59 protein-coding genes and 2 pseudogenes are annotated in these 57,671 nt (G+C 37.9%); 5 read left to right on the top strand and 56 right to left on the bottom strand.

All coding sequences use genetic code 11. The features are described 5' to 3' along the window. Positions 1–86: 86 nt before the first annotated feature. The 32 genes from JP36_RS09970 to JP36_RS09830 all read right to left on the bottom strand — a co-directional run bounded on the left by JP36_RS09970 (position 87) and on the right by JP36_RS09830 (position 17,004). Positions 87–548 (bottom strand): phage virion morphogenesis protein, encoded by a 462-nt coding sequence (locus tag JP36_RS09970; RefSeq protein WP_039174311.1) that lies wholly within the window; start codon positions 546–548, stop codon positions 87–89. Between the two features lie 115 nt (positions 549–663). Continuing rightward, positions 664–1,959 carry a phage minor head protein gene (locus tag JP36_RS11420; RefSeq protein WP_039174309.1) on the bottom strand — a complete coding sequence of 432 codons (1,296 nt, stop codon included), beginning with the start codon at positions 1,957–1,959 and terminating at the stop codon, positions 664–666. Continuing rightward, positions 1,946–3,565, bottom strand: coding sequence for a DUF935 domain-containing protein (locus tag JP36_RS09960; protein WP_039174307.1), 1,620 nt, complete (start codon positions 3,563–3,565; stop codon positions 1,946–1,948). The genes JP36_RS11420 and JP36_RS09960 overlap by 14 nt, the downstream gene beginning before the upstream one ends. A 2-nt stretch (positions 3,566–3,567) precedes the next feature. Then, positions 3,568–5,211, bottom strand: a complete 1,644-nt coding sequence (gene terL, locus JP36_RS09955; RefSeq protein ID WP_039174306.1) for a phage terminase large subunit — start codon at positions 5,209–5,211, stop codon at positions 3,568–3,570. A 103-nt stretch (positions 5,212–5,314) separates the two neighbouring features. After that, on the bottom strand, positions 5,315–5,812 hold the full coding sequence (locus JP36_RS09950; protein ID WP_039174304.1) for a DUF1804 family protein: 498 nt from the start codon (positions 5,810–5,812) through the stop codon (positions 5,315–5,317). 2 nt (positions 5,813–5,814) lie between these two features. Beyond that, positions 5,815–6,069 (bottom strand): hypothetical protein, encoded by a 255-nt coding sequence (locus JP36_RS09945; protein WP_039174302.1) that lies wholly within the window; start codon positions 6,067–6,069, stop codon positions 5,815–5,817. Next, positions 6,069–6,323 carry a hypothetical protein gene (locus JP36_RS09940; protein WP_039174300.1) on the bottom strand — a complete coding sequence of 85 codons (255 nt, stop codon included), beginning with the start codon at positions 6,321–6,323 and terminating at the stop codon, positions 6,069–6,071. Before JP36_RS09940 ends, JP36_RS09945 begins: the two co-directional genes overlap by 1 nt. A gap of 110 nt (positions 6,324–6,433) precedes the next feature. Then, entirely contained in the window at positions 6,434–6,685 is a 252-nt protein-coding gene (locus JP36_RS09930) for a DUF2681 domain-containing protein (protein WP_039174296.1), read from the bottom strand. Beyond that, positions 6,685–6,906, bottom strand: a complete 222-nt coding sequence (locus JP36_RS09925) for a DUF2644 domain-containing protein (RefSeq protein ID WP_039174294.1) — start codon at positions 6,904–6,906, stop codon at positions 6,685–6,687. Before JP36_RS09925 ends, JP36_RS09930 begins: the two co-directional genes overlap by 1 nt. Continuing rightward, positions 6,903–7,052, bottom strand: coding sequence for a hypothetical protein (locus tag JP36_RS11570; protein ID WP_156106941.1), 150 nt, complete (start codon positions 7,050–7,052; stop codon positions 6,903–6,905). Before JP36_RS11570 ends, JP36_RS09925 begins: the two co-directional genes overlap by 4 nt. Before the next feature lie 2 nt (positions 7,053–7,054). Beyond that, on the bottom strand, positions 7,055–7,597 hold the full coding sequence (locus tag JP36_RS09920; protein ID WP_039174292.1) for an N-acetylmuramoyl-L-alanine amidase: 543 nt from the start codon (positions 7,595–7,597) through the stop codon (positions 7,055–7,057). A gap of 83 nt (positions 7,598–7,680) precedes the next feature. Beyond that, positions 7,681–8,103 (bottom strand): Mor transcription activator family protein, encoded by a 423-nt coding sequence (locus JP36_RS09915; RefSeq protein ID WP_039088584.1) that lies wholly within the window; start codon positions 8,101–8,103, stop codon positions 7,681–7,683. A gap of 116 nt (positions 8,104–8,219) precedes the next feature. Continuing rightward, entirely contained in the window at positions 8,220–8,567 is a 348-nt protein-coding gene (locus JP36_RS09910) for a hypothetical protein (RefSeq protein WP_039174290.1), read from the bottom strand. A gap of 58 nt (positions 8,568–8,625) precedes the next feature. Then, on the bottom strand, positions 8,626–9,036 hold the full coding sequence (locus JP36_RS09905; RefSeq protein ID WP_039174288.1) for a gp16 family protein: 411 nt from the start codon (positions 9,034–9,036) through the stop codon (positions 8,626–8,628). Then, positions 9,026–9,397, bottom strand: coding sequence for a hypothetical protein (locus tag JP36_RS09900; RefSeq protein ID WP_039174287.1), 372 nt, complete (start codon positions 9,395–9,397; stop codon positions 9,026–9,028). Before JP36_RS09900 ends, JP36_RS09905 begins: the two co-directional genes overlap by 11 nt. Further along, on the bottom strand, positions 9,390–9,872 hold the full coding sequence (locus tag JP36_RS09895; protein ID WP_039174285.1) for a hypothetical protein: 483 nt from the start codon (positions 9,870–9,872) through the stop codon (positions 9,390–9,392). The genes JP36_RS09900 and JP36_RS09895 overlap by 8 nt, the downstream gene beginning before the upstream one ends. A gap of 78 nt (positions 9,873–9,950) precedes the next feature. After that, entirely contained in the window at positions 9,951–10,388 is a 438-nt protein-coding gene (locus tag JP36_RS09890) for a hypothetical protein (RefSeq protein ID WP_039174283.1), read from the bottom strand. Positions 10,389–10,393: 5 nt separating this feature from the next. Next, positions 10,394–10,567: a hypothetical protein gene (locus JP36_RS11565; protein WP_156106940.1), complete on the bottom strand. Its 174-nt coding sequence runs from the start codon at positions 10,565–10,567 to the stop codon at positions 10,394–10,396. Positions 10,568–10,590: 23 nt separating this feature from the next. Further along, positions 10,591–10,983: a hypothetical protein gene (locus tag JP36_RS09885; protein WP_039174280.1), complete on the bottom strand. Its 393-nt coding sequence runs from the start codon at positions 10,981–10,983 to the stop codon at positions 10,591–10,593. Positions 10,984–10,985: 2 nt separating this feature from the next. After that, positions 10,986–11,465 (bottom strand): hypothetical protein, encoded by a 480-nt coding sequence (locus JP36_RS09880; RefSeq protein WP_039174278.1) that lies wholly within the window; start codon positions 11,463–11,465, stop codon positions 10,986–10,988. A gap of 2 nt (positions 11,466–11,467) precedes the next feature. Continuing rightward, positions 11,468–11,635, bottom strand: coding sequence for a hypothetical protein (locus JP36_RS11645; RefSeq protein ID WP_167332841.1), 168 nt, complete (start codon positions 11,633–11,635; stop codon positions 11,468–11,470). Beyond that, positions 11,632–11,796: a hypothetical protein gene (locus tag JP36_RS11640; RefSeq protein WP_167332840.1), complete on the bottom strand. Its 165-nt coding sequence runs from the start codon at positions 11,794–11,796 to the stop codon at positions 11,632–11,634. The genes JP36_RS11645 and JP36_RS11640 overlap by 4 nt, the downstream gene beginning before the upstream one ends. Then, entirely contained in the window at positions 11,796–11,984 is a 189-nt protein-coding gene (locus tag JP36_RS09875) for an ANR family transcriptional regulator (protein ID WP_039174276.1), read from the bottom strand. The genes JP36_RS11640 and JP36_RS09875 overlap by 1 nt, the downstream gene beginning before the upstream one ends. A 161-nt stretch (positions 11,985–12,145) precedes the next feature. Continuing rightward, positions 12,146–12,433 carry a hypothetical protein gene (locus JP36_RS09870; protein ID WP_039174273.1) on the bottom strand — a complete coding sequence of 96 codons (288 nt, stop codon included), beginning with the start codon at positions 12,431–12,433 and terminating at the stop codon, positions 12,146–12,148. Then, complete coding sequence (locus JP36_RS09865; protein ID WP_039174271.1) at positions 12,433–12,945, bottom strand: host-nuclease inhibitor Gam family protein; 513 nt, start codon at positions 12,943–12,945, stop codon at positions 12,433–12,435. Before JP36_RS09865 ends, JP36_RS09870 begins: the two co-directional genes overlap by 1 nt. Further along, positions 12,936–13,166 carry a hypothetical protein gene (locus JP36_RS09860; protein WP_039174269.1) on the bottom strand — a complete coding sequence of 77 codons (231 nt, stop codon included), beginning with the start codon at positions 13,164–13,166 and terminating at the stop codon, positions 12,936–12,938. The genes JP36_RS09865 and JP36_RS09860 overlap by 10 nt, the downstream gene beginning before the upstream one ends. Positions 13,167–13,168: 2 nt before the next feature. Beyond that, positions 13,169–13,357, bottom strand: a complete 189-nt coding sequence (locus JP36_RS09855; protein ID WP_039088602.1) for a hypothetical protein — start codon at positions 13,355–13,357, stop codon at positions 13,169–13,171. A gap of 8 nt (positions 13,358–13,365) precedes the next feature. Next, positions 13,366–13,590, bottom strand: a complete 225-nt coding sequence (locus tag JP36_RS09850; RefSeq protein WP_039174267.1) for a hypothetical protein — start codon at positions 13,588–13,590, stop codon at positions 13,366–13,368. A gap of 10 nt (positions 13,591–13,600) precedes the next feature. Continuing rightward, the gene (locus JP36_RS09845) at positions 13,601–14,476 is read right to left on the bottom strand and encodes an AAA family ATPase (protein WP_039174264.1); all 876 of its coding nucleotides are present in this window, start codon (positions 14,474–14,476) and stop codon (positions 13,601–13,603) included. An 18-nt stretch (positions 14,477–14,494) separates the two neighbouring features. Further along, on the bottom strand, positions 14,495–14,728 hold the full coding sequence (locus JP36_RS09840; RefSeq protein ID WP_039174262.1) for a hypothetical protein: 234 nt from the start codon (positions 14,726–14,728) through the stop codon (positions 14,495–14,497). 2 nt (positions 14,729–14,730) lie between these two features. Continuing rightward, complete coding sequence (locus JP36_RS09835; protein ID WP_039174261.1) at positions 14,731–16,701, bottom strand: Mu transposase C-terminal domain-containing protein; 1,971 nt, start codon at positions 16,699–16,701, stop codon at positions 14,731–14,733. A 36-nt stretch (positions 16,702–16,737) separates the two neighbouring features. Next, positions 16,738–17,004, bottom strand: coding sequence for a helix-turn-helix domain-containing protein (locus JP36_RS09830; RefSeq protein WP_039174260.1), 267 nt, complete (start codon positions 17,002–17,004; stop codon positions 16,738–16,740). 175 nt (positions 17,005–17,179) lie between these two features. Here JP36_RS09830 and JP36_RS09825 point away from each other — a divergent pair, with 175 nt between their 5' ends. Beyond that, the gene (locus JP36_RS09825) at positions 17,180–17,869 is read left to right on the top strand and encodes a LexA family transcriptional regulator (protein WP_039174259.1); all 690 of its coding nucleotides are present in this window, start codon (positions 17,180–17,182) and stop codon (positions 17,867–17,869) included. A 276-nt stretch (positions 17,870–18,145) separates the two neighbouring features. On the opposite strand, the gene JP36_RS09820 is transcribed toward JP36_RS09825, so the two are convergent. The 5 genes and pseudogenes from JP36_RS09820 to priA all read right to left on the bottom strand — a co-directional run bounded on the left by JP36_RS09820 (position 18,146) and on the right by priA (position 25,214). Continuing rightward, positions 18,146–19,279 carry a glycerate kinase gene (locus JP36_RS09820; protein WP_039174258.1) on the bottom strand — a complete coding sequence of 378 codons (1,134 nt, stop codon included), beginning with the start codon at positions 19,277–19,279 and terminating at the stop codon, positions 18,146–18,148. A 13-nt stretch (positions 19,280–19,292) separates the two neighbouring features. Next, positions 19,293–20,673, bottom strand: a pseudogene (locus JP36_RS09815) (GntP family permease). Positions 20,674–20,793: 120 nt separating this feature from the next. Continuing rightward, the gene (locus JP36_RS09810) at positions 20,794–21,900 is read right to left on the bottom strand and encodes a sugar diacid recognition domain-containing protein (protein ID WP_039174257.1); all 1,107 of its coding nucleotides are present in this window, start codon (positions 21,898–21,900) and stop codon (positions 20,794–20,796) included. 207 nt (positions 21,901–22,107) lie between these two features. After that, the gene (gene ftsN / locus JP36_RS09805; protein ID WP_039174255.1) at positions 22,108–22,923 is read right to left on the bottom strand and encodes a cell division protein FtsN; all 816 of its coding nucleotides are present in this window, start codon (positions 22,921–22,923) and stop codon (positions 22,108–22,110) included. Positions 22,924–23,006: 83 nt separating this feature from the next. After that, complete coding sequence (gene priA / locus JP36_RS09800; protein WP_039174253.1) at positions 23,007–25,214, bottom strand: primosomal protein N'; 2,208 nt, start codon at positions 25,212–25,214, stop codon at positions 23,007–23,009. A gap of 217 nt (positions 25,215–25,431) precedes the next feature. Between priA and rpmE the strand changes: the two genes are divergently transcribed. After that, a complete protein-coding gene (gene rpmE / locus JP36_RS09795; RefSeq protein ID WP_039174251.1) occupies positions 25,432–25,647 on the top strand; it encodes a 50S ribosomal protein L31 in 216 nt (71 codons plus the stop codon). Between the two features lie 57 nt (positions 25,648–25,704). On the opposite strand, the gene JP36_RS09790 is transcribed toward rpmE, so the two are convergent. Further along, the gene (locus tag JP36_RS09790; RefSeq protein WP_039136855.1) at positions 25,705–26,124 is read right to left on the bottom strand and encodes an outer membrane protein assembly factor BamE; all 420 of its coding nucleotides are present in this window, start codon (positions 26,122–26,124) and stop codon (positions 25,705–25,707) included. Between the two features lie 67 nt (positions 26,125–26,191). After that, positions 26,192–27,205 (bottom strand): nucleoid-associated protein YejK, encoded by a 1,014-nt coding sequence (yejK, locus tag JP36_RS09785; protein WP_039174250.1) that lies wholly within the window; start codon positions 27,203–27,205, stop codon positions 26,192–26,194. A 125-nt stretch (positions 27,206–27,330) separates the two neighbouring features. On the opposite strand from yejK, the gene JP36_RS09780 reads away from it, so the two are divergent. Then, positions 27,331–27,561, top strand: a complete 231-nt coding sequence (locus tag JP36_RS09780; protein WP_039174248.1) for a DUF1414 domain-containing protein — start codon at positions 27,331–27,333, stop codon at positions 27,559–27,561. 21 nt (positions 27,562–27,582) lie between these two features. Continuing rightward, the gene (locus tag JP36_RS09775; protein ID WP_039174245.1) at positions 27,583–29,361 is read left to right on the top strand and encodes a DUF3413 domain-containing protein; all 1,779 of its coding nucleotides are present in this window, start codon (positions 27,583–27,585) and stop codon (positions 29,359–29,361) included. Here the strand turns inward: JP36_RS09775 and JP36_RS09770 are convergent. The 6 genes from JP36_RS09770 to lptD all read right to left on the bottom strand — a co-directional run bounded on the left by JP36_RS09770 (position 29,348) and on the right by lptD (position 39,033). Continuing rightward, on the bottom strand, positions 29,348–30,568 hold the full coding sequence (locus JP36_RS09770) for an NAD(P)/FAD-dependent oxidoreductase (RefSeq protein WP_039174243.1): 1,221 nt from the start codon (positions 30,566–30,568) through the stop codon (positions 29,348–29,350). The genes JP36_RS09775 and JP36_RS09770 overlap by 14 nt on opposite strands. Before the next feature lies 1 nt (position 30,569). After that, on the bottom strand, positions 30,570–31,670 hold the full coding sequence (locus tag JP36_RS09765; RefSeq protein ID WP_039174241.1) for a metallophosphoesterase: 1,101 nt from the start codon (positions 31,668–31,670) through the stop codon (positions 30,570–30,572). Between the two features lie 86 nt (positions 31,671–31,756). Beyond that, positions 31,757–32,794 (bottom strand): lipopolysaccharide heptosyltransferase II, encoded by a 1,038-nt coding sequence (gene waaF / locus JP36_RS09760; RefSeq protein ID WP_039174239.1) that lies wholly within the window; start codon positions 32,792–32,794, stop codon positions 31,757–31,759. Positions 32,795–32,803: 9 nt separating this feature from the next. After that, on the bottom strand, positions 32,804–33,730 hold the full coding sequence (gene rfaD, locus JP36_RS09755) for an ADP-glyceromanno-heptose 6-epimerase (protein ID WP_039174237.1): 927 nt from the start codon (positions 33,728–33,730) through the stop codon (positions 32,804–32,806). Between the two features lie 146 nt (positions 33,731–33,876). Beyond that, positions 33,877–36,483, bottom strand: a complete 2,607-nt coding sequence (acnB, locus tag JP36_RS09750; protein WP_039174235.1) for a bifunctional aconitate hydratase 2/2-methylisocitrate dehydratase — start codon at positions 36,481–36,483, stop codon at positions 33,877–33,879. 219 nt (positions 36,484–36,702) lie between these two features. Continuing rightward, complete coding sequence (gene lptD, locus JP36_RS09745; protein ID WP_039174233.1) at positions 36,703–39,033, bottom strand: LPS assembly protein LptD; 2,331 nt, start codon at positions 39,031–39,033, stop codon at positions 36,703–36,705. Positions 39,034–39,141: 108 nt separating this feature from the next. On the opposite strand from lptD, the pseudogene JP36_RS11835 reads away from it, so the two are divergent. Then, positions 39,142–39,337, top strand: a pseudogene (locus JP36_RS11835) (transposase); the annotation flags it as partial. Between the two features lie 112 nt (positions 39,338–39,449). Here JP36_RS11835 and JP36_RS09740 read toward each other — a convergent pair. The 11 genes from JP36_RS09740 to JP36_RS09690 form a co-directional block, all read right to left on the bottom strand. After that, positions 39,450–40,877, bottom strand: a complete 1,428-nt coding sequence (locus JP36_RS09740; RefSeq protein WP_039174231.1) for an HlyD family type I secretion periplasmic adaptor subunit — start codon at positions 40,875–40,877, stop codon at positions 39,450–39,452. A gap of 9 nt (positions 40,878–40,886) precedes the next feature. Continuing rightward, positions 40,887–42,998, bottom strand: coding sequence for a type I secretion system permease/ATPase (locus JP36_RS09735; RefSeq protein WP_039174229.1), 2,112 nt, complete (start codon positions 42,996–42,998; stop codon positions 40,887–40,889). Positions 42,999–43,076: 78 nt separating this feature from the next. Then, positions 43,077–49,880, bottom strand: a complete 6,804-nt coding sequence (locus JP36_RS11880) for a S8 family serine peptidase (RefSeq protein WP_267881934.1) — start codon at positions 49,878–49,880, stop codon at positions 43,077–43,079. Between the two features lie 12 nt (positions 49,881–49,892). After that, positions 49,893–50,516: a hypothetical protein gene (locus tag JP36_RS09725; protein WP_021461214.1), complete on the bottom strand. Its 624-nt coding sequence runs from the start codon at positions 50,514–50,516 to the stop codon at positions 49,893–49,895. A gap of 222 nt (positions 50,517–50,738) precedes the next feature. Continuing rightward, a complete protein-coding gene (locus JP36_RS09720) occupies positions 50,739–52,289 on the bottom strand; it encodes a hypothetical protein (protein ID WP_039174227.1) in 1,551 nt (516 codons plus the stop codon). 37 nt (positions 52,290–52,326) lie between these two features. Next, the gene (locus tag JP36_RS09715; RefSeq protein WP_013746706.1) at positions 52,327–52,926 is read right to left on the bottom strand and encodes a hypothetical protein; all 600 of its coding nucleotides are present in this window, start codon (positions 52,924–52,926) and stop codon (positions 52,327–52,329) included. A gap of 466 nt (positions 52,927–53,392) precedes the next feature. After that, a complete protein-coding gene (locus JP36_RS09710) occupies positions 53,393–54,871 on the bottom strand; it encodes a hypothetical protein (RefSeq protein ID WP_039174225.1) in 1,479 nt (492 codons plus the stop codon). 18 nt (positions 54,872–54,889) lie between these two features. Further along, positions 54,890–55,510 (bottom strand): hypothetical protein, encoded by a 621-nt coding sequence (locus tag JP36_RS09705; protein ID WP_039174223.1) that lies wholly within the window; start codon positions 55,508–55,510, stop codon positions 54,890–54,892. Positions 55,511–55,743: 233 nt separating this feature from the next. Beyond that, positions 55,744–56,013, bottom strand: a complete 270-nt coding sequence (locus tag JP36_RS09700) for a hypothetical protein (protein ID WP_039174221.1) — start codon at positions 56,011–56,013, stop codon at positions 55,744–55,746. Positions 56,014–56,740: 727 nt separating this feature from the next. Continuing rightward, positions 56,741–57,139 carry a hypothetical protein gene (locus JP36_RS09695; RefSeq protein ID WP_039174219.1) on the bottom strand — a complete coding sequence of 133 codons (399 nt, stop codon included), beginning with the start codon at positions 57,137–57,139 and terminating at the stop codon, positions 56,741–56,743. 141 nt (positions 57,140–57,280) lie between these two features. Then, positions 57,281–57,671, bottom strand: a 391-nt coding sequence (locus JP36_RS09690; protein WP_039174217.1) for a transaldolase family protein, incomplete at its 5' end; no start/stop codon positions are given.

Below are 57,671 nucleotides of genomic sequence, written 5' to 3'. Positions count from 1 at the left end.
TCGCTTTTAATTTTTTTTAAAAAATTTTGAATGATTAAATTGTACTGGTAAGACTAAAAACGCCGCTATGGGCGTTTTAGACGGCTTTAAAGCAATTTCCGGAAATAGGCTTGAATATCGTCAATAATCTCCTTTTCATCTGCTTCGGTTAATTGCATAAACGGACGAGCAGGAATAGCCACCTGTTTTTTCTGTACCCAATTATCGCCAACCTTAAATTTCAGGTATTTTGCTCGCTTTGCTTTGACTGTGCCGCCAAAGTGATGCAGTGCGGCATAAGGCAGATTAGTGCCAACCATTGCATAATCATTGTCCCAACGAGCATTAATGCTATTGCGTAATTCGCCGCTATCAATTAACGGTTTACCTTGTCTTGCTTTTAGCCCTAACCATTTCGGACGACCACCTGCCGCAAAATTGCGATCAACGGCGGTTTGCATTGTGCCGGCAATTTGCCGCATTAACGGGGCTTTATAAACTACGCCTTGACTCAATGCGGTTAATTGTTTGAGGAGTTGTTCAACATTATTGACTTCTATTTTAATCATAGTAATATCCCTTCTAGCCACCGGAAAAGCGATGATAATCTCGACGATCGCAAACGAACGGTTGAAAGAGTACCGGGGATTGTGTGCAGGTGATTTCGAGCCCTGCCCGGTGGTTCTATTTTATTGTTTTATATTGTTTTCTAAATTTTTTTAATTCTTTCTCATTAGTAATACGAAAACTCTCAGCAAACAACTCATTATAATTTTTCAAATGTTTCACTACTACCATATGCCAATGTTCAGCTATATATTTGAAAAAATATATTTTACTTAAAGCCTCATTAGAATCTGATTTCAATATAACATCAGGCTCATAAATTAAATCCGGTAACATTGCATAAATATCAACATCAAAATCCTGTCCTTCACGACTATTAAACTGTTTAATTAAAGTGGCATCAGAAAGCCATACCGTAGCAGTTTTGCTTCCTAGTCTAGCTTTATCTGTCACATTCAACATCCCTGCTGAAAATTTATACTCAAGTCGCAAATGGTTACTGATTTGTTGTATTTGGGTATTTGTTAATTTCCCACTAAAATTCAAATCTGTTTTTAGCTGTCGATATTCTTTTTCAAGCTGTTGATAACCCAACTTAAAACTCTCCCCACTCATTTCCCGTTTGGCAAATTGATAGGCTAAGGCTTCGGGGTAATTATCCAAATTCGGTTTATACACACTGCGTCCGGCGTGATAATCAAAACCTTTGTCGGCAGTAAACAGCTGATCGCCGAGTTTCACGCCGGTGGTGCGGTAACCTGTTTTTTCATTAACATAGCTTTCTAATTCGGCGGTTTCTACCGTGAGATGTTCGCTGTCAAGTTGTCGTTGGCTTAAAGCAATCACCGAACAACGGCAGTTAAAACCGTTTGGCGGATAGAAAGTGTGCCAAAACGGATCATCATAACGATATATGCGTCCGTTTAAGTTGGCGTGACTTGGACGGGTACGACTGTCGCCGATGGCGGAATATTGCCAATAAGGACGGTCAATCGCATTATCACGCTGCTGTTGATAACGTTGTGCGGAATAAGCGGTTTGCACATTAGTGCGATAAATGGTATTAAGCCGCCACGGTGTACCGAACACCTCTCCGGTTTTAGGGTCGGCAATATAAGTATCTTGCTTACGCCCGACTTTTTCCGTTTGTAGCCACCCTTTTTTCGCGAGATGACCAAGCAAGTCTTTGCGCCACTGCCCAAAGGCTTTCCCCTCCGCCTTGGCGTCGGCTAATGATTGATAGATATCTTGCATCATCTCAAGACAGGTGAGATTCGCAATTTTCGCCGCTCGTCCTCTCGCACTTAATTGCAACTCGTCAACATCAACACCATTTAAAAACAGCCGTTTTTGTTTTAAAAATTCAATCGCTTTTTCAGGGGGAAGACCAAAAGCAAAATTAATGTCCGACACTGTGCGCTCCTAATAATTCCGACAAAAAGATCGCTTTTGTGAGGTAATCTTGATGTTGTTGGCTGTTTAAGTTCGGGTAGAGTTGTGTTAATGCTTCAAAAGCTGCTTCATAACTTTCTGCTTTTTGCAATACACCAACCACTTGTTTGACTATTGGGTCAAGCTGTGCGTTAAAATCAATATCTGCCAGAGCCTTATCCAGCTCACTATCCAGTAGTTGTTGTTCATTATCTGCCGCTGACAATGCAATCCCTTGTTGACAACCACAACGACATCCTGCCGGATGTGCCGATAATGCGTTTTGCGCTGTTTTTAAATCAGGTTTAAACTCGGTTTTAATTGCGGTTAAAATCGTTTCATTTTCTTCTGGCTCCGGAATGCCGAGTTTATCTCTCACCCATTGTTCCGGGATTTTCACCCCAACCTCCACTAATTTTGGCAACGCTTCGGCATATTTTGTTAAATCTTCGACTTCTTTGGTATCAAACTCAAAATACGGTATCCGCATCGGGTCGATATTCGGATTAATGTTAATCTGCAAATACGGCAGGATAATTTGCTGTGTGATAGTTTGTGCAAGTTGTTTGGCATCGGATACCAACAAATCACGACGTACTTGGTTATGCACTTGCCCGAGTGCATTGGTGCTGCTTTTGCCGTCCGCACCGGAGGTTAAAGTTTGCCCCAAAATCAAACGAGCAATGGATTTTTCGCACCAGTCGACCATTTGCAAAAATGGATTGTTTCCTTGACTGACGCCATTGGCAACATTATGCAATTCCACCGCCATTGACTCCGGCATAATACCGGCGGCGTTATGTCCAATTTGTGCTAATGCTCTCAGCAAAGTGCGTTTTTCTGCTTCGGTTGCCCCAGCACCATATTTACCGATGCGGATTGGCATACCGTAGAGTTCTAGAAATTCGGCAAAGTCGTGGACGGAATAATGTTTAAACATATAAAGCCACGCCAACGTGCGATAAAGCCCCACGCGAGCTAATTGAGTCGAGCGTGATTTATGGGTATGCACAATCCATTTATAGGGTTGTAATGGTTCTCCCTCAAAATTAGTTGGCGTTTTGAGCAATAAGGTATCGTCTTTGTCGAGTTTAAACCACGATTGAGGGCGGTGGATAAAGCGTTTCGGTAGCCATTTGCCATTGATAAACTGCCAATCAATTTCCAACGCCACAAAACCGTGTCCAACTGCATCCATTAAATCCATTACCAAATCTTCAAAATTGGTTATCTGGTAAAAGAGTTCGTCAATCTCTTGCTGTAATGCTTCTTCTTGCGGTGTGGCATTGCGAGGTTCGGCGATGTGCCAGTCAAAGGTGAGTACCGCACGTTTGCGAGTGGCAATGTTGGCAGCAATATCGCTGTCCCGTTCTTCAATATCGACGAAAAGCTCGTGTTGTTCTTTCAGATCACCGTTTTCCGCTGCCTCAAAGATAGCCCGCATTTTTGTTGGGGTAATTTTGTTACTTGGGTGGTCAGCAATAATCCGACCGGTTTCGGTTATTCGTGCCGTTTGTAGTGCGGTATCTAAATTTTTCTGTTGTAGTAATTTTTGCTGTTGCCGTTGTTTATGCTTTTTCTTTGCCATTATTAACTCCGCCAAATACTGTATAAATCTTCGTCCTGTTCATCAAAATCGCTGTCAATATCGCTCTCTTGCAAACTGTGCCACTCAATCGGTGTTGAATTGGTCAGTGCATTCCGCCACAACATTTCCAACGCATCCGGGCCGTCATCGTGATCCGCTTTCGGGAAATGGCGTAACTGCGAAATCAACGTTGACTGTGATTGATGCAGTAAAATTAAGCCGTTTGCGATATGCGGTTGCAGACTTTCAATGCGTAACATCTTATCCGTGTTTGGTTTTACGGCGGTCGCGGGGACAGGGCAATGACGCTGGGCTGAACGTTTTACCAGCTCATCCTTAAAAAATTCCTGAAATTGTACCGTTTCGACAAACCAGCGTTTACATTGATACTGTTGTTGTAGCCTGATCACATCCTCAATCATTAAATCAGGTAAGCGTTTTTTGACTTGTGCCTCAACTACATACAATTTGCCGGTTGGACGATGATAACCACCCACTAAAATCGCGGACGGGTCACGGCTTGCTCCCGCTTTACCCATTGACGGATCAAGTGAGCCGTAATAAATTAAATTGTCCGGTAATGTGGTCCAATACTGGATACTATTTGCAAATATTGCGTCATCACTGCTGATTGGGTCATTTTGATATTCGCTATCAAACGTGCTGTGTCCGTCTCTGGCACGGATTTTCATTAGCGTGAGCAGTGGACGAGCAGCCCAAGAGATTTCCGAGCCTGCATCCATTTCAGCTTTATTCGCAAGATAAAACGCATCGGCAACCGCTTCGCCTTCATTGAGATAAAAGGCTTCCCACTTATCCCACAACGCCATATTGTCCGGTAGGCTAATTAACGCTTTAAATTTGGCGGTATGCCACGCTTTACTCGCAAGGGTACGATTCAGCACGCTGTCGTAGTGCAAGATGGTGCCAATGTAAACAATGTCTAGCTTCCCGTCAGCAGAGCCAAGCGGTAATACGGTCTTTTTTAACCAGTTGTGCAATTTGTCCCGCTGGTCAGGACTGCGAACTTGTTCATCATTCTCAATATCATCAAGTACAACCAAGTCTGGACGATACGCCCCATGGCGTAAGCCCCGTAATTTTTTGCCCGACCCAGCCACTTGGATTTTTTGATTGGCGTTGGTGATAATGGTTGCCGCTTGCCACACCCGTCCTTGCCCTGCCACTTCGGGAAAATCAATGCGTAAGCGTTGGTTAAATTCAAGCTCGACCTTAATCGCCTCAAGCATGGGGTAGGCTTGGTCGATACTGTCCATCACGATTAAGCAATAACGTTTTTGTTGCGTAATCAGACAGTAGAGCGTAAATAATTGTGAGACTAACGTCGATTTTGCTTCACCCCGCGGTGCGGCAATCGCATCTAAACAGCTTTTTGACTGCTGTAAGATTTGCGGTAAACGGGCAAATAAATAGCGGTGCAACTGTGATTTTGAGGTAGAACGTACATAATGCGGAAAATAGTGGCTCACAAAATAATCATAGCCCTGTTCTTTATCCAATACCTTAGCCCGCCGTTCTGCGACAGCTTTCGGATTATCATCCCAACCGTCAAACGAGGCTTCGAGTTTCTGGCGTAAACTATCCGCATACGCGGCTAACTCTTTGATAAATTCTTTGCTTTTCATCAATCACTCACCAAGACAGCTAATAATACCCACCAACCCCACGCACCACCATCACGGGCAGAGAGACAGGCTAAAATTACACAAATAAAGGTCAATAAATTCACTATTTAAATTCCTTATTGAGGACTTGACCGAATGCATCCAGTAATTCAACAAACTCACTTAATAGTTGTGGTTTGTTGACTTGGATAAATTCACCTAATAACTCAACCGTTTTAAGTGCAACGGCTAACTCGGAGACTTCGGGTAAAATTCGTTTGCTTGCGGCGGTCATTTTGGTAAAGCTATCGCCTAAGCCGCTTAATAACTCCGCTTTTTCAGACGGTGGCAACTCGGATTTCTCCAACTCGTCCATCACGCTCGAAAAATGCAACACAAAACGGGTGAGCATTCCTTTCGCAACTTCTTCGATTTTGCCGCCGGCGATGGATTGTGCATCACGTACCTTGTCCCAATCATCGCCCATTACTTCAGCTTGTTTTTTCCAACGGCGTGCGGTTGGAAAAGAAACACCGGCTTTTTCCGCCGCCTGTTCCAACGTTAAGTAGTCAAACACATAATAACGGCGGACAAATGCCTTAGTTTGTGCATCGTGCGCCATTATTAGCCTCCAAATTTTGCTTTAATTAACTCAATCCCGACGGTCACAATCGCACCACCTAAACCGCCGGCGACAAAGGCTTTGGTGGTCACTTTGCCGACCTGCATTTCAAGCGAGGATAAGCGGTGGTCGATGTTATCAACGCGCTCACCAATCCGGTCAATTTTGCGGTTGGCTTCCTTGCTCAAATCCAGTAATTCGTCCAATTTGGCATTTGTATTTTGCTGCATTAACCGTTTTTGCATTCTTGCTGACATTATTTATCCACCTTTTTATCCAATTTGTGATTCATTGCTTTAAGCTCATCCCTGATTTCTGCCAAAATGCTATCCGTGTGTGTAGACTGCACTTTCGCCAACTCTTTGGTTTGATATTGATTGCGGATATCTTTGCACTCACTTTTTAGCTCTTTGAGTTCCTCTTTGACCGAGCGTAGCCAAAACCCTACAAAGGTAACCGCAATCGACACCACGCCGTTAAAGACCCATTCGCCGCTAATTTGCAGATCCATTTTGCCCTCCACACACCCGCTCGTAAGTGAGGTTATGATTTAACACTTGGCGTTTGGTATCGTCTGTGTCTTTACGGCTTGGATAGATCAAACCAAACGAGGCGCAGCCGCTAATCCTCACGATACCAGCCTTTTGACTGCAACTGCTCATCAACGCCGTGAGCAGTAAGACGGCGGTTAGCTTGCTCAATCTTTTTACGTTGTTCTGCATTGTCTAATTCCTCCGCAATCGCTTTGGCTTCGGCTTGTACTTGTTCGATCTGTTTTGCTTGTTCTGCGATTTTTTTACCCTGCCAGCGGGCGTGCAGATAACCGACCACAAATGCAGCGACAAAAACAGCTAATGCGTAAAGTTGCCACATTAATTACCCCCTTTATTTTTAATCGCATTGGCAAACCCTTTAGTCGCCACGCCCCCGCCACAAAAAATGGCGAAAGTCATAAAGAGTTCGGGCGTGTAACTGCGGTCGAGATAGACGCAATAAGTCAGGACGCCCGCCATTAATACCGCACCAAAAAACTGGATAAAGGCGGTGGTGCTTAGGCGACCGTTATCGTTAGTGATTAATTCCGTCAGTTTCATTTTTTGCTACCTCGCTTTTTGAGCTGCCGACGTTGATAGCACCACCGGATTTCATCTACAAGATAAGCCCCAATCGCTTTGCCAACCTCAAAACAAATGCCGATTATCAATACAGTCAAAATGATAGATAATGTATTAATCGTCATCGTCACTCCTTAAATAGATGGTCTGGGTTAATCACTTGCTCACTATCAAGCCAGCTCCAAACATCAAAACAAGGGCAGTCTTTAATCCACTCATTTGACGTAATCTTGCCATCTCCATTGAGATCTGGACTTAAGTCACGATGTCCGCAGATTTTTGCACGCGGGAATTTGGCTTCTAACTCACGCAATAAGCGGTGCAATGCTTGCCACTGTTTGGTGGTGTAGCGTCCGTAATTTTTGCCGTCGATGGTGACGCCGCCAACTAAGCAAATGCCGATTGAGCCGGCGTTATGCCCTTTGACGTGTGCGCCGATTTCACCGATTTGACGACCGGTTTCGACGGTACCATCAACATCAATCACAAAGTGATAGCCGATGTGTTGCAAATGTGAGTTAAACATAGGCGGATTGGCACGACGTTTAAAACCACGTTTGGCGTGCCAACCATCAATGACTTGTGCGGCAGTCTGTGTTTTGGTACGCAGTGATTTGCCGTTTTGTGTGGCACTGCAATGCACCACAATTAATGAGATTGGAAAAGACATAAAAAATACCTCAACTGATTAATCGTTAAGGTATTTTCTGACAAAAACAGAGGAGAGGACCGGCGCGGTATTTCAGCACCGTACTAAAACAAATCTTGTTGATAGGCTTGCTGCCAATGCCCTTTTAAAATCTGCCAGCCGGTGCGGTCAGTGATATTATATTTTGGACAGAGTTGCACCATTGCCATTCTGCCGCTCACTCCGCTATCCACCAGACAGTCATATTCCGCTTTAAATTGCATATTACGCAATAACCGCAAGGCAACATCACAGCGGGGGATATAAACGGATTCAGTGCGAAAAAAATCACGCATTTTATTGGCGACATTTTCATTTATGGTTTCTTTGATTAATTTATAGTAGCGTGCTTTATCCATAAAATAGAGCCGTGTGCCACCAAATTTGTCGATCACTTGTTGTGTGTCGGCGAAACCCAGCACATCAATCATCTCCAGCACCACTTCCGGCAAGCAGTGACGCACATCATTAAGTGTTAGTTGATCCATTTAAGCCCTCCTAAGATGTTGTTTGGAGGCTATTAAAACATAGGATTTCCTAAAAACTCACTTTTAGACTTTTTTAATAGACAGAAAAAATCCCAGCTTTATGCTGGGATTAAATGTTAATTTGATTTAGCTTTTAATACTGTAGGCAAAAGTTGTAAGGTGGTTTTCCAAGCTTGTTCAGCATCACTTGGTGATAATGCCTTACAATCTACATACTCATTGCTATAATCACCAGCATCTGTTTCGCCTTGGTTTACTATTAAAATTATTTTACGCAATGCGCACCCTGCAATCGGATTTTTATCGTGTCCGAAAGAACCATTTTTCATCGCAAACGCTACATTTCTTAAGGTTTGATAATCTCCTTGCAATGCTTTTGTTAATTCATTTTTTGCCTCATCTGTCATTGCAAAAACAGACGATGAAAGCATACTACATAGCATTACAAATATTAATTTTTTCATATTATCTCCACTAAAAAGGCTTCAACCGAGCCTTTAATTTATACTTATGCAAAATAAATTACAACTTGTTCTTACGGTCATACACCGACAACATTTGGATCACTTTTTTCAACTGCCAAACAGTCAGCCATTGCACTTGGTCGATGTTAAATGCCCGTTTTGCTATGCCGTCTGCATATTGTGGCGGTAAGTGATGTTTCGCCAATAGTGCGGTAATTTTGGCAAGATAGAGCTTTTTATCCGCCTTTGGGCTGGGGCGATTTTGCCAAAACGGCAGTTGTACTTTTGCTCCCATTTTTGCCATTGTTTGTAATACGTTGTGCAAATCCGTTTGATCCATTTCGTTACAGCTGTTTTTGTTTACGGTGTTTTGCAAAAACAGGCGATAGGTTGCTTCGTCCATTTTGAGTTGTGTTTTGCCGATATGTACCAACGCTATCAGCCGTTTACGGTAAGCATTATTCAACATTGATTGCTCCTTTTAGTTTTGCAAACATTTTCGCCAGTTGTTCTCGCCGTGCCGGGGTGAGCGGTTTTGGCTCTGGTGGCGGTAATTCCGCTATTTTTCGGTTGGGCAGACGGTCTAAGAGCATTTTCGGGGCGGGGAAACGCTCACATTCTGCACATAACCGCATAAACGCCTGTTCAATTCGCCATTTATCCTCTTTTTCTTGCCAGCCGCCATAAAGGCGTTGGCTTAAAATCACCTGCACCCACACTTCTGCCGTAGCCTTGATCATCTCTTCGGGCGGTTGGTTGGCAAGGCGTAACACCACCAATTTTCCCAACCCTTGAGCTACGGTTCGTTTTAGCCATTTTTCGTCAGCCATTGGCAAACTCCGCTAAATTTTGCAAGGCTTTGCCGGTTTTGCTGCTAAATGGTCGCGATGCGGATTGGTTATTTATTTGTCCGTTCATCATATTGTTGCTGTTTTTTGGTTGCCATTTGGTCATTACCTCATAGAGATAGCCGTGTGAGGTCAGCGGACGTTTGATATTATGGCGACTGTTCAGCACAATGGTTAAGCCGTCAATCCAGCATTCAAGCGGGGCGTTATAGCTCTGTCCATTGCGGTAAAATTGTCCGGTTTGCACTTCGCTAACCAACTCACTGAGTAGTTTCGCTAAGCGATCCATTGTGAGTGCGGATTTTTCAGGGCGGAATAGGGCTAAATATTGCACTGCTAAGCGTCCAAACTCACCATTGAGCGATAAGGCATTCATCACCGCAAGGCTCGCTTGCTCGTGTTGCAACAACACATCTAACGACAACACCGCCCCGCACGCAGGGCATTTACATTTCATTTTTAAACTCCTTTTAAAACGGGGTTAAAACACATTATTCCGCCCTCTGAACCAAAGGGCGGTAAATGGGTTCTAAATTTACCCACCAAGTCTTGGGCAAGGACATTCCCAAGTATAATCATCAAATTCAATACACTTACTTAACGTTACCTTGCCTTTTACCACCTCTAGTTCCTGATTAAATGGCATTCCTCCTTCAAAGCCATAAAAACGGAAATCAACGTTAAAACGTGTACTTAACTCAATTAGTTCAGATTCTCCTAATCTCCACGCCGCAATGATAGGGATAACGAACACGTAATTTTCAGATGATCTACGCCCCCCAATCACTCCATCTGAGTTATCACAATAAACTCGCCCTGCACCTTTAATGATTTGTCCTCTAATATTTTCAACCTCTAAATAGTTAGAGTCACCCCCTAGTACGGTACAGCCTTCAATACATTCAGTTAAAAATTGAGCAATATTTTCAACTTTACCTCTGATTTTTAAATCACCTACGCACCAATTTGGCATATTATTTACTCCTTATTTCTCTCTGTTATATCAACCACTTGCATAACTGCTTCAACCACCTCATCAGCAAATAAAACCCGCACTTTATCTTTATCATATTTAGATTGGATATAAACCGTTTTGATAAAAGCTAATACAGCAGTATCAAAATCATTTTTTAGATCAATGTTATGTTTCATTTGCTTTCCCCTGTTTATGAGCGTTAATACAATTCCTTTTCCAATAACTTTATCTTTCGCAAAAGTTCATTTCTCTGTGTTAGCAATCCAAAAAGCAATCCTTGGATATATTCGTTTGCTTCGTTTTTTTCTGACGCGGAAAAAGCCAGTTGCCAGTCCTCATTTTCCCCTTCAAACTTCACGCTTGCAGTAGCCGTAACGGTTTGCATCTCTTGGCTAAACTTCTCAAAAAAATGGGATAAAATAGGCAATGCGTAAATGCAATCTTTCATCAATTTCCTAATCGTAAAATTTAGCTTTTTGGGTGCTTCTGATAACATTTTCCCTTGCTCGATAGACCACTGAATACCTATTTCAGCTGTCTCATCATCACGAAAATCAAAGGTTGCCGTTAAAACTAAGGTAAAGGATTTCATTTTTATTCCCCTTTCATTTGATAAATTGGATATTCGCATCTAAGTAATCGATAACACGCTGTGGTTAAATTAAAGACATTAATGCTTTCAGCGGGGATTGTTCTCATACAAGTTCTTGTTTCATCGGTATAATCAAATGGTAGCCCTGCATTTTGCCAAAATGTAATTGCACTGATTACAACGGCTTTGACATCTGCGTTGATCACAAAAGCTTTACTATCTTTGCCTAATCTAGGTAATATTCTTCCTTGATTAACCAGTTGGTTAAGGCGTACTCTAAATTGGCTTTTACTTAATGTCGCACCAGCATAAAGGTTAGTGCGATGTAACAATGCGATCAGCTCAACATCATCATCTCTTAACTCATTAATGTCATAAGTGCCTAGCTTATGCCCCATATAGTGTATAACTGCATTTCGAGCAACCCTACCTAGTGTTTCATCCCAGATATACGCTAAAATCTCATCATCTGTTATTTTCATCTTTAGCCCCTTACTTGCCATCTTGCCTTTGGCAGTTGATTTTGCACCAGATCCAGATACACACCTGCGGCGATATAGTTGCCTGTGTTAATCGCTTGCATTGCTTGTTGCAGTTGTCCGATCATCACATTGAGCTTTAATGCTAGCTCGTTTTGTTTTTGTGTTGTCATAGTTCTTCAATCTCCACAATCTCGGCAATTTCGGTAATGTGATGAGGCATTGCGTTCAGATCTAGACAGCTTAAATCACATTCCGCTGCTTGCTCAATGCTTTCGGCTTCTACTGCGATTTCAATCACGCCATAGACTCTTACCAGGTATTTATTTATCATTACGCCCCCTTAAACGGTCTTGTTTTCATTCGGTTACAAAATTGGCTGCGGTTTAACGCCCATTTGCAGTTAATCTCTTTCTTAGCTAAACTTGACGCACGCTGCCAGTAAATTGCCGCTTCGCCGTAACTCCCTGCACGCTCTAGCATTGCCGCACTTTCGGCTGCTTCTTGATAAGTTTGTTGCATTTTTGCTCCTGTTTTGTAGTTAAAACACTTTATAAACACGCCTTAAATCGGCTTTAAAGCGTGTTGAAAAGGGCTTTATAATTTCGTTGTTAACCAACAGATCCAACCAATCAAAACTAAAATCCCAATCAAAAAAATTAAGATATTTACATCCATTTATTTCACCTCTTTACCATTAATAAATAATTTTCTGCCTGTGTGTTCTTTAATTTATAAGCAGCTCGAGCAGTAGCTTCAGCACTCTGCACAAGCTGTTCGACATTTTGACGCCCCCAGTCTTTTAAATTTCGGACTTCATACCATACAATCCAAAACAGGAACAAAATTGCATCAAGAAAACAAATAATGCCCACTTTAAAATTCATAATGAAAAAAGGGACTGACAGTACGCTAAACGTGAGAAATAATGCAGACATTACTTTTTCAAACGTAAAATATCGTTTAAACATCACTGCCCCCCTTGCTCAAATGGCGTAATCACAAAATCTTCAACACCTTTTTTAATTGTGATCCCTGTTACAGTGGCTGCAATGTCTGGCTCTGCTAACATTGCCTCTTTATTCGGCTCTTCTTTGGTGCGGATAAAGCGAGTTAAGCCTAACTGGCGTAAACGTTCTAAGACATCTTCCGCCTTGCGAATTAATACACTTGGTGGGCGTTGTCGCCATTGGACTTCCCCAGTATTAAACGAGCCCGTTTTTGTTTTGCCGTTGTTGGTGAGTTCAGCACGATTGGCTTCACACCAAATTTCAATCGCTTTTTGCAATGGCTTGATTTGCGCCTGTAAATCGGCAATTTGTGGTGCGTATTTTTCGGTAATTGCCGCCAGTTCATCATTTTGATGAGTGGCAACACGTTGTAATTCACGCTGTAAATCACCCACTTCTTTAATGGCGGTTTCGACTTCTTCACGCGTTGTGTAGCGCACGGTGTCGCTTTTTAGTCTGGTTTTTAGTGCCATCTTCTTTTCTCCTCGTTTTTTGTTACTGTCATTTGGTTATTTAATACCGCTCTCACTTCTACCCAGCCGGTAAATTTCTTCACTTCAAAATGGTGTATACCTTCTGTAAGCGCCTCAACTAGCGCCTCTGGGGAATTTGCTGCTTTTATTGCAAATAAATAACAATGCCGTTCAAATAATTTTTTGTTACTGCGGTAAATTTTTTTGATGTTTTCCTGCATTTTTAATCCTCAATTTTGATTGCAATTAATCTTGTGTTTTTGTCGCTATATTTTGCTAAGTAGTGTTTGTTGTTGATTTTGTAGATAAAATTACGTTTCACCCCCAGTTTTTGTGCCAATTCATCTGCTGTGCCGTCTGCTAAATTTTGCTCTCCCTTATAGACGGCATAAATTTTTTGACGGCGTGCCATAATTCCTCCTACCAATACACGCTCACACCGCTTTCGTTGGCGACATTCCACGTTTGCTCAATCCCTTTATATTTCGTTTTGACCTCAACACTTTTTGCTCTTAGCCGTTCGCTTGGGCAGAGGACAATCATTGTCGGGTAACGCCCTGTAGTGCTTTTAATGATTTTTACGCCCTCGCGTCTTAAGGCGTAGGCAACATTTAAAATGGCTTGTCTGGCTTGGTTTTTCGTCATTTTGTCCTCCTTAGTGGATTAACATATCGGCATAACTATTGATTAGGGTTTCATCGATTGGGCGTTGGTGCATTTCGGATAATCTAATAACCCCACGCATTAATTTGTTTAAGCGTCTGGCGTTGCCTTTGCTTGCTTTGTAGAGTTGGTCGTTAAATTGGGCTGTGCCGATGCCGCTTTCTGCCAGTTTGGCAATATCTTCTTCGTTGAGGGCATTGCCGAGATCAATCGCTAATGACACACGGCTGTAAAGCTGGGCTAATTCGCCATATTTACCCTTTAGATTTACGATAAGGCGAGGCATTCCGGCTAACACCACACCGCATTGGGTGAGATCATTGATACGGCGTAGATACTCTAGGCTTTTTGTGCTTAATAGCTCTGCCTCGTCTACAATCAACAGCCTACCTTGACATAATTTGCCTTTTATACGCTCAAACAATTCGTGATTTAAGCCGGTGTCATTCACCCCGATTTTTTGGCAGATTGTTTTTAGTAACACTTTTGGCGAGTAACTTGGCTCAACCTCAATCATTACCACATCGGGATTTTGTCTAACATAATCTTTTAATGCTTGTGTTTTACCCAGCCCCGCCGCACCGGTGATAACATTGATATCGCCATCGGTATGGGCAAAACGTGCGACGTCTTGACAGCATTGTGCGGCATAGGTCATCACAAATTTGCTGTTAAATTTGCGTTCAATCACTTTGTCTTTATGGCGTTCGAGCAGGCGTTTAACAGCATCATCTACCTCATCAGTGCGCCCCTGATAAGTGCCTTTTAGGTATTGGTTAATTACGGCAACGCTTTTACCGAGTGCTTTGGCAACTTGGGTTTGCGTTGCGCCTGTTTGCTCCATATAATGCAGTAATTGTTCTTTCATCTTGTAGTCCTTTTTGAGTTATACCAATTCAATAATGAGTTCTATTCCATCCAGCGTTAGCACTAATTGTTCACCTGGTTCTAATGTCATTAATCGTGCAATCATCGCTAATTTTAAAAATTCATCGCGTTTCGGTTCGTCAATCTGTTCTAAGCAATCAAGTAGTTCAGATAACACAGCAAGATATTTATAACGAGGTACACGCAATGCCGGCTCCCTTTTCTTCTCGTTTTTCATGCAATGTATTTTCATCTTTATGCTCCCATTGCTTTTTTGCGTTGATATTCAAGCTCGGACGGCAGTATTGCGACCCGTTCTTCGTTTTTCTGTTTTATGACTTGGTTTAAACTGTGCAATAAATCAGTACTTGGTTGATGTTCAATCGTAATAACTGGATTGGCTTCCGCTCTGATTTCATCGACTTGTTCTTGTTTAAGTTTCATTCGGCGTTGATGACGTTCTTTGCGAGCTTTATCCACAAACGTTTCAGCAAATGCGGCACGTTTATTACCGTTCCAGATAGCTTCACAAAGATAAGTGCCGTCTTGTTTGCGGATAATCACACTGTTTGCATCGTGTATATCAAACGCAACAACCACTTTTTCGCCGTCAACATCCAGCAATTTTTGACTAAAGTAATCGTTGTTAAAGAGTGATACCCAACCACGTTGTGCTACACGCAACACCTGCGGTCTAAACATATCGCGAGCTTCAATCGGCGTAACTCTAATAATGTCGTCATCATTTAATAACTGTTGACGTTTACGAGCGGGCGTCATACCGATTTCACGGTGGATATGCTCGTTGTTGTACCAATCCACCCCAATTTGCACCGCATCAATAAACTGTTGCCAAGTTGGCAATTTGCCTTTTGCCCACTGCTGTTTATCGGTTAATTCGGTTCGTCCATCTCTTAAAGCCTTGTCTAAACTAATGACAGCGGTTGAGGTTTTGCGTACTGTTTCACGGTCTGCTCCTGTGCCGTGATAAGTGGCAAATTGGCGAGCAATGCGTAACGCTAAAGTTTGGTTTACACGTTCAATAATCCCACGTGCTTGTGGATTGCCTGGTATCCCGGTTTGGTGATTAATCCCTAATCTCGGCAAAATCCCTGTAATGTCTGCATCTAACATCCAGTTTTTCTCACCACCACCGTTATCTGAGTAGTAAATTGCCGGGATACCGTGTTTTTCGACACCGTAGCGGATTGCGTCGGCTACCGCCAAACAGTTTTCAGCAAGCGATACCGACCAACCAACGATATAGCGACTTGCGGTATCCATTACTAAGGTTAATTCAGGGATAAATGGGCGACCGTGATCAGGATGAGCCACTTTCATTTTCATACTATGTCCATCACCCACCCATACGTCATTTGCTCTTAATACTGACCAGTCGCGTTTTACATAGATATTTAATGCACGTAATTCCGCGCCTGTTTTACGTCCGATTGCCCGCATATATGGGTTAAGTTTTTTCAATCCACGTCTTACAGCAGAGAGCGATGGCAAAATTTCAAGCATATAAGGTTGATCTGCATAATGTTCCGCCGCTTGCGAGATATATTGCGCATAGGCTTCGGCAATGTTGACACCGTTAGTATTACGGTACACAGCCAGGAAATCAGGCAACCAATACAGCTCGGCAAGCGTTTTTGCTTGTCGTTGTGCCGGTGCAAGTTTTTCTAGGCGTTCTACCGCATTATTACTGTTATCGTAATCAAGCACCCATTGGTTAAGTGTTCTTGCCGATAATGTGCGTTGACTGTTGCCATTTTTATTTCTTGCATTGGCAGTTGTAATTAAGTTTTGGATGTGAGCTGGTAAATTTCCGGCTTTTGCTTGTTCGCAAAAATAGGCAATCGCTTTATACCGAGGCATTGCTTTTTCCAATTCCTGTACATAAATGACGATTGCCATTCTGGCATCAGCAATTTCCCTTTGTTTGTCAGTTAAGGTATCTACATTAACTTTTACTTTGACAGCTGTTGGCTTTTTGTTGACAACAACTCTTGCAAATTTATCTTTTATTTCGTTCTGCGTATCTTGGGGTAGCGATGATAATTTATACTCATATCCACCACCTCGACCGCTTCTTTTTCTTTTCGCCCACTGTTCACGCTGAGCTTTGCTGATAATATTTTTTGCTGCACTCGGTAAACTTTTAAGATTAAAGCAGGTAAGCTCTTTGACCGAGTAAAACTCTTTTAAGGTTAATACACTCATAAAAATAACTCTTTTCTAAACTTAAAAGCTGGTTTATTATCTATTGATTTTTAGTGTTGGTCTGAATCGGCGTCTCGCGTATCGTTCCGTCCAGATTATTTCCGGATCAACACCTATGGCGCTTGCAATAACGACCTCCATTTTTGGATAAGACTTGTCTAAGGCAGAACGTAATGTGCTGTAACTGACACCAGTTTCTTTTGCTAATGATCTTAGTGTCCAGCCTTTTTTTCGCAGCGCATAAACAATGTCCGCTTTATCCCAGTCGTGAGCGGTTTTTTTTAAACTTTCTAATACGATCATTTAATACACCTTTTTTGTACATCCGATATGTGTATTAAACCGTAAAAGATTAATTTAGTCAACCGTAAAAGTTTAGATATTAAGAATAATTTATCTTTTAAGATTAAATTTCTTATAAATCAAATCGTTAGGTGTATGTTTTACGGTTACTCATAAATCAATAAGAGCGTAAAAGATGAGTAAGGCAAAGATTTACGATGATTCCTTTTCAAAAAGGATGAAATTTATCGCAGAAAAAAACTTTAATGATAATTTAAGTGAGTTCGCTAGAGCAGTTGGTGTTGCTCAAGCAACCTTGGCTAGATGGGTTAAGGGAGAGGCTGATCCGTCCAGGACAAATTTAATTAGCATCGCTCAAGCTGCAAATGTCAGTTTGGAGTGGCTAGCTATAGGGACTGAATTAACAGACAAGCAACAAGATGCCGAAAAAACAGAAATCAATCTGTTGTCAGATGATTATTATATTGCTGATTATCGTAATATTTTTGTATCTGCAGGTTTTGGGCGCATCAATGATGAGGAGCGCAATCCTGATTACACAAGGATTGAGGCGGACTGGGTTAAAGAGCGTGGGTTTAGAGCCGACGAGTTAGCAATGTTCCGTGTCAGGGGAGATAGTATGTATCCGACGCTTAAAGACAACGAGGATATTGTTGTTAATATGACACACAAACGCTTACAAGAAGGCAAAATTTTTGTTATTAATCATCAAGGGGCGATGTGGGTCAAAAAAATTCAATTTGACTTTAACGGTGTAAAATTGATTAGTGACAACACAATGTATCAGCCGATTGCCTTGACGTGGGATGAAGCTAATTCATTGATTGTTATTGGGCAGGTTGTTAGAGGGTATAGGGACTTCTAATTTTTAATGTGATCATCATTTTTTAAAAATGGTTTAAAATCGTTTTAAATGGTGATCACTTTATGCAAAATATATTGCCATTTTTGCCCATTTCTGCTCATTTTCATTTCCTTTTTATTTTGCACAAAATTTTCAACAAAACTCATTCAACTTTTTGTTTTCATTAAACTTTTTTCGAAAAATTCATTCTCTTCTTTTGTTTTACCTTTATGCAAAATCAATCACTACCCCATAATATCCCTAATTGAACAAATTAGGGATATTTCGATATTAATCTTAAATCTTCAATTTCAATATTTTTGCCACATTTTGAGCGGTGGAAATCAGATTTTCTCGTCCTTGTGCCAAAGTATCTGACAATGAAGCTACATTACGAATAATTGGGAAAACCGCATCAATTCCGGCATCATAAACCACTTCATAATCTGCTCGTAAACATCCCACTATGGCAATCACTGCTTTATTGAAACGTTTTGCCGTTTTTGCTACACCAACCGGTGTTTTACCATACACTGTTTGGCTATCCATCCTGCCTTCACCGGTAATCACTAAATCAGCATCTATCATTACTTCCGCTAAATTTGTTGCTTCGATAATTATGTCAACACCTGACTTAAGATGACAATTAGGTAATAATTGTAACCCTGCTCCCATACCACCAGCAGCACCGGCACCTGCAATATTGGCAATATCCTTATTTAATTGCTGTTCTACTTTTTGCGAGAAGAAAAAGAGGGCTGCATCCAATTCTTTAATCATAGCCACTGTAGCCCCCTTTTGGAGACCGAATACTGCCGAAGCACCACGTTCACCACATAACGGGTTATCCACATCACAAGCCACTTCAATCTGTGTTATTGCCAATCTTGGATCCAAAGTAGACAGATCAATTTTAGACAATCGTTTTAACGCTGCACCACCTGCTACTAACGGTTTCCCCTTATTATCTAAAAATGCGGCTCCTAATGCCTGCAACATTCCAACACCTGCATCATTTGTAGCACTGCCTCCAATACCTAAAATAATTTTCTCTACACCTAAATTTAATGCAGCTTTAATCAATTCACCTGTGCCATAACTACTAGTAATAAGAGGATTTCGTTTATTTTCATCTACAAGATGTAGCCCAGAAGCCTCTGCCATTTCAATAATGGCAGTCTCCCTATCAGCAGATAACCCCCACTTAGCCAATACTTTATTACCCAAAGGAGCGGTAACTTCCGTTACCATTGATTGCCCTTTCCAAGCATCAATCAGAGATTGCACTGTACCTTCACCACCATCTGCCATCGGCACTTTGACATATTCCGCATCGGGAAAGATTTTTTTAAACCCAATTTCTATTGCTTGCGCAACCTGCAATGCAGTCAAACTTTCTTTGAATGAATCGGGGGCTATCACTATTTTCATATTAGTTCCTTAGTTACAACAAGATGAGGGATAATACATAAACTGTTAATATACCAACAAATCCCATAATGAAAGTCAACGCTGTTTGTGTGCGATAACCCTGTTGCGGAGTCATTTTACTAAAGTTGGTCACTACCCAGAAATAACTGTCATTTGCGTGAGAAACACACATTGCCCCCGCAGCAATTGCCATTACAGTCAAGGCTGCAGCAATTTCAGAAGCTAAACCCAAAGTGTTCATCAAGGAATCATTCGCATTAAACATTCCCATAATCGCAGCAGTTGTAATCATTGCAACTGTAGAGCTGCCTTGTGCAGTTTTCAAAATTGCAGAGATCAAAAATGGGAAGAAAATACCGGCAGTACTGATAGCAATGGCATTCTGCTTAATATACTCAACAAACCCAGCTTCAACGATAACTTTACCCAACACTCCACCAGCTGCGGTGATAAACAAAATCGGACCAACAATTTTTAATGTATCATTAGTTAATTGTTCAAATTCGTTCGCTTTTCCTGAATGGAAAATCAAAAATTACAGCAAACACCACGCCAACTGCAAGTGCAAGGATTGGATGACCTAAAAAGAGAATTAAATTGCTGACATCACCACTTAAACCTAAAATTTTAGTAATTGATCCTAATGCCATCAAAATAATTGGAATAAAAATCGGAGCTAAACTTAAACCACCACTCGGTAATTTACCGTAACGTTTAAGCAACTCATCATAGCTTTGAGCAATTAACTCATCATCTTTTTCATCTGAGCTAACAGAAACACGTTTACCAATATATTTTGCAAACAGATAACTCGCTGCTAAAACCGGTATGGAAACGACAATCCCCATTACAATAACTAATAATAAATTATGTTCCAGACCAATTCCTCCAGCTACTGCAATTGGTCCAGGTGTTGGTGGAATAAAAACGTGCGCTGCATAAAGACCGCCACTCAATGCCACTACTGTTCCAACAGGATTAGCGGCAATTTTTTTCTGTATTGCTTCTCTGATCGGGTTTAACACTACAAAACCACTATCACAGAAAACGGGAATACCAACAACCCATCCCATAATCAACATTGCTAATTCAGGTCTTTTTTGTCCAACAACTTTAACCACCATATCAGCCAACTTTAATGCCGCACCTGTTTTCTCGAGAACAGTACCAATAATCGCACCAAATATAATAACAATACCGATACTTTTGAATGTTCCGCTAAATCCATCTCCTATCATAGTTGGAATTTTATTTAGCGGTATTCCAGCCAATAATGCTAACGCTAAAGAAACACTCATCAAAGCTAAAAACGGATGAACTTTCAATTTAGCAATCATCCAGATCATTACCATAATCGCAATGATAAAACTGATAATAAGAGAAACACCTGTCATAGAAGCCTCCTTTGTTATATTGCATCCAACAGGCATTATTTAACCGTATTAAAAAAAATACATTATCTAAAATAACAATAAAATATGTTTTTATAGTCAATAATTTGTATAAAAATACAATTATCGTTGTAATAATGTACTGAGATATAAGATAAAAAGCTCTTCTATCTTATTGAAAGACAAGCCTGTTATTTGCTCAATCCTATTCAGCCTATAACGTAATGTATTGATATGAATAAAGAGTTCTGCAGCAGTGCGTGTCGGATCACAATTTGAGAAAAAATATTGTTGTAATGTTTTTCGTAATTGATGGGAATTATCCTTTTGATATAACTTTTGTATAGGTTTAATCAATTCAGACACTTGCCACGATTGTAATAATTCATCCAGTAATACCGGCAATTTATATTCTTCAAAGAAATAAACATTTCGTTTCGGAAAAAAACGCTGCCCATACGCTAATGTACTAACCGCTGTTTTGTAAGAAAAAGATAGATCAATATCATTCGTTCTCATTGCTCCTACTGCAAATTTATAGCAATGAGTATCACTATTCGGTGGCAATAATTTATATAAATATTGGCGATTTTTAACCTGAGGATTGGCACTCAACACAACAACAGATTCAAAAGAAAGCAGAACAAAATGAAGCTCCTGCTCATTTTGAATTTGTACCAAATAATTAATCAATTCCTGTAAATCTACTTTTGTTGAATCTATTAATTTAATAATTATAACAGTATAAGGTTTAGTTAAATCAATAGCAAAAAAAGCAGCTTGCTGTGCGGAATAATCTGTATTCTGGACTCCATTTAATAATTGCAATATAAATTCTTCTTTATAGCGATGATGCCAACGCTCCTGTTCAAGCACAAATGCCTGCTCAGCAATCAATTCCGCACTCATTTTCACTAATTCCGCAAATGGCTTCACCTCATCAGGTTTACCGGAAATGCCGACAACACCAAGTATTTTGCCTTGATAATTGATTGGTAGATTGATCCCTTCTTGCGCCTCAAAATTCCATAATTTTGCCAATTCTGCCGTAATTTCCACTACCCGATTTTCTCTAATCGCCAGAACAGCACCAGTGTGACGTTGGTTCAAACGAGAGGCATTGCCTGAAGCGATAATCACCCCATTCTCATCCATTACATTAACCGAATAGGGAATAATCTTCATTGTGCGCCACACAATTTTTTGAGCTATCTCTTTATTTATTTTCATAATGCCTTTTAATCATCTAAATACATTTATTTCCACCTTTACAATATATTTATATGGGCTTTTTCAAAATACAAGTAAATTCATAGCTCAATAAATTTTTGTGTATTTTTTCTTCTCCTTTTCCTATCAAAATCGAATATAACAAATAACAAAAAAGTGTTGGTTTTGACGCCAACACTCTTCCCAATTGTAAATCATTTTTTCCTATTACATTCCGACAACCACGCAATCTACACCTTTCCCAGCAAGAGCAGATTTATTACTTGCTGCGGTATTGTAGCTGTCAACCGGTCCAACAAAAACACGTGTCCAGTCTGCTGAACTTTTAGTAAAAGCATTAAAGCCACTCATTACTAAACGTGCCTGTAAATTTTCCGCTTGAGGTTTGTTTTTAAATGCACCGCACTGCAAGCCATATTTTCTACCACTTTTATCTGCATTTTTATTACTTTGACTGTTATCTGCTGTTTTTGCTTCGGACACCACAGTTTTTGCTGGTGCTATAGACTGACTCTGCTGTCTATTCGCATTTCTCTCTTTTTCAGCTTGACGCTGTTGTATAGCCTGCTGTTTTGCCTGCTCTTGTTGGGCTTTTGCTAACTCCTGCTGTAATTTTGCCTGTTCCTGAGCTTTTTGTGCTTGTGCTTTCTGTTCCGCTAATTTTTCCTGTTCCAACTGTAATAAAATTTTCTTTTGCTCATCAGTTAACTGAACATTTTTTGAAATTGACGATACATTATCATCAACCGGCACTTCTCTTGTTTCAAGTTGTTTAATATAACTCCAAACCTCTTCCGGACGACTCGGCAACGCACTTTTCTTGGTAGTAGTCGAAGTATTCACTGCTGGATCAGCTGTTATTTCCTGTTGATTAACTGGTGATCTTTCTTTTAGAAAGAACAATGCTACTGCGAATACAATTACAATAACTAAAATAAGGGTAACTAACAGTTTTTTCTTACCACTATTTTGTTGCCTTTTACGCGGCGATGAACTTCTAGAAACATAATCTCGTTGTGCCACAACAATTTCCTAACTGAATAAATAATATAAAACGTTTAAGCAACTGATAATTCTACTGAAATTTTGCAATATTGACTAGGGGATTAGCTAAAATCATAAGGATCAATATCCAACGATAGTCTTACTCCTGATACAAACTTATTCGTATTCAGCAACGTTTCAATATAAAACAGCACTTGATGCAATTTACTGCGTTGTTGATGTTGAAACAGAACGTACCAACGATATTTGCCGGCTCTTTTTTCCATTAATGCTGGCAATGGACCGACAATTTGTAACTGCTCCAAGCACGCCTGCGGCAAATTTTTAACCTGTTCAACAAAAAAAGTTAGGCTCTGTGACAGCTGAGTTTCATTATTTCCGCTGGCTTTTAACAATGCCTGATAACTATACGGCGGTAATTGAAACTGTTGCCGTTGCAACAACGCCTGTTGGCTGAATGCCGAATAACCTTTTGAAACCAAGGTATTAAACAATGGATGTTCCGGATAGTGTGTTTGTAATAAAACCACCCCTGCTTTATTACCGCGCCCCGTTCTGCCGGCGACCTGCACATAAAGCTGCGCCAAACGTTCTTCCGCTCGAAAATCAGAAGAAAAAAGTGCAGAGTCAATATTTATCAATCCCACCAATCCAACATTAGGGAAATGATGCCCTTTTGCCAACATCTGTGTACCGATTAAAATTTTACGTTTTCCTTGGTCTATCTCATCCAAATAACGATCCAATTCACCTTTTTTCGTAACATTATCCCGATCCAAACGAGCGATTTGATATTGTGGAAACTTCTGCTGTAAAACTTGTTCCAACTGCTCCGTTCCTATTCCTGTCGTCAAAAGATGGGTCGAACCACAATTCTTACATTGAAACGGAATTGTTTTTTGTGCATCACAATGATGACATTGCAAAATATTCCTCGATTGATGATATGTATAGGGTCGATTACAACGTGGACAAGTTTCAACCGTTCCACATTCGTGACACAAATAAACAGGAGCAAAGCCTCGGCGATTTAAAAAAAGCAACACTTGCTCACCCCGTTCTAACACTTGTTTCATCTGTTGCAATAAAGCATAGGACAAGCCATTTTCCATTGGTTGCGTTTTTAAATCTACTACTATTTGATGATTTGTCACTTGATTTGTTGCCCGATAACGCAAAGGAATAAAATGATATTTTCGATTTTCTACATTGTGTAAGCTCTCTAAACTCGGTGTCGCACTGCCTAAAATAATCGGTATATGGTGCTGTTTTGCTCGATAAACTGCTAAATCTCTAGCGTGATAACGCCAGCCTTCCTGTTGCTTAAAGGATTGATCGTGTTCCTCATCTAGCACGATTAATCCCAAGTCATAAAACTGAGTAAAAATCGCCGATCTAGTACCGATTACTATTGCCAATTCACCTTTCTTAGCCTGCTGCCACACCTGAAGACGTGAATTATCCGTCATATTGGAATGTAAAACGCCAATCGGCACATTAAACCGCAAATTAAAACGGCGAATGATTTGCGGTGTTAAGCCAATCTCCGGCACTAAAACCAGCACCTGCCGTTTCTGTTTTAATACTTCTTCAATCACTTGCAAATAAACTTCTGTTTTTCCCGAACCGGTTACACCTTGTAATAACCAGCTGTGAAATCCTTGTCGTAAAGAGATTTGACTCACAGCTAACGCCTGTTCTTTATTTAACATCAATTTATTCTTTTCATTCACTAATGGGATAGCGCTAATTATCGCACGCTCAAACCATAGCTTAGGCTGTTCATCTGTAATTAATTCAACATAATTTTTCTGCAATAATTGGCGCTTTATCGTTGCGGAAAAAATATCGCTCTCTTTTTCCAAGCGTTGATGTTGCAACAAAAATCGCAACATTTCTTGCTGTTTTAATGCGCGTTTTAGGCTATTTTCTGCCAGCGCTGCTTTGCCCGATTCAGTTAATTGATAAAATTGTAGCTGCGTTAATGAGGGATGTTCTTCTTTGCGGAATTTTATCGGTAAAGCCGTAAATAAAGCTTCACCAATAGGATAGTGATAATAATCTTTTGCCCACAACAATAATTGCCACATTTTTTCATCAAACAGTGGCTGTTGATCCAATACTTTCAGCACTGCTTTTAAATTTTCCACTTCACTTGCGGGCAAAAATTCACTCACAATGCCAATGCGCTTTTGTGTACCAAATGGAACCAGCACTCTTGTGCCAATTGTAACTTCCAATGAATCAGGCAATAAATAATCAAACTGATTTCTTAATGCGATATCTAACGCAACACGGACAATTTTCATCGCTACCTCAATAAAATAAACAGCTTATTATAGGCAAATTTCCATAAATCCCCTAATATTCAGAATAATTAATCTGATTGTATTGAATTTCACCACCATTTCTTATATGATGCGCATTCCTTTTTACTGTCGCCGTTGTGCGATGTTTTTTTGTAAAAATATGTACGGTGTTGGTGCTTAAGCGACCAATAGCGGTACATCATCAAATGAGGTTATTATGAAACAAGGTATTCATCCTGAATATAAAGAAATCACAGTGACTTGCTCTTGCGGTAATGTGATTAAAACTCGTTCTACTATTGGACACGATATTAACTTAGACGTGTGTAATAAATGCCATCCATTCTTTACCGGTAAACAACGTGTTGTTGACACTGGCGGTCGTGTTGAACGCTTTAACAAACGTTTCAGCATTCCTAGTACAAAAAAATAATAAAAAGATAAAAACCTGCTTCTGTAATAAGCAGGTTTTTTTATTTTTATACAAAATTTATTTCCAAAATTGCCACCAAGATTTTTCTGATGTTTCTGCTCCTGTTTGTGATTGCCCCACTTCTACCTTTTCCACCTCAACTGGTTGCAAATCCGGTGAATAATTAAAACTTTCTACCGTCCGCTGAGGATTAAAGTGAACTATCAATTTCTTTTCAACAGGCGTTTCATACCCTTTTTGAATACGTTGCACATAAATCCAATTTGCACGATTAAATGGATCAACCAATAATGGGGTTCCCAACAAATACTGTACTTGTTCTTCAGTCATCCCTTTCTGCAATTTCTGCACCAACGCAGCATCAATATAATTACCTTGAGGTACATCAATACGATACACCAATTTTTCTAACGGTGTAGAACAGGCTGTAATCCCCAATGCAAAAAGTGATGATAGTAAAACAATCTTTAATTTCATAGTAGTTAGCCTTCTTAATAATCGTTAACTCATTCTGATGATACCGAAACTTAGCCTAAATGCCAATTTAATATTTATTTCGCTGTAACTGATCTTTCAAATTAGCTGGCACACCTTTGATTATCAACGTATCATTCTCTTCATCCCAAATCACACGTTGTCCTAATAATTCGGCATTAAAGGTTAAAGTTACGCCACGCCCTGCACCAGAAAATTTCTCCAATTTTTTTAATGTTGCCGTTAATGGCGGAATATTCTCCTCAAGGGCATACTCCTCATTATGGGCAAACTCGGCAAATGATTGACCATTTAACATTCCCATTTCGGCGGAAAGCTCAGTCACATCAATATCTTCCCCTTGCTGTGCTTGGGTTTTACAATAAGTCAATGCCTGCTGTTTGACCTCTTGTGCAAGTTTTGGTTCAATCTGCTCTTGGTGACAATAATCCTGTACAGCCTGCACTAATAGCTGATTTTGCACTTTCGGATTTAAGCCCTCTTCCGCCCCCAAAAAGTCCATAAAAAAATCACTGACTTTTCGCCCAACACGTCCTTTTAAAAAGGTCAAATAACGATTAGACTGAGCATCCATTTTTAGTTCAGTTAAGTTGATACGAGCAATGATATCGCACTTACTGAGATCCAAATATTGAGTATCGTGAACATTTAATTCATCATCTACTAATAAACTGCTGCGACTGTCTACCAACCCTAAAAAGAGATACTCCGTTGCTAAAAAGTTGTATTGACTAATAATAAAATTCCCACCATTGGCAAAAGTATATTTACTGATTTCCTGCGCCAATTGCTGTGCTGCCTGTTGACTAAAAGTTAAAAAATCAATGTCATTTTCTAAATAGCGGTTTAATAATTGTGCAAAACTGGATGCATCGGTAAAAACGGCATAAGTCTTATTTTTTGATTGATAATGTTGATGAAGCTCCAACATTAACTGCCGCACTAATTCGTTATCCGGCAATAACTGCTGACGCAATCTGGTATCTATCTCTATTGCTTCACTTTCTTCTGCTGGTTTACGAAATAATTGATGCAAAATAATTTGTTCAACATTTATACTCATAATGTTATTCTTCGCCTATACAATATAAATAATTGCCATTATAGGTGATTTTACTCATCATTTTTAGCCGATTTTCTGAAAAAATCTGTTATCATAACGCTACGTTTTTTGTCTATTTCAATACTATGGCTACACATTCAAAATATTCTAATAAACAAATCGAACTGTTGATGAATGAGATGATCAGCATTTTAGAAAAACAACAAGCATCGGTTGATCTCTCTTTAATCGTTCTGGGGGATATGGTAAGCAATCTTTTATTAAGCAGTGTGCAGGAAAATAAGCGTATTGAACTAGCTGAAGCCTTTTCTCAAGCACTATTAAATTCATTGAAAACACCCAATAAAAAACATTAATTAATTAATTCATCCGGCATAATGTTAAAACTAAATCACACACGGCAAGATCGCGAAGAATTATCACGAAAAATTTCGTGGGGTCATTGGTTTGCCTTTTTTAACATTATTATTTCTTTCATTATTGGTGCTCGTTATGCCTTTAATTCCGATTGGCCGGATACATTACTCGGTAAAATTTACTTTTTTATCAGTATTATCGGGCATTTCAGTTTTATTGTTTTTGCTATCTATTTATTAATCATTTTTCCACTCAGTTTCATTATAAAAAATCATCGTACATTTCGTGGAATAACCGTTATTTTGGCAACGCTTTGCACTACTTTACTATTGTTGGATAGTGAGATTTATAAACGCTTTTATATTCACCTCACTTCTATGGTATGGGATTTAATGATTAATCCTGAAAATGGTGAATTAGCCCGCGACTGGCAACTCTTCTTTGCACCGATGCCAATTATTCTACTGTTACAAATGCTATTTTCTCGCTGGTCGTGGCAAAAATTACGCAGTCTTGAACGACAAAAATGGATTAAACCCGTTTCCTATACATTTCTGTTAGCTTTTATAGCTACTCATTTAATTTATGTATGGGCAGATGCTACTTTCTATCGACCGATTACTGCTCAACGTTCTAATCTACCGCTCTCTTATCCAATGACAGCACGTAAATTCTTAGAAAAAAACGGTATTTTAGACGCAGAGAGTTACCAACAACAGCTAACAAACAGCGGTCGCGCTGATGCTCGTTATCTAGACTATCCAAAACACAAATTGAATTATTCTTTATCTCAGCAACAACCAAATATTCTGCTTATCAATATTTCCGGGCTTAAACGTAGCGCCATTTCAGCGACAACTACACCGGCAATTTATCAATTTTCCAAACAATCGATAGATTTTCAAAACAATTACAGCAGTAGTAATTTATCTCAAGAAGGATTGGTCGGCTTATTTTATGGGCTACCGGGTAATTATCTTGACAGTATTTTATTCAGTAAAACTGAACCGGTGTTGTTACATCACCTACGAAACTTAGAATACCAAATTCACGCTAATACCACAAAAGAGAATAATCAACCACTCTTTGCCGTGTTGTTTAATAAAAAAGAGCAATCTGTAGCGGAAAACAATAAAACAGCTTTCCAACAATGGCAACAATGGTATCAAAAACAGAATCAACAGGCTTGGTTCAGTTTTATTGATGTCAGCTTGATCGAAACAAACAATCCTATAACCACTAAAGCTATGGTTTCCGATACGGTATCCCCTTATCAATATGCTGAAAGATTAATTGAGATTGATCAGCAATTTTCTGATTTGATTAATCTGTTAAAACAACAGCAACAATTTGACGATACTATCATTATAGTAACTGCCGATAGTGGCTTTAGTGAAGAGCATCAGAATGATTTGTCGAATTTTTCAGCAGATAATATTCAAGTACCGCTTTTAATTCATATGCCGACATCCAACATTTTACAACGTTTTGATTTAACTAGCACTTTAGATATTGTGCCTACATTACTGAAGCACACTTTCCAAGTTACTAATCCAATCTCCGATTTTGCACTTGGTAATAATCTATTTGCCCTCAATCACTCACCAGATAATTGGACACTTAGTGCCAATAATCGTTGGGTAGTCATTATTGATAGTGATGGCGTGCAATATCAAATTGATAAATATGGAAATTACAAAAAATTTAATGCGAAATATCAGCAACAAAATTCAACTCGTCCGCCATTAGGTCTTTTCCTTGCAGCCTTTGGTGAACTTCGTAGTTTTAGTGAGCGTTAATTTTATTGAAATATTGCTTGCCAATAATTGCACTTGCACAAGCATAAGCGGAACTCCATGCCCATTGGAAATTATAACCACCAAGCCAACCGGTAACATCCAACACTTCCCCAATAAAATAAAGCCCTTTTATATGCTTCACCTCCATTGTTTTCGAGGAAATTTGGTTAGTGTCAACACCACCTAAAGTTACTTCAGCTGTTCGATAACCTTCTGTCCCATTCGGCATAAATTTCCATTGATGAAAGAGTCGGCTAATTTCAGCAATTTTTAGATTGCTTAAATCAGCCAAAATGCTTGTTGGTAATTGATAATACGAAATAAAAAATTCAACCAATTTATTCGGCAATAACCGTTGTAACGCTGTTTTTAATTGCATTTTTGATGAAGACTGACGCATTGCTTGCAAATATTCATCTAGCCTGATCTTCGGTAAAAAATCGATAAATAAAGATTGATTCGGTAACCAATAGTTAGAAATTTGTAACATTGCCGGACCGGAAATTCCTCGATGTGTAAATAACAAAGAATTACTAAAACTCATCCCATTTTCCGCTGTAACCTTAATCGGCACAGAGATTCCGGCTAAATCAGCAAAAACTTTATCTTGCTCACGCCAGGTAAAAGGAACAAGCGAAGCTCGAGGCGGAATAATAGGCAATCCAAATTGTTCTGCTATCTGATAACCGAAAGCTGTTGCTCCCAATTTCGGCATCGATAAACCACCAGTGGCTATCACTAACTCTTCACATTGAAAAAACAGATCATTCCCATATTTCACTTCAAAGCCGTGTGTGAGACGCATTACTTGAGAAATTTGAACTTGTAATTGAATTTGTACATTTGCTGATTGACACTCTTTCACCAGCATTGAAACAATCTGCTCTGCTCCGTTATCAGTAAAAAGCTGTCCTAACTCTTTTTCGTGATAGCTAATGCCATAGTCTGCCAATAAAGCAATAAAATCCCATTGGCTATAACGAGCTAAAGCCGACTTCACAAAATGTGGATTCTGCGATAGATAGTGCTGTGCTCCCACTTCTAAATTTGTGAAATTGCAGTAACCGCCACCCGACATCAAAATTTTGCGTCCGACTTTTTTACCATTATCCAATACCAACACTGATTTACCATTTTTACCGATTTGAGCAGCGCAAAACAACCCTGCCGCCCCGGCACCGATTATAATCACATCATATCGCTTCATCTTATTTTGTCCCTGAAACATCAATAATCATCACTTCAGACTGAGAACCTAAGCGGAAAGGCACTCCCCAAAAACCGTAGCCTGATGTAACAAACGTATGCATTTGCTCAATCTGTTTATAACCATAACTCAATTCATAAACCCATTTTGTAATCAAATTACCTGGGAAAATTTGTCCATTATGCGTATGACCAGAAACCTGAATATCTGCCCCTGCATTTGCATTTTCCGATAGTGAAAACGGACGGTGATCCATCAATAAAATCGGTAAATTTTGTCGTTTCTCTGTAGGAATAAAAGATAATATAGCTTCTGTAGTTTGACGAAGCTGATCCATTTCATCATTACGCCCCACTAAAATAAATTTATCTGAAACAATAACTGCTTGATCTGTTAATAAATAAACACCCTCTTTACGAACTTCGTGAGCAATTTGTTGCGGTTGTTGGAAGAAATCGTGATTTCCCAATGTTGCATAGACACCTAGTGGAGCAGAAAGTTTGGCAAAATATGCACCCATTTTTTCAGAGAAATAGGCATTTAAATTATCATCCATTAAATCGCCCGGTAGCAGAATAATGTCTACTTCTTGTTGTTCAAAAATATTTTGTAGTTGTTCTAACTGTTTGACACCAAACAATTTTCCCAAGTGTAAGTCACTGGCAACACCAATACGTAACGGTTGCATCTCTTTATCTATTTTAACGCTATAATGCACAATTTGTGGCGTATAAGCCTGATAAATACTATACGAAAATAAAGCGGATAACGACACTAATGCAATACAACGACTGATAATAGGAAATGCTGCCAATTCAACGGCAAACAGCAATAAGAATTTGCGTAATAGGAAAATCATCACGGCTACAAGCGTGATATACCATAAAGTGATCAATATATAAGCTGAATATTTAAATCCATCAGGAATAATGCGTGCAATAGATAACAAAATAAACGCATTGATCGCAACATAGCTCAACCAGAAGAAAACTCGTTTATAGTGTGGTTTTGTTGGTTTAACAAAGAAAAACCAATCGATGGATCTGATAGCAATAAATATAAAAAGTTGTAACGCAACCAATGCGATATATCGAAACAACATTGTATTTATTTCCTCCGAATCTGGATTATGTTTAAGATTTTATGGGTAAAGCCACAATGCTTCACCCATTATTTATAAGATAAGTATTAAAGTAATTTTTCTAACTCTTCTAATACTAATTGTGGTTGAATATCAATAAGAGATTGATGATAGCCCTCTTGACTATCTTTGCTTTTACGAACTTTGATCAATCCGCCACTAATCAAACGAATCACCTTGACACGCTCAGACAATGGTGGCGTATATTCCGGACTGGTTGGTCCATAAACTGCAACCAACGGTCGCTTTAAAGCTGCAGCAATATGCATTAAACCTGAATCATTGCTCACAACACCATCACAACTTGCCAATAAATCTATTGCTTGAGGTAACGAAGTTTCTCCTGCAATATTAATGCAGAAAGCTCGATCTTCCTTTGTTAAACTTTGACGGATCTCCTCTCCGACAGAATGATCTTTTGCTGAACCAAACAACAATATCTGGTAGCCCTTATTAATCAATAACTTAGCTAAATTGGCATAATGATAATGAGGCCACCGCTTTGCCGGTCCGAACTCAGCACCAGGACAAAACCCAATTATTTTTCGTCTAGGGTCAAGAGCAAATTTTTCTGAGAACTGAGTCAATGTTGCCGCAACCTGTTCTGGTTCTATTTGCAAATACGGATAAGGAAAAGAAAGATCTTTTGCTAACGGAATAGCCCCCTGCTCATAAGCCAGAGTAACATACCGTTGCACCATTAACGGATACGCCTGCTTATTACTCCGCAGATCATTCAATACAAAATAGCGACTCTCCCCTTTCCAACCGCGACGAACTGGAATCTTTGCAAATAACGGAATTAATGCGGATTTGAAAGAGTTAGGCAACACAATCGCTAAATCATACTGCCCACGTAATGATTTCCCAATTTGATAACGCTGTTTTAAATCAAACTCACCATGACCAATCGGCATCGCAATCGCTTTACGGACTTCCGGCATTCGTGAAAGTAATGCGCGACACCAATTTGGTGCCAACACATCAATTACACATTCGGGGTGTTGTTTCTTTAACGATTGGTATAAGCTATGCGACATCATCATATCGCCGACCCAAGATGGGCCTATTACAAGAATTCTCATATTTCCCAATTATTTTTTATTCAACCACACCATATATTCTGCTACCCCTTCAGCAACGGTCTTAAATGGTTTATCATAACCAGTAGCACGTAATTTGGTTAGGTCAGCTTGAGTATACTCCTGATAACGGCTCTTTAAATGTTCTGGGAATGGGATAGTTTGAACTTGACCTTGACCGTGATATTTAATCACCGCTTTAGCGACTTCCGCAAAACTTTCCGCATTGCCAGTACCGCAATTAAAAATGCCTGATACCTTATGTTGCCAACACCAAATATTTACTGCTGCTACATCGCCAACGTAAACAAAATCGCGACGGAAATGTTCACTGCCTTCAAATAACTTCGGATTTTCACCATCCAAAATTTGGTTATTTAAGTGAAACGCCACACTTGCCATTGTGCCTTTGTGATTTTCGCGCGGCCCATACACATTAAAATAGCGGAAACCACAAACCGGAGATTCTGCCTGTGGCAAAATCCGACGCACATATTGATCGAACAAGAATTTAGAATAACCATAAACATTAAGCGGATGTTCATATTGACGTTCTTCAATAAATTCCAAACGATCACCATAAGTTGCAGCGGAAGAAGCATAAAGAAAAGGAATACGGCGATCTAAACAATAATGCAATAACTCTTTTGAATATTCATAGTTATTTTGCATCATATATTTGCCATTCCATTCTGTAGTAGACGAACAAGCACCTTCGTGGAAAATAGCATCAATTTCACCTAGATCATCACCAGCAATAATAGAAGCAATAAAATCCTCTTTATCACAATAATCCGCAATATCCAAATCTGCCAAATTAGCAAATTTAGTACCATCAGTTAAATTATCAACTACTAAAATATCTTTTCTACCTAAGTCATTGAGAGCTTTCACAATATTACTCCCAATGAAACCTGCCCCACCTGTTACAATAATCATAATTCTTCCTTACTTGTGAAATAATTTGAAAGCTATTTTAATAGATTTAACAAGCTGAAAAAACAAAAAAATCCCATCACGATAAACGCGATGGGAAAAGTTCGGAGATTAATAAGAAAAAGTAAACTTAATTTTTACCTAAATAATCAAACCGCAGTTTGAAATATCACTTCATCCGCTTTCTTCACATAAGCATTGATCTTATCAAAATTCATATAACGATAAGTATCATCTTTATCTGCTTGTAAATCAGCCGCATAGCTTAAATACTCTTCCGGAGTTGGTAATTTACCCAACAATGCAGCAACCGCCGCTAATTCCGCAGAGGCAAGATAAACATTTGCACCTTGACCTAAACGGTTCGGGAAGTTACGGGTCGAAGTTGAAACAACAGTTGATTTCGGAGCAACACGTGCCTGATTTCCCATACATAATGAACAGCCCGGCATTTCTGTTCTTGCACCACTCTTACCAAAGATACTGTAATATCCCTCTTCAGTTAATAATGCAGCATCCATTTTTGTTGGTGGAGCAATCCATAAACGGGTTGGGATCACGTCAGCAAATTTATTCAATAGCTTACCTGCCGCACGGAAATGTCCGATATTAGTCATACAAGATCCGATAAAGACTTCATCAATTTTATCACTTTGTACTTCAGAAAGTTTACGAGCATCATCCGGATCATTCGGTGCGCAAAGGATTGGCTCTTTAATTTCATCCATATTGATTTCAATCACCGCTGCATATTCTGCATCTGGATCTGCTTGTAATAGTTGAGGATCTGCCAACCAAGCTTGCATATTTTTAATACGACGTTCTAATGTACGAGCATCCCCATATCCTTCCGCAATCATCCATTTCAATAAAGTGATATTTGAATTTAAATATTCAATAATCGGCTCTTTATTCAATTTAATGGTACAGGCTGCCGCAGAACGTTCGGCTGATGCGTCTGAAAGCTCAAATGCTTGTTCAATTTTGAGATTTTCCAAACCTTCGATCTCTAAAATACGACCAGAGAAGATATTTATCTTACCTTTCTTCTCAACCGTTAATAGACCTTGTTGGATTGCATAATACGGAATGGCGTGAACAAGATCTCGTAATGTGATTCCCGGTTGCATTGTGCCAGTAAAGCGCACCAATACGGATTCAGGCATATCTAACGGCATAACTCCGGTTGCAGCGGCAAATGCAACAAGACCTGAACCGGCTGGAAATGAAATGCCTATTGGAAAACGAGTGTGTGAGTCACCGCCTGTACCTACAGTATCCGGCAATAACATTCGGTTTAACCAAGAGTGGATAATACCATCACCCGGACGAAGTGAAACTCCTCCACGATTCATAATGAAATCAGGCAATGTATGGTGAGTGTTAACATCAACCGGTTTTGGATAAGCCGCAGTATGGCAGAATGATTGCATTACCAAATCTGCTGAGAAACCTAAGCAGGCTAAATCTTTCAATTCATCACGAGTCATCGGACCGGTAGTGTCTTGAGAACCGACAGAAGTCATACGAGGTTCACAATATTGTCCCGGACGAACACCTTCTACACCACAAGCACGACCGACTAATTTTTGTGCCAAAGTAAAGCCTTTATTACTGGTTGCCACAGCTTGAGGTTTAATGAACACATCGCTTTCTCCAAGATCTAATTCCTGTCTTGCTTTATGGGTTAATCCACGACCAATAATTAATGGAATACGACCGCCGGCACGCACTTCATCCAATAACACTTGAGTTTTTAATGTAAACGTTGCCAATACTTCATCGCTGTTATGTCGACAAATTTTTCCTTCATAAGGATAAATATCGATAACATCCCCCATATTTAATGAGGTTACATCTACTTCAATTGGCAATGCTCCTGCATCTTCCAGCGTATTGAAAAAAATTGGTGCGATTTTTCCACCTAATACGACACCACCAGCACGTTTATTAGGAATAAATGGAATATCTTCTCCCATATACCAAAGCACCGAGTTGGTTGCTGATTTACGAGAAGACCCTGTTCCAACCACATCACCAACATAAGCAAGAGGGAAACCTTTTTCTTTTAATTTGTTGATTTGAGTAATTGGACCAACTTCTCCATCCTTATCTGGTGTAATACCGTCACGGCTGTTTTTCAACATTGCTTTTGCATGTAATGGAATATCCGGTCTTGACCAAGCATCCTGTGCCGGAGAAAGGTCATCAGTGTTGGTTTCACCAGTTACTTTAAACACAGTAACAGTAATTTTATCCGCTAATTTAGGACGAGATAAGAACCATTCGGCATTCGCCCAAGATTGTAATACCTGTTTTGCGAACTCATTGCCGGCTTTAGCACGATCCGCTACATCGTGGAAACTATCAAACATTAATAATGTGTGAGAGAGTGCTTTCACCGCCAACGGCGCTAACTCCGGATTATCCAACGCTTTCACTAACGGCTCAATGTTATAACCGCCTTGCATTGTGCCCAACAATTCAAGCGCGCGCTGTTTGCTGATTAATGGAGAACTGACATCTCCGGCAACCACTGCGGATAAGAATGATGCTTTCACATATGCCGCTTCATCTACCCCTGCCGGAATACGATTTTCAAAAAGATCCATTAAATATTCAGTATTCTGCCCTGCCGGTGCTTTCAATAATTCGATCAATTGTGCAGTTTGTTCGGCATTAAGAGGAAGAGGAACAACACCAGCTGCTTTACGTTGTTCAACGTGTTTTTGATAATCTTCTAGGAAATTAGCCATAGTCCATCCTTAATTATTAATAGTAGCGTAGAAGTAATATTTGATTATTAAAATGCCTAATGTTAATTGTTTGTTAATATAGACCTATGATGAAAGAATGTCAAAAGGTAGATTATCGGATATTTGATCTAGCTCGCAAAATTTTTTATTTATCTAAAAAATAAAGCCGAACAATACATTGCTCGACTTTACAGCAATAAAATGAGAAAAGACTTTCAGCTATTTTAAGCTAAATGGATCGGAATATGGAATAATGCCAGTATTCAACATTTTACTAACATTGCTACCGTGACGATTTCCTAGTCCGGAAATTTCAAAATTAACACCGAAAGAGTGATTGTAATATGTATCCTCTAACGACGAATATTTACCATCAGGTGATGCTGTTAAATAACGTCTTGCTCCGACATTTACTTTCCAGCAACAAGTACTATATTCTACACCTAAGTACTGTTCAACCGGTTTATTTAATTCCACATCCTGATAGATATGTCCAACCATTGCCCAATTATCATTAAGCTGCCACGCTGCCGCCATTCCAACCTGACGAATACTTTGTCCATAAGAATTCGCACCTACTAAATTTTGATCAATATACTCTTTGCTGGCATAACGATAACTCAATTGGATCAAATTTTCACCGGACGAACGATACTCCAACGCAGTGTTCATCAATGAAGTCTGTTTCAATAAAGTATCATATTGATAACTACCCTTCCAATTCCATTGATCGCTAATTTTCCAGTTAGTATCTAGTGCCCAAGAAGAGGAGGAACGTTGAGTACGATGTTCCGGATCGCTATCAATTTTTGATGGCATTAAATAGAAAATTTGTCCAAGTGAAAGGTTAAAACGTTCGTCCGCATTTTTGTCAAACCAACGCGTTGTACCACCAACCGTAATCTGATTGGCAGAAGCAATGCGGTCTAAACCACTATAACGACGATCACGGAATAAAGAGAAATAATCTTGCTGTAATAACACGGAATCATAACCGAATTCATCAGTTCCAATATTGTTTTGATCACGATATGGTCGGTATAAATATTGCACTTTAGGTTCAAGTGTTTGTGTATATCCTTCAAATAAAGATTGATCGCTTGCCAATACAGTTGCCAATTCTGCTTTAAATTGAGGAATTACTCGATTTACTGAATGTTCTATTTTATATGCATTATCAGCATTCCCTTCTTTTTGACGGTAGTGAGTTGCATATAATTTTGTTTCTAAATTCAAGCTACCATAACGATTTGCCAATGGCATTGACAACGCTGGCTCAGCGTGAAAACGCCACGCAGAAGGCATTCTTTCACTGTCATTTTTAAATTGTACCGCTTGCGCAAAAAGTGAAAAATCTAAACGATCATTCCATAAAGAATCACGGTAATAGTTAAAATCAATCTGCGGCAAAGTTCTGTATGGGCCTGCACCAGTTAAAGTATCAAACACTTGAAATTGTGTTGCTGAAACGGTTAAATTATAGTTCGGTTTGTAATAACTTAACGCAAAACTCTGTGTTGCATAACCGTCAGTACTGCTACCATAAGGAGAAGAAAAATCATTAAAATATTGTTTATCGCTCACTTTAGTATAATTTACATTAAAACGCCAACTATCCCACAATGAGCCACTGTTACGCCAATAAAGTAAATAGCGAGGATCATCCAGTTTATAATCTTTATAACGATCATCTTTAATATACTCACCTGCCAGTACACCTGAACCTAGAACATTAAGATAACGTGCTTCACCCAACATCTGCCAACCACGACGACTCATATATTTTGGTGTCACTGTCATATCATAATTAGGCGCAATGTTAAGATAGATCGGTTGTGCGTAAAAATAACCGTCATTACCGGACGAACCCATCTCCGGCATCAATAATCCGCTACGGCGGCGATCACCGATTGGAAACTGCACATAAGGGAAATAGAAAACCGGAATATCTTTTACATAAAAAACAGCATTCCATAAATCAGCATACTCCTCTTTAATATGCTGTTTCATCTCGGAGGCGCGTAATTTCCAAGAGTTATTATTCGGCAAGCAAGAAGTAAAAGTAGCATTCTTCAATAAGCGATAATCTTGCCTTAATTCCGCTTTTTCTGCAGTTCCTCTACCTTGACGATTAACAAACTGATAATCAGATTGATAGATATCAGCATCTTTTGAATTGAGATGAATATTCGCTTTTTCACCTAAAACGTGTACCAAGTTATCCTGATAATTTAAATTACCATTGATATAGGCATAACGCTGAAGATTATCCTTCTCACCTTTTTGTTCAACAAAAACGGAGTCCGCATTCAATTTGCGATTTCCCTGCTCTACCTGAACATTCCCTTGATACAACGCATTTTGGGGCTGATTAATTTCAGCACTGTCTGCGTCAATATAAACCGGCAACTGATTCGGATCAGTTTTCACCACCTCACCGGTAAAACGAGGCACGCCTAATAAGCATTGCGCTGTTAAATCGGCAAAGCTTTGTTGACTGTAAAGTGCCGCCATAATAGATAGGGATAAAAGTGAGTAATATTTTTTCATCTGTTCAATTATCTTTTACTAATGCTGTTTAAATAAGGAGGCATTATAGCCTAAATCCGCATAGAACATAAAAACTTAATCTGCATTTATCTAAAAATGGGTAAAAAGACAGATTTTGATTATCCAGTTTATATTCGCAAAGCGACTTATACAACTAATGCCGTGGAATCGCTTAATAGCGTAATTCGACGTGTGATTAAAATGCGATGTATTCCCAACGGGCGATTCAGTGTTTAAAGTGATATAGCTAGTGATGAAAGAAGCATCGAAAAAATGGACAATGCCGTTTCGGAACTGGAAATAGTCAATGAATCGTTTTATGGTCGATTTTAGTGATCGCCTTCACCATTAAAATTGTGAAATGGATGTTTACACAGAATTGGGGATAGGCTCTATTGGCTCTCTTTTTTTACTCATTATCTTTCTCTCATACTTTCGCTCAGAGTTTCCTGTAGTGGGCTTAATAAATAACTAATTACTCGACGCTTACCCGTTTTAATTTCTGCTGTGACGCGCATCCCGGCACTTAAAGGGATCTTTTTACCTTCAATAATTAAATAATCTTGATTAATACTAATAATGCTTGAAAAAACTAATCCAAGATCTTTATCCTCAATAGCATCAAAACTCACTGATCGTACTGTTCCTGTAATATAGCCATATCTTGAATATGGAAAAGCCTCTATTTTTATGGTAACTGGTTGTCCAACTTCGATAAATCCAATATCACTATTGCTTATTGATGCCGTTACTTCCAATTTATCTTCCTCAGGTACAATAACCATTAAGTTTTGTGCATCTGTCACCACACCCCCAATAGTATGTACATTCAATTGTTGTACTGTTCCCGTAACAGGTGCATTAATTGATGTCGTACTTTGACGTTGAGCCAATTTTTGCTCTTCAAAAACCAGTTGTTCAACTTGTTCTCGCGCTTGTCTTAGCGCATCCTGCATATCTCGGCGAAAGGAAAATAATAAAAGATCATAAGCATCTCTAGCGTGCTTAATACTAGCTTCAATTTCAACTAGTTTATTTTGTTGTGATCTTAGTTCATTTCTAATTTCAATAACTTTCGTTTCTTGTTCAAAAAAACTATGTTTGGATAAAGCTGATTTTTCATACAGACTTTTTAAGTCATTTAAGCGTATTGCTTCAATTTTTTCTAATCCTTGATATTTTTCAACTTGATATAATGCCGTCTCTCGCTCAGCCTCACGTTGTTTCAATAATGATTCCGCCTGTTCGCGTTGCTTAATATACGTGTTAAATTGTTCCTCAATTAAATTTTGCGCATTTACCACATCAACGTCTGTCGTATTTAACCCATTAGGTAAAATTAATGTTGGCGATTTTTTCGTCGCCATAGCCTCTAACAACGCTTCATTTCTAGCTACGGCTAACCTCGCATCTTTTAATGCTTTTTTTGTTTTTTCAAAATCAGCCTCTACACCTAAGGTAGTGAGCGATAATAGTTTTTGTCCTTGAGTGACTTTTTGTCCATCTTTAACAAAAATACCTTTTACAATGGCTGTTTCAACAGACTGGATAACTTTGCTTTTACCGGTATAAGTTAACTTACCCATCGCAGATGCAACAATCTCTACTTTTCCTAATATTGCCCAAATAACAGCAATAATCGTTAACAGTATAATTAATCGAGCAATCCAACGAGGTAATGCTGAGACAGGCTTTTCAATAAGTTCTAAGTGAGCAGGTAAAAATTGATATTCATCCTCTGTACGTTCAACATTATCTAACTGGCGACGTATTTTCCAAACTGCTCTAAATTGCTGACAATAACGTACTAAAAAGTCCTTAAAAGCTTGGCATTTTACATTCATAGTATAACCCTACTGCCTCGTTTGAAGTTGATTTAAATAGTGATAAAAACTTTTATCTTGAGCCAGTAGTTCATCATGACTACCTCTTTCAATTAATTTACCCTTCTCCATAACAAAAATCGCATCCGCATCTCTGACAGTGGACAATCTGTGTGCAATAATGATGACTGTTCTACCATGGCAAATGGCTTTCATATTTTTCATCAAAATACGTTCTGACTCATAATCCAATGCACTAGTTGCTTCATCAAAAATTAGGATCCGTGGATTAGTAATAAGTGCTCTTGCTATCGCAATTCGTTGCCGCTGTCCGCCTGAAAGACCAGCACCTTGCTCACCAATAATCGTATCGTATCCTTGTGGTAGAGTGGAAATAAACTCATCAGCTCCAGCTAATTTAGCTGCCTTAATGACTTGTTCAATGGCAATACCTGGTTGTGCAATAGCAATATTGTCACGAATACTACGATTTAATAACACATTTTCCTGTAATACCACTCCAATTTGACGGCGTAACCAATCTGGTGAAACAAGAGAAATATCTTGTTTATCAATTAAGATTTGACCATGAGTAGGAAGATATAACCGCTGAATTAATCTTGCTATTGTGCTTTTTCCAGATCCAGATCTCCCCACAATCCCAATGACTTGTCCCGCTTTAATGGAGAAAGAAACATCAGATAAAATTTCATTACCCTCTGGACGGTATTTAAAATGTATTTGTTGAAATTCAATATCCCCTCGAATAGAAGGTAAAGCAATTTTACTTTTTGGATTTTCAGTTGGTGTATTTAAAATATCCCCTAGTCGCTCTACAGAAATACCCACTTGTTGAAAATCTTGCCACAATTGAGCTAACCGAATGACAGGCGTAGTTACTTGCCCGGCAAGCATATTAAACGCAATTAACTGGCCAATACTTAAATCACCACTAATAACTAAATGAGCACCTAACCATAAATTAATCACCATCACTAATTTTTGGATCAGTTGTACACCTTGTTGTCCAATTGTAGCAATTTTTGTTACTCTAAATCCTGCCGTGACATAACTCGCAAGCTGCTTATCCCAATGGTTAATCATCTGTGGTGATATAGCCATAGATTTAACAGTATTCATTGCGGTTACTGATTCAACTAAAAAAGACTGATTATCTGCATTTCGTGCAAACTTTTCATCCAATCGTTTACGTAAAATGGGCGTAATCAGAATTGACCATAAAATATAACAAGGCAATGAAATCAGCACGACTAACGTAAGCCAATGACTATAGAACCACATAACAGTTAAAAACACGATTGAAAAACAAAGATCAAGCACTGACGTTAATGCCTGCCCAGTCAAAAATTGTCGTATTTGTTCTAACTCTTTTACTCGAGCGACCGTATCTCCCACTCGTCTGGATTCAAAGTATGCAAGCGGCAAAGCTAGTAAATGTCGAAATAATTTTGCTCCTAGTTCAACATCGATTCTGCTTGTTGTATGTGCAAAAATATAGGTTCTCATTCCACCTAAGAGAATTTCGAAGATAACCACAATACATAAAGCTATCGAAATAACATTAAGGGTACTAAAACCTTGATGTACTAAAACTTTGTCCATCACAACCTGAAAAAATAAAGGTGTAATGAGTGCAATAATCTGTATCACCAAAGAGACAACAATAACCTCGCTGAAAATCTTGCGATATTTAATAATAGCCGGAATAAACCAAGTAAAATCAAATTTGGCTAATGCTCCTAACACAGAGGCGCGTGAAGTTAGTGCAATAATTTTCCCTGTATAACGTTCACTAAATTTTTCCGCTGTCAGCACACAAGGCTCGCCTTTTGTTAAATCATGAATAAGATATTTATCTTGCTGTTTATCTATTTTCGCTAAAATAAAATGTTGTCTTTCATTTTCGTCCCAAACGAGAACGGGTAAATGCATATATCCTAATCTATCAACTGATTTATTTAATGCTTTAACTTGTAATCCTAATGATCGTGCAGCTAACTGCCAACGAGTTAAATCTAATCCTGTATTATCGGGATCAAATTGATGAGTAATATCGTCCGCATTGACGGCAATTCCATGATAACGAGCCAAGATAACTAAAGCAGATAAGGCATTATCCATTAAACTTCCTCTTTATATTCTTATTTCAAAAAAAGAGGTAACATAATGATTATGTTACCTCTTTTGCTCATAGAGATTTTAACGCCAGTTTGCCGCTAATACTGGAGTCAATTGTTCTTGGTAATTCTGAGGTAAATTGATTTGCCCAGCACTTGGAACAGCAAAATTGGACATTGCATTTACTAAATTATCCACTTGTGCGTAACTTAATTGTTTATTACCTGCCACAATATTTTCTATTTTGTGCTCTAACTGCGGATTATAAAAGTCGTTTACAATGACATTATCTTGTGTACCAATAACACCAATAATTAGGTCATTTTCAGAACGACTAAACCATAATTGATCAGGATTAACTTCAGTAAAACGTAAAGTATCATTACCTTGTTCTTCCATAATCACATCAATGCCGTCACCACGAGCAAATACATAGGTATCATTTCCTTGACCACCAAATAAAATATCATTTCCTTGTCGCCCTTGGAGTGTATCATTACCGGCATATCCCATCAGGCGATTATGCCCTTGGTTACCCAGCAGTTTGTTATTAACACTATTTCCATTTCCAGCAATGTGTTGATCTCCTATTAACTCAAGATTTTCGATATTGTCCGATAGCGTGAAAGACACACTGCTACGAACAAGATCTACACCTTGATTAAATTTCTCAATAACGGTATCTAAGGTAGAATCAACTAAGTAAATATCATTACCTTCACCACCAATTAAAATATCATCACCTAAACCACCATCTAAAACATTGTTACCACTATTACCAACAATACGATTATTTAAGCAATTTCCCGTACCATTAATTGCACCGCTGCCAAGCAATTGCAACTCTTCAACATTGTCTGCAAGACGATATGAAATTGTAGACTTGACAATATCATAGCCGGATTCATTCGCTTCGATAACTTTATCACCATTATTATCGATTATATAAACATCATCACCTTCCAAGCCGATCATCGTATCAGCTCCCGTTTTGCCATCAAAATAATTACCAAGCGCATTACCTTGTAAAGTATCATTACCTCTACCTCCATTAAAGATTTCTTGTAGTCGTGGTAATGGGGCAACTGTTGCCGGCTCAATAAAGTGACTTTGTTTTAATTGACTAATACGGACATTATACAAACTAATGTATTGTGTATTTTCACTTGGTTTACCTAGCCAAACCCTTGTGATATATCCACCATCAATTACAAATTCTTGCATTTCAATTTTGAGTAATCCTATATCATATTGTGATAAATCAATTTTTTCATTTGGATCATTCACATCAAAATCAATAATTAAATTTTTCAGCAATCCTTTTCCAACACCAGGTGAATCATCTTTTACGACAACAAAACGATCTGAACCGCTACCACCAATCACTAATGCTTTATTAATCTCAACACCCGTTAAAGTTTGATTTGTTGCATAATACTTATTTTGATGACCACTAGCAGCATCATCACCTTCTAAATAAATAACATCATTACCATCGCCACCAGAAAGGCAATCCAATCCAGCACCGCCGTGTAATGTATCATTACCGGTTCCCCCTTCTAAGATATCGTCGCCATCACCGCCCTCAAGAATATCATGACCACCGCCACCTAAGATGTGATCATTGCCCTCATTACCATATAAGAGATCATTTCCACCTGTTTGACCATTACTTTGATGTTCACCAACTAATAGATCATTACCCATACCGCCATATAAAGTATCTGCACCTTCACCGCCAAAAATTCGATTATCGCCAGCTGTACCCCAATAAGCTACGCCAACATCCGGTAATGCAGTTTCTGACGTATCATTTGCAAAACCATATCCATTATATTTTTCCATATATAATGTATTATATTTTTCTGCGAGAATAACGACATTATTTAGGCTTAAACTACTTGCCTGTAAATTCGTAAAGCGTACATATTGATTATTACCTAAAGACAATATGGTATCTTGCCCTTCTTGTCGTAAATCAAGACGTTTAAGATTAGGGAACTCCGCTAAAATTAAGCGATCAACTCCCACTTTAAAGTCGGTAATCGTGTCTGTTGTATTCGCATTTTTATTTACAACAAAGGTATCAAAGCCATCTCCACCGGTTAAAGTATCATTACCTTGGGCACCATATAATGTATCATTTCCTGCAGCACCTTCTAATTGATCGTCGCCTCGACCACCAATGAGTAGATTATCTAATGCATTTCCAACTAAATGATCATTACCATCACCACTAATTACCCCTTCGATCTGACTTTCATTCATAAAGAGGAAACTACCATTTAAATTTCCGAAGCCCATATTCAAATCAACGAACATATTGCCACTCATTGCAGCAACATTAACGATATCGAAACCACCATCAGTATCTTGTAATGAACTACGTGTTTCACTTAGGTATCTATATTCGTCGGTATAAACATATGTATCATTAGCATTATTAGCAAAGCCCTCAAAGCTTAAACTCCAATCATGTAATGTTCCTGTTTCACCTGTTGTTGTGTCGAATACTTGGAGCTTCCATTCACCCACAACGCTTTCACCTCTTAATAAAGCAGTATTAAAGGTATATTGGAGTGTTTGGCTACCATTAAATGTTTTATCACCTTCTGGATTATCTTTTGATTTACCCGCTTCATTTAACAGTAAAGATTCTGTACCTGACGGAGAAATTAATTTCAATGCGACATCACTGGCACGTGAGTGAGTTAAATTGACTGTTACACTCACATTTTCAACACGGAGTGTTGAACTATTTACCGTAACAGAGAACTGACGACCACCATTATCATCAATTTGTTGATCTAATTTACCGGAACGATAAATATGTTCTAAACGTGTTTGATTATCATACGTCGATTGCATATGCCAATTTTCCGCTAACCGTACTGCGGCTTTGGCATCAACTATCCCATAACCGAAGTCATGACTAATATGGCGACCACCATTATTCCATGTACTATCACCATTCCATTGCCAATCACCGGCCAAGACATTTTCACTTGTTGCAGTCAACGATAAAATTTCTTGTACATCTCGATAACCTAAGTTTGGATTTGCTTCCAACATCAAAGCAATAATACCCGTCACAATTGGCGCAGAATAACTTGTACCATTCACCGAAGCTGACTCTGAGCCTAATGTGCCACCATTTGCATTAATTAAACGACGAGATGTGGTTACAACATGAGAACCATGTGCGGAAACTAATACACTAGCACCCGCATTGGAATAAGGTGCAATCACTGTCTTATGATTATCATCTAACTGTGCTGCACCAACTACAACAGTATATGGAGAGGAAGTTAAGTAAGAGTAGTTAGCGTTGCCACCCTGCATCCGTTCATTACCTGCTGAATTAACAATGACAGTACCTAGACCGTTCCGCCCTTGTATTAGTGCCGCACGATAATTATCCGTTAACCATTTATCTGCAATAGTCTGATCTTTTTCGTTTTGGAGCTGCTTAACAAAATTCTCTTTACTCCCCCAACTATGATTAACCACATCATAGTCTTTCATTTTTGCTAAACTTCTCGTATCTACACCCACCCAATAGCTAGCTAATGTCGCATTATAAGCAACCCCAACACCGTCTTCGCCATTGCGTGCCCCTACCATTACACTTGCCACCTCCGTAGCATGTTTACTAAAGAGTTTATCTTCCTCACGTGTAGCAAATTCATATCCATAGCGCCAATTTTTATCAATATTTGCACGTAATTCTGGGTTACGATAATCAGCCACCTCTTCAGCGACCGAGAATGGACCACTTGGCTCAAACTGACCAATTTTTATACCTTGACCTGTGTAATGCTCCCAGGCTCCAATTACTTTAGATTCTTGTAAATAGTATTGCTCATAGAAGAGAGGATCGGTCGGTAGATCTGGCGTCTTAAAATAAACTTGCGCAAAACGTTCTTTACCTCCCACAATAATACCGGATAGCTTTTTGTTATCCATCAAGTGATATTTAAAGCCGGCAACACCTTGATAAGTTGGATCCGGTGTAAATTGAATATCTAAGTTTTCTGTCACACTCAATGTACCACCACGAACATCAAACGCTTCAGCAACAATTAAAGTATCACCCTGAAGATCAATATCATTTGCTAATAATTGTGCTTGAGTAATGATAAAACTGCGTTTTCCATCTAAACTTTGACCATTTTTATCAACTGCAATAATATCCATAACTGGTACAGCATTATCAATTCCACCTAAATTATGCTCAGCAGATGGAAGTATATAATCTTTAATATCTGTAAAGGCGGCTTTTTCAACATTAATTAAGAAATCTGAACCATCACGCCCTTGAACCTTATCTTTAATTAAGATACCACCTTCTAATTTAGTGATCTCATATTCTTCAAACTTACCTGAAAATTCTGCGGTATCATCTCCACTTCCACCATCTATGAAGTCATCACCACTATCACCAACTAAAGCATCATCTCCTGCACCACCATACAACTTATCATCATCCGAACCACCATAAATCAAGTCGTTACCTCTATCTCCGAACAGCACATCGTTGCCGCGATGACCACGCAACACATCATCACCGGCATTACCGGAAATAAAATCATCACCGTTTTCGCCTGCCAAGGCATCATTGGCAATACTACCCAACAACATATCATTGCCATCGCCGCCTCGTACAAACACCGAACTGTTGCCACTGGAATAGAAGAAGTCATCGCCACGTCCACCATTCGCCACTTCAATTTCCGCTGCACCTAAATCAAGACTCACACCTTTATTGCCGACTACTTGCACAATATCGTTACCATCGCCGCCGTGAATATTTTCTGCCTTGTCGTCGCCATCAATGATCAACACATCATCACCTGCACCGGCAAAAAAAGTATCGCTACCGCCGCCACCGACCAACCAGTTATTTTGTGCATCACCCACTAAGTTATCGTTACCACCACCGGCTTCAATATGTTGTACGCCTAACTTTTCCGCTTCTAATGTACGACTTTCATTGCTAGTTGCGGTAAAACTTTTTGCTGCGGCAATGCGTTCATCTTCCTCTGAGTAGGTTACTTTGCCGCCTTGACCGTCACTGATGTTATGCCCTCGTGGATTTGCTAAAAAATTGACTGATGCTGCCACTAAACGTTTACCATTGAGAGTAAAATTACCCTGTGCCAACAATTCATTACCTTGAAAAAATTCGCCACCTTTATGTTGATATGATAAGGAAATTTGGCTGATGCCCAATGCACTCAAGGTTTGTAATTCACCACTATCTGTGATGCCATTCTGGTTTTTATCTTGCCAAACACGCACTTTACTGAAGTCGTTATCTTTGCTATCAAAAATACCATCTTTATTACTATCTAATGTACGCAACGCTTCAAAACCATTCATATATCGTTTTTCGCCGCTTTCGCCTTGGCTACCTGCTTTTCCGCCATAATATTCAGAAAACATTTCTGCGATATTATCAATTTTACCGTTATTGTTTAAATCACGTACCAACACACCATCCGTTGCACTAAACCAACCGGTCTGTTCCAATGAGCCGCCGTCATTATCAATATCAAACAAAATGCTGTTTTCACTGTAACGACTCAAACGAACACCATCTCCATTTAAATCCAATACTAACGGGTCAATTGATAAACGGCGACTTGCCCAGCCACTGTTGCGGTTAATTTCTGTGGAACGATACGGCAAATTGGAAAGTGAATTCGCATTAGGATTATTTCGGTATACGGAAAGGGGGTCGGAAGATTCATTATAATTAGAGATGCGGTAACCATCTAAGGCGGGGTAATATTTTGAAACATTGAAGGTGTTGTCTGTTTTACCATTTCGCTTGGCATCTGCATTTAATGCTTCACGATCAGTAATAAAATCCAACGTTCGGCTGCCAAAGGCTCTATCTAAGTTATTTTGATCTAAATAACCAGTATCATATGTGCCTCTCTTTGTAAGTTCGAAAGCGTTGTTGACGACACTAGAAGTCGATGAATTTTGCACCCTATACATAGCCTTAATTAAAGAATTCGCACCATGATCTTCTAGTGCTGTTGATATTCTCCCCATTAATGGTAAAAACAAAGGATTCGAATAATTAATATCTGTTTCTAAAATAACTATTTTGCCCAATTGATCTAAAAATAATGGATTTGTTACTAATCGTGGACCTTGTCCAATATAATTAATAACATGTTCTGTACTTAAATCTAATTTATTTCCAGTGAGTGTCGCTACTTTTTCTAAAAACGCAATATTATTATTTAATTTTAGCCCTGCCCCATTAATTCCTGTTGAAGAAAGAGAACTATTTGTTGTGTAGTGAACCGCATCACTAAGTGGCTTGCCTAAACTATGCCCAACTATTCTAAATTCTCCATTAATCAGCCCACCACCATTGAGTTTTTTATCAACAGACACTTTTTCTGCCAGTTGATTTGCAGATACAAAACCTGTAGAACCATCATCACTTGATGGTATCCACTCATCAGGATAATCAAATTTTAAATGATTATATTGTTTATTCTTCGCTGTAGTCGCAAAACTAATATAATTTTTTGCATCAATAAATTGCTCGTGAGGTAAGCCATATTTCATTAATGCTATATCTGCCGGAATATCTTTTTCATATTCTTGAGTGCCTCTAAATACCACGATTGTTTCGTTTGTTTTCTTATCTCTCACAATCATCCCTGAAAAACCGCTAGCTGTTTCAAGTTGTTGATGAATAATCTCATAATTATTAAAGAAGTAATTAATATCTGCTTCACTTAAAGAACTTCCTTTTTCGGGCATTAAATCTGTTTTTATTAATTTTTCATCTCTTTTTTTCCCATTTTCTAAAAAGAAATTAACATATGAAACCGAAGATAACAAAGCATCATTACTCATATTAACTCTCCTTTAAAAATTGTACTTGTCTATAATTAGACGTAATTTTATTTCATTGCTACTTTCTTTTCTTTTTCCACGAAAGGAAGAGTAGCAATTATAATCATTATATATTCCTAAACCTCGAATCAAATAAAACCTAGCTGATACATCTATAGAACGCCCAATAACCTGTTCTAAAACAGAATCATATACAATATAATATTCAGTATATAAATCATAAAAATCCTCATATAACCTATAGGACACCAATTTTGTTTTTGTATTTACAGTAGATATTAAATATTCTTTGTTATCAAATTCTATTTTTTCTATATATCTACTCTTGACACTTTCATCTAAATCAGAATAACTTACAATTATATTGTCTTCAACAGCTTTATTATATTCTTCAACACTTTCTGGTGGCTTCAAATGTTTAATCCCTCTTAACTTTTGCCATTCTTCAAGAGTAATATAAATTTTTACTCCCTCATCCCCTAGCATTTTACAACGAATTGGGGTTGTAACTTCTGCAATAATCCATTGATGAAAAACAATAAGAAAAAGGATAAGAATGATAAAAAAACATCTTGAGCAACAATGATCCCAGTTATCTTCTTCTCTTGTTTCAATTTTCTTTTCTTCTGCACTCATATGAAAAATAAATAATTAAATAATCTTTTTTGATTTAAACATAGTATCAGCACAAAAATCAACCTCCAGCCAATACTTTTTATGTGACTTCCGTCATAATTTATAAAAATTTATTTAACATGTTTAATTTAGAAAGTTGTTAATCATATCTATATGATTAATATATATTTTTATATTTTATTGGTATTAAAAGAGGGATTTTTTAAGAGAAAAGTATAATTTTTACTGCAACGCTTCAAAACCATTAATATATCGTTTTTCGCCGCTTTCACCTTGGCTACCTGCTTTTCCGCCATAATATTCAGAAAACATTTCCGCGATGTTATCAATTTTGCCGTTGTTGTTTAAATCACGTACCAACACACCATCCGTTGCACTAAACCAACCGGTCTGTTCCAATGAGCCGCCGTCATTGTCAATATCAAACAAAATGCTGTTTTCGCTATAACGACTCAAACGAACACCATCCCCGTTTAAATCCAATACTAACGGGTCAATTGATAAACGGCGACTTGCCCAGCCACTGTTACGGTTAATTTCTGTGGAACGATACGGCAAGTTGGAAAGCGAATTCGCATTAGGATTATTTCGGTATACGGAAAGGGGATCGGAAGATTCATTATAATTGGAGACGCGGTAACCATCTAAGGCGGGGTAATATTTTGAAACATTGAAGGTGTTGTCTGTTTTACCATTTCGCTTGGCATCCGCATTTAATGCTTCACGATCAGTAATAAAATCCAACGTTCGGCTGCCAAAGGCTCTATCTAAGTTATTTTGATCTAAATAACCAGTATCATATGCGCCTCGCTTTGTAAGTTCGAAGGCGTTCAACACTGGAAAAGAAGTTTTTGGTTGATACGTTGATGACATCAATGAATATGCAAAATCAGAAGAAAAACGCATTGTAGTAAAATCTCTTATCGCATTAACCATACCTGGAAATGAAAATGAAGGGCGAGCATCTACTTTTGCACTTGCTAACTCCCATCTTTTCGGTTGAGTCCAAACACCAAATAACATAGCATTACCTCGTCCCAATTCAACTTCCATAGAATTTTTTAATTGAGTCACTGATAATGTTGTCTCTGACATGTCATTCTCAAATTCTATTCCAAAACGTTTTCCCTGTTTATTAGGATCAATTATACTAAAAATATATTTATTTGCTAAGTCAGCAAATTGAGATGATGTATCATTATCAAAATTATCAGGTTTTAATATAGGTTGATAATGATTAATTCTCGAGGGTTTTCCATTAATAAATTCATACCTGATTTTTTTAGTATCGAATGAAAGAGAACTTGAACCTAAAACAAACGGTATTGCTGAAGGAATATCATTAAAATCATAAAAATTAAATCCTCTTTCTGGCTCAATCAACTCTTTCCTATCAATATATTTTTCTCCATATACTAACTTAATAAAATCTTGATGATTTAATTCAACTTTACCATTTTTTGATTCAAATTGTTCTAAATCCCTTGCTGTAATTAATTCTCCATTAGATTTTATTCCTTGAGCAAATAATCTAAACATTCTGATACTAGCAGGATCAATAATTCCTTTTGTTAATTGATACACCTCTTGAGTTGAAACTTTCATTATTACATCTTCTTGATGAGTACGTTCATTTAATTTATTTTTATCCACTTTTGTAGTACCAAATGTATAAAGATGGCTAGCTTGTAATAAAGCTTTTTGGTTATCTAATAAAGAGACTTTTTCTACCCAATAAGTTCTCTTACTTCTTTCATCATGCTCATATGCCATATTATATTCCCCCTAATATTTATTAAAAAATAAATTCTTAATATCCACAATTAGTTATTGGAATTAAATCATTAAACTTAGATAAACTTGATGGATGCCTAAGCGTTGTATAGAAACCCTGAGTATCAAAATGAGCTCCTGACAAACGGATATAAAAATTACCTATTCCTTTTTTTCTTTCTTCCTCATACGATAAACGATAACCTTCTAACTCACCATATGTGACACTATTTCTTCTATCTTGTAATTCTAAAAACGAGAAAAAATTATTATTTACATCTCTGTTTATCAAAAAAACTGTTCCACCATAAAAATATTGCACATAAAAAAAACCACTATTTTTTGTTATATTTTCTTTTACATTTAACTTTCTCATCCCCATTTCTTCTATTAATATTTTTCTAGGATTATTAACAATATCAACATATTTACCTTGATAATCTTCACTAGTAATGCCATCACTTACAAATAGAATTTTGAAATCATCAATAAATCTATCAATATTTTTATTATTTTCCTCCAAATAATACATTCCACATTTTTCTTTTTCACATATCTTATAATGCTTTTCAGAATGCTCTTTAATATCATTTCTTAAATAGTCAATAAAATTACGTTTTACTAATTCATAAAACATCTCCTTCCCTAGAGTTAAATATAAGTTAGTTCCTGTCTTTTCACAGATACCTATTAGATTAATAGTTCCTTTTTCCTCCTCTATTTTCCTATGAAATTCAATAAAAAAAATTTTAAAAAAAATTATTAAAAATATAAAAATAAAAACAAAAAAGAATATCAAGACTCTATTTCTAAACATTTAAGAAACAATATCCCCCTTCATATAATCTGCATTTCCAAAAAATATTATATATAACTTAAAATATAAACATTAAAAGAACAGAAATCAACCACCAACCAACACTTTTTATGTGACTTTCGTCACAATTTATAAAAATTTATTTAACATTTTTAACTTGTAAGATTATAAATTATATCTATATGATTTATATAAATATTTTTATATAAAACCATATTACTATATAGCAATATTTTTATATTTTATTGGTATTAAAAGAGGGATTTTTAAGAGAGAAGTATAATTTTTACTGCAAAGCTTCAAAACCATTCATATATCGTTTTTCGCCGCTTTCGCCTTGGCTACCTGCCTTTCCGCCATAATATTCAGAAAACATTTCTGCGATATTATCAATTTTACCGTTGTTGTTTAAATCACGTACTAACACGCCATCCGTTGCACTAAACCAACCCGTCTGTTCCAATGAGCCGCCGTCATTGTCAATATCAAATAGTATTGGAGTATCTGTATAACGCGTTAATTTAATACCATCGCCATTTAAATCAATAACCAATGGATCAATCGGTAAACGCTTACTCGCCCAACCACTGGCACTATTCACCCGAATTGCTACATTTTGAAGTGCCGTTCCACCACCACCGGTCTTATTTAGATAAGCTGACAACGGATCGGCGGATTCGTTATAGTTAGAAACACGGAAACCATCTAATGCTGCATAATAACGTGCAGTATTTAAGGTATTCGCTACACTACCATCTCGTTTTGCATCTGCATTTAATGCTTCACGATCCGTAACAAAAGATAAAGCATTTGATGAGAAGGCAATATCTTTACCGCTATCAATAATACTTTTACGGTTAAGATCTGTGTTTTTCATTAATTCAAAAGCATTATTTACAGTAACTGAACCCACTTTAGAGGTATATAAATTTCTATACTCAAAATAATCCAATATAGTCCTTATACCATGAGCACTACTTCCTGTTTTTAGAACAACCATTTGACCATTTTGAGGATAAACTAAGCTTCCAGCTATTATTCTTGGACCTTCTCCTACATAGTTTGTTGCTTTAGCAACACCTCTATCTAAATCAAACTGTTGTCCAGAAAGTAACGCTATTTTTTTAAGTATTTTTGAATTTTCAGATAACCTTGCACCGGCTCCATTAAACCCACTAACTGTACCTATGTTTGTAAAAATTGTTGATAATGATATGCCAATAGAATGAGCCAAACTATGTCCCGAAAGATCGACATTCCCTGAAATTAGACCTAAGCCATTTTCATCTCGTGCAACAGTTATTAAATATTTATCTGATGAGAGCATGACTCCTTGATATCCCATCATTCTATATTTTACCTGCAAATGATGATATTTTTGTCCTATTGGAGTCATCAATTTGGACAGATAATTAGTCGCATCCACTAGTTGATCTACAGCAAGGCCGCTATTTACTAAATTTATATCTTGAACAAAATCAATTGGCTCTTGGGTTCCACGAATCGCTAAAGTTAATTGACCAGTGCGTTTATCCTTAATCAAAGCTGCTGAGAAACCTCTTGGAGTTTCTAATTGTTGATGGATAACTTCAAAATTGGTAGTAAAGTATTTAATATCATCTGATTCAAACTTACTCTTTTCTTGAAAGTCAGAAAGGAGATTTTTATCCATAAAATCTATTTTCTGCCCACTTTTATCAAAGAAATCAGTATATGCCGCTGCACTTAATAAAGCTTTATCTCGTTGTATTTCATGCTCATTCATTGGCGATCCCTATATTATCTAAAAATTATATTGATAAGCTTTCATTGATAATTTCTGTGAATTATCTTTACTGCATTCTACCCAGCTAGAACCTGGTCCCATTAAAGTCCAATATTGTCCTCTGATGTCTTCTGCTGTCATAATTGGTCTTTTTAATTCCAAATCATACATAAGAAAATGATGTGTAATGAAGATATTCAAATAATTCTGTGTACTAAAATAAGTCGCTATCTTTGTTTGTAGGTTTATACTGTTAAGTTCATATACTCTATGATTTATTTTCAGCGTCTGAGTGATTCGTTTTTTCTCAAGAGGGGTTAAGTTATAGACTAATGTAAATAACTGCATAGATTCATCTACATCTTTAATTGGCTTTAACTTCTCAATCCCTCGTTGTTTTTGCCATTCCTCTACTGGCATAAGCACCTTCACTGTATCGCCTGCCATTGAACAACGGATTGGTGTCGTGATTTCAGCAATAATCCTATCATAATTAATAAGCAGTAATACTATTATAAGTACAACACAACAAATATGATTAGCGACACAACAATGTTTTTCAGACTTAGAGCGAGAAGCAAAGACGTTATAAATATCTTTATATTTTTTACTTACTTTCTTTATTAACCAACGGCACATTTCTTACCTCACACAAGGCATATCTGCTTAATTTTTAAGTATACTTAATAAAAAGTACAAAAATGAATATGAAAAATAAATATATATTATAACAATTATCAAAAATTAGAATAAATAATCTAAATTTAGATAGGTTGGAGAAATTTTCCTCTATCTTATAGCTCCCACCAATCCTACACCAAATTTTGTTTCATTCCTTTTATTATGAAAAACACTATTAACAAAACATCAAACTAATGTAAATTACCACACATATCAATAAAATATTTTTTACTTCCTAATTTTGAATCTTTAAATTTAAAATAGTCATCTTTATCACGTCCCTGCCCTTCACCACTATGATAAATGTAATAATATATTAATTTATTTCCTTCAACTTTCAGATCTTTAATAAAAAAGAAAGCGCCTTCATATATAAGCATCACAGATTTATTTTCCAAATTAACTTCTTCCCCAGTAAATAACTTGGCATTTAAGTATTTTTGTAAAAAATCAGGGTACATCACTCTCGCATAATATGAATCTCTATCTTGCTCCTTTGGAAACAATATATAATAGTCATGATATAAGTCGTAATACCTACTATATAAATTATCTAAATTATTAATATGTACTTTATCAAAAATCCAACCACCACACGAAATAACAACATTATCACAATATTTAGATTTAAAATAAATTCTATTGACATTCTCATATAGCAATTTAAAAAAATTTTTTTAGCAATGCTAATTTTTTTCTTCAGAAAAATAGCAGAATAAATCCTTATCTACGTCTTCACCTACTGTAAAAATAAATATTAAACACAAGAAAATCCTACTATAAAAATATAGAAAAAACTATCTTCCTAATAAAAAACAAATAATTTTAAAAAAATAATATAATAAAATTAACAAAATCGTCGATATAAAAAATATCGTATAAAGACTACTAAATTCCTCTGCTGGCATACTATTATTTAATATCGGAACTATATTACTTACTACAATTAAACCTCTAATAAAATTAGAACACAATCAAAGTACAAAAATCAAACACCAACCAACACTTTTTATGTAACTTTTGTCACAATTTATAAAAATTCATTTAACCTATTTAACTTAGAAAATCATTAAAAATATCTATATGATTTATATAAATATTTTTATATAAAACCATATTACTATATAGCAATATTTTTATATTTTATTGGTATTAAAAGAGGGATTTTTAAGAGAGAAGTTATAATTTTTACTGCAAAGCTTCAAAACCATTCATATATCGTTTTTCGCCGCTTTCGCCTTGACTACCTGCTTTTCCGCCATAATATTCAGAAAACATTTCCGCGATATTATCAATTTTGCCGTTGTTGTTTAAATCACGTACCAATACGCCATCCGTTGCACTAAACCAACCGGTCTGTTCCAATGAGCCGCCGTCATTGTCAATATCAAACAAAATGCTGTTTTCGCTGTAACGACTCAAACGAACACCATCCCCGTTTAAATCCAACACTAACGGGTCAATTGATAAACGGCGACTTGCCCAGCCACTGTTACGGTTAATTTCTGTGGAACGATACGGCAAATTGGAAAGCGAATTCGCATTAGGATTATTTCGGTATACGGAAAGGGGGATCGGAAGATTCATTATAATTGGAGACGCGGTAACCATCTAAGGCGGGGTAATATTTTGTGATTGATTTTGGTGATCGCCTAAACGATCACCATTAAATTTGTGAAATGGATGTTTATACAGAATTTGGGATTTCCGCCTAACAAACATCGACAATTAAAGTTTTGCTGCCAACATCGCTTCCAATTTTTCAATATCTGCTGCAAATTTACGAATACCTTCCGCCAACTTCTCAACTGCCATCGCATCCATATTATGTTGCCAGTAAAACTCGCTTTCTGTCATCGCGGCTGGTCGAGGCAATACATCACCCTTATAATCCAATTTACGTGGCAATTCCGCTTCGCTTTCCTGCAACTCTTTCAATAACGCCGGCGAAATAGTTAAACGATCGCAACCTGCCAATTCAGTAATTTCTCCGATATTGCGGAAACTTGCTCCCATTACTACGGTTTTATAGCCATACTGTTTGTAATAGTTATAAATTTTTGTTACTGAAATTACACCAGGATCTTCACTCGGCACAAATGCTTTCTTATCACTGTTC

Origin of the sequence: Gallibacterium genomosp. 1 (assembly GCF_000771875.1) — a bacterium.
Taxonomy (GTDB): domain Bacteria; phylum Pseudomonadota; class Gammaproteobacteria; order Enterobacterales; family Pasteurellaceae; genus Gallibacterium.
This window is presented reverse-complemented; position numbering and strand designations above follow the sequence as displayed.

Excerpts from the sequence above, each read along its gene's own strand:
- JP36_RS09970 (WP_039174311.1), bottom strand. The coding sequence starts at position 548 with ATGATTAAAATAGAAGTCAATAATGTTGAACAACTCCTCAAACAATTA.
- JP36_RS09960 (WP_039174307.1), bottom strand. The coding sequence starts at position 3,565 with ATGGCAAAGAAAAAGCATAAACAACGGCAACAGCAAAAATTACTACAA.
- terL (WP_039174306.1), bottom strand. The coding sequence starts at position 5,211 with ATGAAAAGCAAAGAATTTATCAAAGAGTTAGCCGCGTATGCGGATAGT.
- JP36_RS09950 (WP_039174304.1), bottom strand. The coding sequence starts at position 5,812 with ATGGCGCACGATGCACAAACTAAGGCATTTGTCCGCCGTTATTATGTG.
- JP36_RS09945 (WP_039174302.1), bottom strand. The coding sequence starts at position 6,069 with ATGTCAGCAAGAATGCAAAAACGGTTAATGCAGCAAAATACAAATGCC.
- JP36_RS09940 (WP_039174300.1), bottom strand. The coding sequence starts at position 6,323 with ATGGATCTGCAAATTAGCGGCGAATGGGTCTTTAACGGCGTGGTGTCG.
- JP36_RS09930 (WP_039174296.1), bottom strand. The coding sequence starts at position 6,685 with ATGTGGCAACTTTACGCATTAGCTGTTTTTGTCGCTGCATTTGTGGTC.
- JP36_RS09925 (WP_039174294.1), bottom strand. The coding sequence starts at position 6,906 with ATGAAACTGACGGAATTAATCACTAACGATAACGGTCGCCTAAGCACC.
- JP36_RS11570 (WP_156106941.1), bottom strand. The coding sequence starts at position 7,052 with ATGACGATTAATACATTATCTATCATTTTGACTGTATTGATAATCGGC.
- JP36_RS09920 (WP_039174292.1), bottom strand. The coding sequence starts at position 7,597 with ATGTCTTTTCCAATCTCATTAATTGTGGTGCATTGCAGTGCCACACAA.
- JP36_RS09915 (WP_039088584.1), bottom strand. The coding sequence starts at position 8,103 with ATGGATCAACTAACACTTAATGATGTGCGTCACTGCTTGCCGGAAGTG.
- JP36_RS09910 (WP_039174290.1), bottom strand. The coding sequence starts at position 8,567 with ATGAAAAAATTAATATTTGTAATGCTATGTAGTATGCTTTCATCGTCT.
- JP36_RS09905 (WP_039174288.1), bottom strand. The coding sequence starts at position 9,036 with ATGTTGAATAATGCTTACCGTAAACGGCTGATAGCGTTGGTACATATC.
- JP36_RS09900 (WP_039174287.1), bottom strand. The coding sequence starts at position 9,397 with ATGGCTGACGAAAAATGGCTAAAACGAACCGTAGCTCAAGGGTTGGGA.
- JP36_RS09895 (WP_039174285.1), bottom strand. The coding sequence starts at position 9,872 with ATGAAATGTAAATGCCCTGCGTGCGGGGCGGTGTTGTCGTTAGATGTG.
- JP36_RS09890 (WP_039174283.1), bottom strand. The coding sequence starts at position 10,388 with ATGCCAAATTGGTGCGTAGGTGATTTAAAAATCAGAGGTAAAGTTGAA.
- JP36_RS11565 (WP_156106940.1), bottom strand. The coding sequence starts at position 10,567 with ATGAAACATAACATTGATCTAAAAAATGATTTTGATACTGCTGTATTA.
- JP36_RS09885 (WP_039174280.1), bottom strand. The coding sequence starts at position 10,983 with ATGAAATCCTTTACCTTAGTTTTAACGGCAACCTTTGATTTTCGTGAT.
- JP36_RS09880 (WP_039174278.1), bottom strand. The coding sequence starts at position 11,465 with ATGAAAATAACAGATGATGAGATTTTAGCGTATATCTGGGATGAAACA.
- JP36_RS11645 (WP_167332841.1), bottom strand. The coding sequence starts at position 11,635 with ATGACAACACAAAAACAAAACGAGCTAGCATTAAAGCTCAATGTGATG.
- JP36_RS11640 (WP_167332840.1), bottom strand. The coding sequence starts at position 11,796 with ATGATAAATAAATACCTGGTAAGAGTCTATGGCGTGATTGAAATCGCA.
- JP36_RS09875 (WP_039174276.1), bottom strand. The coding sequence starts at position 11,984 with ATGCAACAAACTTATCAAGAAGCAGCCGAAAGTGCGGCAATGCTAGAG.
- JP36_RS09870 (WP_039174273.1), bottom strand. The coding sequence starts at position 12,433 with ATGTTTAAACGATATTTTACGTTTGAAAAAGTAATGTCTGCATTATTT.
- JP36_RS09865 (WP_039174271.1), bottom strand. The coding sequence starts at position 12,945 with ATGGCACTAAAAACCAGACTAAAAAGCGACACCGTGCGCTACACAACG.
- JP36_RS09860 (WP_039174269.1), bottom strand. The coding sequence starts at position 13,166 with ATGCAGGAAAACATCAAAAAAATTTACCGCAGTAACAAAAAATTATTT.
- JP36_RS09855 (WP_039088602.1), bottom strand. The coding sequence starts at position 13,357 with ATGGCACGCCGTCAAAAAATTTATGCCGTCTATAAGGGAGAGCAAAAT.
- JP36_RS09850 (WP_039174267.1), bottom strand. The coding sequence starts at position 13,590 with ATGACGAAAAACCAAGCCAGACAAGCCATTTTAAATGTTGCCTACGCC.
- JP36_RS09845 (WP_039174264.1), bottom strand. The coding sequence starts at position 14,476 with ATGAAAGAACAATTACTGCATTATATGGAGCAAACAGGCGCAACGCAA.
- JP36_RS09840 (WP_039174262.1), bottom strand. The coding sequence starts at position 14,728 with ATGAAAATACATTGCATGAAAAACGAGAAGAAAAGGGAGCCGGCATTG.
- JP36_RS09835 (WP_039174261.1), bottom strand. The coding sequence starts at position 16,701 with ATGAGTGTATTAACCTTAAAAGAGTTTTACTCGGTCAAAGAGCTTACC.
- JP36_RS09830 (WP_039174260.1), bottom strand. The coding sequence starts at position 17,004 with ATGATCGTATTAGAAAGTTTAAAAAAAACCGCTCACGACTGGGATAAA.
- JP36_RS09825 (WP_039174259.1), top strand. The coding sequence starts at position 17,180 with ATGAGTAAGGCAAAGATTTACGATGATTCCTTTTCAAAAAGGATGAAA.
- JP36_RS09820 (WP_039174258.1), bottom strand. The coding sequence starts at position 19,279 with ATGAAAATAGTGATAGCCCCCGATTCATTCAAAGAAAGTTTGACTGCA.
- JP36_RS09810 (WP_039174257.1), bottom strand. The coding sequence starts at position 21,900 with ATGAAAATAAATAAAGAGATAGCTCAAAAAATTGTGTGGCGCACAATG.
- priA (WP_039174253.1), bottom strand. The coding sequence starts at position 25,214 with ATGAAAATTGTCCGTGTTGCGTTAGATATCGCATTAAGAAATCAGTTT.
- rpmE (WP_039174251.1), top strand. The coding sequence starts at position 25,432 with ATGAAACAAGGTATTCATCCTGAATATAAAGAAATCACAGTGACTTGC.
- JP36_RS09790 (WP_039136855.1), bottom strand. The coding sequence starts at position 26,124 with ATGAAATTAAAGATTGTTTTACTATCATCACTTTTTGCATTGGGGATT.
- yejK (WP_039174250.1), bottom strand. The coding sequence starts at position 27,205 with ATGAGTATAAATGTTGAACAAATTATTTTGCATCAATTATTTCGTAAA.
- JP36_RS09780 (WP_039174248.1), top strand. The coding sequence starts at position 27,331 with ATGGCTACACATTCAAAATATTCTAATAAACAAATCGAACTGTTGATG.
- JP36_RS09775 (WP_039174245.1), top strand. The coding sequence starts at position 27,583 with ATGTTAAAACTAAATCACACACGGCAAGATCGCGAAGAATTATCACGA.
- JP36_RS09770 (WP_039174243.1), bottom strand. The coding sequence starts at position 30,568 with ATGAAGCGATATGATGTGATTATAATCGGTGCCGGGGCGGCAGGGTTG.
- JP36_RS09765 (WP_039174241.1), bottom strand. The coding sequence starts at position 31,670 with ATGTTGTTTCGATATATCGCATTGGTTGCGTTACAACTTTTTATATTT.
- waaF (WP_039174239.1), bottom strand. The coding sequence starts at position 32,794 with ATGAGAATTCTTGTAATAGGCCCATCTTGGGTCGGCGATATGATGATG.
- rfaD (WP_039174237.1), bottom strand. The coding sequence starts at position 33,730 with ATGATTATTGTAACAGGTGGGGCAGGTTTCATTGGGAGTAATATTGTG.
- acnB (WP_039174235.1), bottom strand. The coding sequence starts at position 36,483 with ATGGCTAATTTCCTAGAAGATTATCAAAAACACGTTGAACAACGTAAA.
- lptD (WP_039174233.1), bottom strand. The coding sequence starts at position 39,033 with ATGAAAAAATATTACTCACTTTTATCCCTATCTATTATGGCGGCACTT.
- JP36_RS09740 (WP_039174231.1), bottom strand. The coding sequence starts at position 40,877 with ATGAATGTAAAATGCCAAGCTTTTAAGGACTTTTTAGTACGTTATTGT.
- JP36_RS09735 (WP_039174229.1), bottom strand. The coding sequence starts at position 42,998 with ATGGATAATGCCTTATCTGCTTTAGTTATCTTGGCTCGTTATCATGGA.
- JP36_RS11880 (WP_267881934.1), bottom strand. The coding sequence starts at position 49,880 with ATGAGTAATGATGCTTTGTTATCTTCGGTTTCATATGTTAATTTCTTT.
- JP36_RS09725 (WP_021461214.1), bottom strand. The coding sequence starts at position 50,516 with ATGAGTGCAGAAGAAAAGAAAATTGAAACAAGAGAAGAAGATAACTGG.
- JP36_RS09720 (WP_039174227.1), bottom strand. The coding sequence starts at position 52,289 with ATGGCATATGAGCATGATGAAAGAAGTAAGAGAACTTATTGGGTAGAA.
- JP36_RS09715 (WP_013746706.1), bottom strand. The coding sequence starts at position 52,926 with ATGTTTTATGAATTAGTAAAACGTAATTTTATTGACTATTTAAGAAAT.
- JP36_RS09710 (WP_039174225.1), bottom strand. The coding sequence starts at position 54,871 with ATGAATGAGCATGAAATACAACGAGATAAAGCTTTATTAAGTGCAGCG.
- JP36_RS09705 (WP_039174223.1), bottom strand. The coding sequence starts at position 55,510 with ATGTGCCGTTGGTTAATAAAGAAAGTAAGTAAAAAATATAAAGATATT.
- JP36_RS09700 (WP_039174221.1), bottom strand. The coding sequence starts at position 56,013 with ATGTACCCTGATTTTTTACAAAAATACTTAAATGCCAAGTTATTTACT.
- JP36_RS09695 (WP_039174219.1), bottom strand. The coding sequence starts at position 57,139 with ATGAATCTTCCGATCCCCCTTTCCGTATACCGAAATAATCCTAATGCG.